Below are 56,392 nucleotides of genomic sequence, written 5' to 3'. Positions count from 1 at the left end.
CTCGACGGCGTTGCGCGCCGTGACGATCGTCGCCCATCCGCCGTGCTCGAGCCCTCTTTCCCCGGCGAGCTGCGGCGACACCTCGCAGAAGAACTCCGGCTGGAGCTCCGACAGATAGGGCGACCACCGGCTCATCCCTCCAGCCGTGAAGTGCTCGGTGAGCCGGTGGGTGGTGACGATGTACGGGTAGACGTCCGCGCCCGGCTCCTCGCCGCTCGGGTGGTAGCGGTTGCCCTCGTGCGGATGCAGCTTTCGCACGGGGGAGCGGGAGCGGGAGGGGTGGAGCGCGTTGGTGAAGGGTGAGTCCTGCGGCTCGTAGTGCGTGGGCAGAGGGCCGTCCTCGAGGCCCGCCGGGGCGTACAGCCATCCCTTGCCGTCGGCCTGCATGATGAACGGGTCGTCACCGCGCAGCGCGTCCGGCCCCTTGGCGTCCGGCGCGGGCACGTGGCCGGGAGCACGGTCGGGCACGAAGTCGGGGACGTCGTACCCGGTCCACCGGCGCTCCGCCTCGTCCCACCAGACGTATGCCTTGCGGTCGCTCCACGGGGCGCCGTCCGGGGCGGCGGAGGCCCGGTTGTAGAGGATGCGCCGGTTGGCGGGCCAGGCCCATGCCCATTCGGCCGCCACCCAGTCCTGCTCGCTGTGGGGCTTGCGGCGGGCGGCCTGGTTGACGCCGTCCGCGTACACCCCGCAGTAGATCCAGCAGCCGCACCTGGTCGAACCGTCGTCCTTGAGCTCGGTGTAGGCGGAGAGCGGGGCGCCGTCCGGGCCGTGGCCGTTGATCTCCGCCAGGACCGCTGCCGAGACCGGTTCCGCGAGCGGCCCGTCGACGGGATAGTCCCAGGTGAGGTCCTGGACGGCCCGGTCCACGGGGTCTTCGGACGCGGCGAGCCGTTCCTTGATGCGGCGGCCCAGGTGGTAGGTGAACCAGAGGTCGCTCCGCGCGTCCCCCTCGGGTTCCACCGCCGCGTGGTGCCACTGGAGCCAGCGGTTGGTGTTGGTGAAGGAGCCGGACTTCTCGGTGTGCGCCGCGGCCGGGAAGAAGAAGACCTCGGTGCCGATCTCCTCCGTGGTCATCTCCCCGGTCTCCGTCTCAGGCCCGTCCTGCCACCAGGTGGCGGACTCGATGAGCGAGAAGTCACGGACGACCAGCCATTCGAGCTGCGCCATGCCGAGCCGCTGGAGCCGGGCGTTGGCGGAACCGACGGCTGGGTTCTCGCCCATGAGGAAGTAGCCCTTGCACTCCCCGGCCAGCTGCGCCATCACCGTCTCGTAGGTGCCGTGGGAGCCGGTGAGCCGGGGCAGGTGGTCGAAGCAGAAGTCGTTCTCCGCGGTCGCGGCGTCGCCGTAGTAGGCCTTGAGCAGGCTGACGAAGTAGGCCCGCATGTTGCCCCAGAAGCCCTTGTCGGTGCGGCTCGCCCGGATGAAGGCGTCCAGGTTCTCGTGGGCGTGGGCGTGCGGCATCGGCAGATAGCCGGGCAGCAGGTTGAACAGGGTGGGGATGTCACTGGAGCCCTGGATCGACGCGTGGCCGCGCAGTGCCTGGATTCCGCCGCCGGGCCGTCCGATGTTGCCCAGGAGCAGTTGGAGGACGCTCGCCGCACGGATGCACTGGGCGCCCGTGGTGTGCTGGGTCCATCCGACGGCGTACACGAAGGCGGAGGTGCGGTCCCGGCCGGAGTTGGAGGTCAGCGCCTCGCAGACCTCCAGGAACTGCTCGCGTCTCACCCCGCAGATCTCCTCGACCATCTCGGGGGTGTAGCGGGCGTAGTGGCGCTTGAGGACCTGGTAGACGCACCGGGGGTCGCTCAGGGTCTCGTCCCGGGGCGGCCACGGCTCGGCCTGCGGGCCACCGGAACCGTGGGCCTCGGACGGGGCGGCGGCGTGGACCCGCTCCTGTGCCGCGCCGGTGCCCGCCCGGTCCTCGTACTGCTCGTCGACGTCGCCCGCGGGCGACTGCATCTCGGCGTCGCGGTACTGCCAGCTGTGGGGGTCGTAGTGGCCGCGCTCCTCGTCCAGACCGGAGAAGACTCCGTCCAGGTCCTCGGTGTCCTGGAAGTCGTCGCCGACCAGCGTGGCGGCGTTGGTGTAGGCGAGGACGTACTCACGGAAGTCCTTCCCCTCCGTGAGTACGTGATTGATGACGGCTCCGAGGAACGCGATGTCGCTGCCGGCGCGGAGGGGGACGAACAGGTCCGCGAGAGCGCTCGTGCGGGTGAACCGGGGGTCCACATGGATGATCCGGGCACCCCGGGCCTTCGCCTCCATCACCCACTGGAAACCGACGGGGTGGGCCTCGGCGAAGTTCGAACCCTGGATGATGATGCAGTCGGAGTGCTGGAGATCCTGCATGAAGGTGGTGGCTCCGCCACGCCCGAACGAGGTGCCCAGGCCGGCCACCGTGGAGCTGTGGCAGACCCGTGCCTGGTTCTCCACCTGGACGATCCCGAGGCCCGTGAAGAGCTTCTTGATCAGGTAGTTCTCCTCGTTGTCCAGCGTCGCTCCGCCGAGGCTGGCGATGCCGAGGGTCCGGGCCGTACGCAGACCGTCGTACTCCCACTGCCAGGTACGGCGCCGGGTCTCGATGACACGGTCCGCGACCATGTCCATCGCCGTCTCCAGATCGAGGGGCTCCCAGTCGGTCCCGTACGGGCGCCGGTAGAGCACCTGGTGGCGACGGGCCGCCCCGGTGGTCAGCTGGAGTGTCGCGGAACCCTTGGGGCACAGCCTGCCGCGGCTGACCGGCGAATCGGGGTCGCCCTCGATCTGGACGACCTTGTCGTCCTTGACGTACACCTGCTGGCCGCAGCCCACCGCGCAGTACGGGCAGACGGACTTGACGACGCGGTCGGCCGTGGCCGTGCGGGGCGTGGTGGCCTCCGTCCCTGGCGACATCACCGCTCGCCCTCTGCCCAGAGGATCACTACCGGTCAGCTGCCGGAACGCGGGCCAGCGGCCGAGCGATTCGCGTACTCCCATCGCATTCCCTCCAGCGGTCCGGTGACTGACTCCAGGCTCACCCCACGACCGCCTGTCGGCGACACGAGCGCCACCGGCTCCGGCTCCGCGGGAGGAGCCTCAGCGAGCCGCCTACCCGATGTGCCGGGCGGAAACATCGGGCGCTGCGCCCCGAAGCCGCGCTCCCCCGGCACGGAGCAGGCGTGCGGCGCGTGACCCGGGGAAGCCGAGCGGGGGAAAGCGGTGATCACGGACGGCGGGCGAAGGGGAAGCCACCTCTGTCGGCGCTGCGTCCTTCCGTCGTGGCTGCTTACGGGGTGACTCCCTCCGGGTCGGCTCTCTCCCGGGCCGGTCGCATCCTCGGCAGGAGCCTGCCCAGTCATCATCGTGTAGCCGATATGAACCATATGAAACGCATTTACCTGGACATCGCCATAAAACATGAATTCATGTCAATGGCTGTCTGCGATCGTTTCCCCGGGGTATGCGCCATGCATGGACGTAACGAACGGAGCATGGGAATCGCTCGCCACCACCGGCGGAGCCGACGGGCCGGGTGCGGTGGGTGTGATCATCGGCATCGTCGGCCTGGCCGTGGTGCTTCTGCTGATCGGTGGTTTCTGGTTCGGGATGAGGCGCCGGGACAAGGAGTCGCGGCCCCCGCGCCCCGAGGAGCAGCCGCCCCGCCCGGACCACCGGACGGAGATCCAGGAAACCGGCAAGCACGGCAGCTCGGACAGCTTCCCCGAGAACGGCCACGCACTGTCACCGTACGAACTCGGAAGCCACGGTAATGAGGTGATTCCGCCCGACACCGAGCGACCGCGCGACTGAGGTCGGCGCCAACGGATGGGGGGTACATGAACCGGTCGAAGTCCGATCACAGGACCCGGATCACGGTCCTGGTCGCGCTGGCCGCCAATCTCGTCATCGCAGTGGCCAAGGGGGTAGGGGGATTCCTCTCGGGGTCCCCCGCCCTCCTGTCCGAGGCCGCCCATTCGGTGGCCGACAGCGTGAACGAGGTCTTCCTGCTGGCCGCTCTGCGGCGCAGCCGCCGCCCTGCCGACGCCCGTCACCCCTTCGGGTACGGCAAGGAGCGCTATTTCTGGTCCCTGCTCGCAGCCGTCGGCATCTTCGTGGTGGGCGGCTGTTTCTCGTTCTACCAGGGCCTCGCGGCATTGAGCCGGGACGAGCACGAGTCGCCCGACGGCTACACGGCCGGCCTGGTCGTCCTCGGGATCGCGTTCCTCGCGGAGGGCGGTTCGCTCGTCCGCGCACTGGTGCAGCTCCGCGGTGAGCGGAATGCCGGGGCGGCCCGCGACCCCGCGCTGCGGACCGTCGTCGCCGAGGACAGCACAGCCGTACTGGGCGTGCTGCTCGCCATGGCCGGCATGGTGCTGCACCTCGTCACAGGGGACGTCGTCTGGGAGGCGTCGGCCTCCCTGGGAATCGGCCTGCTGCTGGTCTACGTCGCCTTCCGGCTCGGCAGGGACGCCCGCGACCGCCTGATCGGGGAGTCGGCAGACCCCGAGCTCCGCCGCGGCGTGCAGCAGTTCCTCACCTCCCAGCCCGAGATCGACAACGTGGCGGCCCTGTTCACCATGGGTCTCGGCCTCGATTCGGTCCTGGTCGCGGCCAGGGTCGACCTGGCGCCCGGCATCGACAGCGAAGAGGTCGAACAGGTCTCCGTACGGCTCAAGGGGTCTATCGCCCGCAGCTGGCCGGAGGCCGAGCACGTCTTCCTGGACATCACGAACGCGCCGCCCCGGGGCGGCGTCTGATCGCACGCCCCGCGTGTTGCGGGAGTGGGCGGCGCGCATGAGGCTGGTCCTGGCCGCGCGGCACCGAAGAAGTCATGCCGCAGAACCGAAGGCAGTGGACCATGAACCCTGGCGAACCGCGGACCGTGCCGGAACCGGCAGCGCTGAGCGGTGCGAGCGCCCCCTGCTGGGTCCATCTGGTCACCCGCGACCTCGAGGACGCCCAACGCTTCTACAGTGCCGTCCTGGGGTGGACGTTCCGCCGGGGTCCGCTGGGCAGGGACTTCGTCATGGCACGCTCCGACGGCGTACCGGCGGCCGGGATCGGCGCGGTGGCCTCCGCCTACCAGGTGGCCGTGGCCTGGATGCCGTACTTCTCCGTCCCGGACGCCGATCTCGTCGCCGGCCGCATCCGCGAACGCAGCGGCACCGTGGCCGTGGGCCCCCTCACGGTCGGGCAGGGCCGCGCCGTCCTGGCTGCCGACCGGGACGGCGCGTCCTTCGGGATCTGGGAGTGGACAGGACGCGCCGCCACCCTCGCCCCGACCGGGAACCGCGCCCACGCATGGCTCCGGCTGCGCACCAGGGACGCCTTCGACGCGGCGATCTTCTACGGCGAGGTCCTCGGCTGGGAGAGCGGCGAGTCCGGGGGCTGCGAGGTGGCGTACGTGAAGGAAGAGGTGCTCGTGCGCTGCAACGGGCGTCCGCTGGCCCGGATCAGCTCCGGCGCGGTCGAGTCGGCCCCCGACCCGCAGGTGCGCCCGCACTGGCAGGTGCAGTTCCCGGTCGCCGACGTGGAGGCGACGGTGCTCACCGCGGAGCGGCACGGGGGGAGGCTCATGGAGCGGCGTGACGTCCCCCAGGGCAACGAGGCCACGCTACGGGATCCGGACGGCGCCTTGTTCACCGTGACGGACGTACGCAGCCCCGCGAACGAAGACGACGACTGACCCCGCTCCCCCGCGACCTGGTCAGGAACGGCCGCCCTCGTCCCCGTCGTCGTCCGAGGGGTCGGGGGCCTCGGCGGGGGGCCGGCCGTCGCCCCTGGCTATGGCCAACAGCGGGAAGACGAACCAGCAGACCAGGAACCACAGGGCCATGACGCCCACCAGCCAGAGCGCCGCCACGTTGTGCAGGGCCACCCGGAGGATGAGCAGCAATGTGCTGCACATCGTGCAGAAGAGCAGCCCGAGCCCCAGCTTCGTCAGGCGTGAGGCCCAGGTGACCGTCTGCGGCTTCATCCGGCGCCCGGTGAGCAGCCGGTGGTACGACACGGGCCCTATCAGCGATGCCGCGGTCGCGGACCCCAGCATGACGGTCACGACGTAGATGTTCCGGTCAACGGTGGAGAGGTCGGCGAAGCGGGGCTGGAAAACCACCGCGAGCAGGAATCCGAAGAGGATCTGCACACCGGTCTGAGCCACCCGGAGTTCCTGCAGGAGCTCGCCCCACTGCCGGTCCGCGCGCTCCTCCTCCGTCTCCCGGCGTCCACTGCGCGGATTCGTCCAGGTCCGGTCCTTGCCGTCGTCCGCCGATGTCCGTCCCATCGATGCCTCCCCACCTCGTCGAGGTGGTACTGGTGCCCCGAGAAGCCGTGGTGAATCGCGGTACTCGTGTTTCCGGGCAGTCGCCGGGCAACGCGGCCACCGATGCACTCCATGGTGGCAGCAGCAGCAGAAACCACCACACCACCGAGGGAAGGGCCGCGGCCACCGCCAGACCCGGGCCATGTCTCCGAGGGGTCGCGACAACTCCCCGACCTCGGGCCACGCCCTCGACGCATCGTGACAACTCGCCTAGGCTCGTCGTACGGCATCGCGCGTCGGTCACCGGCTGGGTGAGGCGTGGAGGTAGCCCGTGAGATGCCTGCTGGAGGCATTCCACAGTGTCTGTCGAGTTGAATCACACCATCGTTCATTGCCGGGATAACCGGGAGTCCGCCGATTTCCTGGCGCACGTCCTGGGTCTCACCACCGGAACCGAGTGGGGACCCTTCATTCCGGTGAACCTCGCGAACGGCGTCACGCTGGACTTCGCGACCGTTCCCCCCGAGTCGATCACGGTGCAGCATTACGCGTTCCTGATCTCGGAGGCGGAGTTCGACACGGCTTTCGAGCGGATCCGGGAACAGGGGCTCCCCTACTACGCGGACCCCCACCGGAAGCACCCGGGCGAGATCAACCACAACGACGGTGGGCGCGGGGTGTACTTCCCCGACCCCAGCGGCCACGGTATGGAGCTCATCACCCGTCCGTACGGCGGCTGGGCGTAGGCCCCGCCCCTCCGCACATCGCGTGGCCCGGCCGGACGTCCGGCCGGGCCACGCGGCTCAGTGCGCGCCGCCGACCGTGAGGCGCAGCTCGGGCCGGTCCCACATCACCGCGGGCGGCCGGGCGCGGACGGTGCCGGTGCGCTCGGCGCCGACCCCGAGGTAGAAGCCCTCGGCCGGCGGGTGCGCGACGACGCGTACGGCCGCCAGGCCCGCTCGGCGCGCCTCGTCACGCAGGTGAGCGATGAGCAGACGCCCGATCCCCCGGCCCTGGGCGTCGTCCGCGACGAACATCAGGTCGAGCTCCGGTGGGGACAGGACCAGCGCGTAGAAGCCGAGCACCCGCTCGTCGTCGACAGCCACATGAACGGCGTGCGCCTCGATGTAGGCGGGACCGATCCTGTATCCGGCGACCATCGGCGCGTACGGACCTTCGTAGGCGCGGGACGAGGTGACCAGGCGCGTGAGCCGCTTGGCATCCCGGGCCACGGCGCGCCGCACCCGCACCTCGCCGGCCCGGGGCGCCCGGCCTCGCGTAACGCTCGATCTCATGGTGCGAGTATTACGCACTCCGTGAGCTCCGCACATCCCCCTCCGGCGCGGAGCGCCGCCGACCCTCCTCCGCTCGCCGACGCCGGAGGGCCCCGCATTCAGCGGCCCGCCTTCCGCCCACGCATACGGAACCGGCCGCGCCACGTCACCGTCGAATATTTCTGCCTCGAACGGCATCGAGGGGGTACACGGCTGGTGCAGACAACCCGGCGGCAGTCGAACCGGGCCCCGAACGGAAGGAGTTGACGGGAGTGGAACAGCACGACGCACCGACCGCGAACCGACGGGAGTGTCAGCCATGACGACCGTGGTGATCATCGTTGCCGTCGTCCTGGTGGCAGCGCTCGCCCTCTTCCTCGTGCGCGGCCGAGGAACCGGCGGGCATGGGCTCCGGCGCCGCTTCGGACCCGAGTACGACCGCGTGGTGGCCCGTCACGACGGGGACACGAAGGCGGCCGAGCACGAGCTGTCCGAGCGGGTGAAGCTGCACGGCTCCCTGTCGGAGCAGCCCCTGAGCCCGGAGGCCCGCGCGGAGTACGCCCGCCGCTGGGCCGAGGTGCGGGAACGGTTCATCGACTCCCCCCGGGACGCGGTCGTCGAGGCCGACGCGCTTCTGGCGCAGCTGGCGCGTGACCGGGGCTTCCCGGACGGCGGCGATTTCGAGGAGCAGACGGCCGCCCTCTCGGTCCACCACGCCGAGCAGGTCGGCGGCTACCGCAAGGTGCACACGGCCGTACGCGGCCAGGGCGGTACGGAGGAGATGCGGAAGGCTCTGATCGAGTCCCACGCACTCTTCGACGTACTTCTCGCGGACGCACCGGATGCGTCGGCCCGGACCGGCCGGCACGAGGCGAAAGGCAGTGCATCAGCATGACGGACCACATCGGACGCACGACAGGACCCGTCTCCCCCGAGCAGCCGCGGAGCACCGGCGACCCTGAGGCCCCGCGTGGCGCGGCCGCCGGGACGACGGCGCCGGAGAGGACTTCCGCGGCTTCCGCGGCGGCAACCGGAGTCCCCTCCGGCGCCGAGCGGGAGACGAAGCCGAGGGGCGCGGGCGCGGACACCGCCGGAGTTCCGGCCGCTCCCCGGACGGCTCCTGCTCCCCGGACAGCTCCCGCGGCCCGGACGGCTCCCGAGGCTCAGCGGCCCGCGGCGACCGGCTCGCCCCTGGTCCCCAAGGGCGACCAGGACGAACTGGCCCTGCGCATGCGGCACGCGGTCACCGACTTCGTCGAGAACCCGCGCCGGGCGGTGGAGGAGGCGGAGAGCACGTTCGACGAGATCGTCGCCGGCCTGACCGAGGCACTCGCGGAACGCCGGCGGGCCCTGCGGGCCGGCTGGCGCGAGCAGGACACCGAGGCACAGACGGAGGAGCTGCGTGTGGCGCTCCAGCACTACCGCGACATCAGCGAACAACTGCTGAAGATCTGAGGGGCACGGCCCCTCGCGTGCCGGCCCGGTGCGGAGTCCTCAGGACTGCGCACCGGGCCGACGCGCGTCCGGCAGACGGTCATCGCCTCCGCACCGTCGGCACCCTGCGGCCTCGCACCGCTCGCGCCGAGGCCTCCAGCCGGGCCCCCGGGACGGGATCGCCGGGAAACCGTACGGCCGCGGGGATGTCAGACCGGCACCGTCAGATCCGCGCGCAGCCGCTCGGCCACCGCGGGAGGCAGACGCAGTGCCTTGGTCAGGTAGCCGTCGAGCCCTCCCCAGCGCTCGTCCATGGCGTCCAGGGCCGCCTCCAGGTACCGCGGCCGGGCGTCGACGACCGCGGCCGCGATGTCCGGGTCCCCGCCCGCGTCGAGGAAGCGCCGCAGCGCGGGTCCGAAGGCCGCGCGCACCGCCCGGTTCACGCCGATGAACTCCGCGCGTACGACTTCGCGTGAGGCGCCCGCCGTCATCAGCAGCAGCGCGGCGGCCCATCCCGTACGGCCCTTGCCGGTCGCGCAGTGGAAGAGCAGCGGCCTCGCCCGCGGATCCGCCGCGGTGTCCAGGAAGGCCCGGTAGGCCGCCGCGGCCCCCGGTGAGAGCACCATCTTCCGGTACGTCTGGGCGAACAGTTCCTCGGCCTTGCCCCCGCCGAGCAGGCTCGCTGCCCCGTCCGGGTCACCGAGCAGTGCCCTGAGCCGCGCCGGCGCCACGCCCGGGTTGTCGCCGAGGACGTCGGCGACGAAGAGCCTGGCTCCCGGCGGCAGCCGGTCGGGGGCCCACCGGCGTTCGTCGGCGGTCCGCAGGTCGACGACCGTACGGATACCGAGAGCGGCCACCGCCATGTCGTGATCGGCGTCGAAATCGCTCAGCTGGCCGGAGCGCAGAAGGATGCCCTGCCTCAGGCGGCGGCTGCGCCCCAGGGCGATGCCGCCCAGATCGCGCAGGTTGACGACGGTGGCTGCGGGGACTGCCCGGGCGGTCTGCACGATGAAATGCCTCTTTCCCGACAGACAGAAGTGCAGGTCGGAATCAACGTCGCACGGCGTGCGTGCATCGACAAAGGAAACGTGGGCCACGGGCCGACGAGGGATCAGTCGGCAAGGATCCTGGTCTTCTGGGCGGCGAACTCCGCCTCGGTGAGCGCACCCTGCTGCCTCAGCGCGGCAAGCCTTTCGAGAAGGGTGATGACGTCGTCGCCGCCGTCCACCGGAACGCGCTCGTGGGCCAGGAGCCTCCCGCCCGCCTCTTGGACCGCACGGGTGAGTGGGACCGACCACAGGTCCTCCCACACGATCAGCGCCGCGGAGTCCCCCTCCGACAGACGTTCGAGCACATCGAGGCCCGTAATCTGCGGCAGGCCGGCGTCTGCGCCCTTCGGCGGCTCGAACGAGAGCAGCCCCTCGGGGTCCATCTCGCGCAGGTCCACGCGTTCGAGGGTGCCGGCCGCCGCTCTGCGGGCGAACGTCAGATCGAGGATGCGTGCCGCCTCCGAGGCGACGGCGTCGGCCAGTACGGGCGCGATCGCGTCGGCGAAGCGGCCCCCGGGAAAGGTGACGACGAGGTACTCCACGGGTCCCACGGCCACGGTGCGTCCTTCCCCTGCGGTGCTGGGTCGAATGAAGCTTAACTTCGGTCATTCAGTGACGCACTGTGAAAAATGATGGCGAACCTCTCCCGAGGCCGGTCAGGAATCGAGAAGCGCGAGCAGACCCCCGCCCGTAGCGTGAATCGCATGGACCTCACGCTTTCGACGTGTTTCATCGCCGTCGACGACCACGACAGGGCACTCACCTTCTACCGCGACGTACTCGGCCTGGAGGTACGCAACGACGTCGGGTTCGAGGGGATGCGATGGGTGACCGTCGGCGTTCCGTCGCAGCCCGACGTGGAGATCGTCCTCGAACCGCCGCTCGCCGATCCCGGCGCGTCGGCCGCCGACCGGGCCGCAGCCGCGGACCTGCTGGCCAAGGGGATGCTGCGCGGTGTCATCTTCCGCACCGACGACTGCGACGCCACCTTCGCGCGCATCAGCGCGGCAGGAGGCGAGGTGCTCCAGGAGCCGGTCGACCAGCCGTACGGCGTCCGCGACTGCGCCTTCCGCGACCCCGCGGGCAACATGCTGCGCTTCAGCCAGCCCCGTTCCTGAGAATTCCCCGTTCCGCACGACCGATCTGGTAGACAAACGACCGTCGCCGCGCACGCGCCGGCGACGCAGCAGGCGACCGCGCAGGCGGCCCGCGTAACAGATGGAGACACGACGAGCATGGCCACGAGGACGAACACGCAGTCGCCCACGCTGCATGTTGCCGACAGCCACGATTTGATCCGCGTGCACGGCGCGCGTGTGAACAACCTGAAGGACGTCAGCGTAGAGATCCCGAAGCGCCGGCTGACGGTGTTCACCGGCGTCTCGGGTTCGGGCAAGAGCTCACTCGTCTTCAGCACGATCGCCGCGGAGTCGCAGCGGATGATCAACGAGACCTACAGCGCCTTCGTGCAGGGCTTCATGCCGACGCTCGCACGTCCCGAGGTCGACGTACTCGAAGGTCTGACGACAGCGATCATCGTCGACCAGCAGCGTCTGGGTGCGGACCCGCGGTCGACCGTCGGCACGGTCACCGACGCCAACGCGATGCTGCGCATCCTCTTCAGCCGGCTGGGCGCGCCGCACATCGGCCCGCCCGGCGCGTACGCCTTCAACGTCCCCTCGGTGCGCGCCAGCGGGGCGATCACCGTCGAGCGGGGCAGCAAGAAGACGGTGAAGGCGACCTTCAACCGCACCGGCGGCATGTGCGGGCGGTGCGAGGGAAGGGGCTCGGTCTCCGACATCGACCTCACCCAGCTCTACGACGACTCGAAGTCGATCTCCGAGGGCGCGTTCACCATCCCCGGCTGGAAGTCGGACAGCTTCTGGACCGTGCGGCTCTACGCCGAGTCGGGCTTCCTCGACCCGGACAAGCCGATCAGCAAGTTCACCAAGAAGGAGATGCAGGACTTCCTCCACCACGAGCCGGTCAAGGTGAAGGTCGAGGGCGTCAACCTCACGTACGAAGGGCTGATCCCCAAGATCCAGAAGTCGTTCCTGTCCAAGGACAAGGACGCGATGCAGCCGCACATCCGGGCGTTCGTCGAGCGGGCGGTCACCTTCACCTCCTGCCCCGAGTGCGAGGGCACCCGGCTCAGCGAGGAGGCGAGGTCCTCGAAGATCGGCGGCGTCAGCATCGCCGACGCGTGCGCGATGCAGATCAGCGACCTCGCCGAATGGGTCCGGGGGCTCGACGAGCCGACGGTCGCGCCACTGCTCACCGCGCTGGGGCAGACTCTCGACTCGTTCGTGGAGATCGGCCTCGGCTATCTCGCGCTCGACCGCCCCTCGGGCACCCTGTCCGGCGGCGAGGCGCAGCGCGTCAAGATGATCCGTCACCTGGGCTCCTCGCTCACCGACGTCACCTATGTCTTCGACGAGCCCACCATCGGCCTGCACCCCCATGACATCCAGCGGATGAACGGCCTGCTGCTGCGGCTCCGGGACAAGGGCAACACGGTGCTCGTCGTGGAGCACAAGCCGGAGACGATCGCGATCGCCGACCACGTCGTCGATCTCGGCCCGGCCGCGGGTACGGCGGGGGGCACCGTCTGCTTCGAGGGGACGGTCGAGGGGCTACGGGCGGGAGGCACCGTCACCGGCCGCCACTTCGACGACCGGGCCGCGCTCAAGGAGACCGTACGCAAGCCCACCGGCACCCTGGAGATCCGCGGCGCGACGGCGCACAACCTGCGGAACGTCGACGTCGACGTCCCCCTCGGGGTGCTGGCCGTCGTCACCGGTGTCGCCGGGTCCGGCAAGAGTTCGCTCGTGCACGGGTCGATCCCGGCGGGCGAGAACGTGGTCTCGGTCGACCAGGGCGCTATCCGGGGCTCGCGTCGGAGCAACCCTGCCACCTACACCGGGCTGCTGGACCCGATCCGCAAGGCGTTCGCGAAGGCCAACGGCGTGAAGCCGGCGCTGTTCAGCGCCAACTCCGAGGGCGCCTGCCCCACGTGCAACGGCGCGGGAGTCGTCTACACCGACCTGGGAATGATGGCCGGCGTCTCCACGACCTGCGACGACTGCGAAGGGAAGCGGTTCCAGCCGGCGGTGCTGGAGTACCGCCTCGGCGGGCGCGACATCAGCGAGGTGCTCGCGATGCCGGTGACCGAGGCCGAGGAGTTCTTCGGTGCCGGCGAGGCGGCGACGCCTGCCGCGCACCGTATCCTCGGCCGGCTCGTGGACGTCGGGCTCGGCTACCTGAGCCTCGGCCAGCCGCTCACCACGTTGTCCGGGGGTGAGCGCCAGCGGCTGAAGCTGGCCACCCATATGGCGGAGAAGGGCGGCGTGTACGTACTGGACGAGCCCACCGCCGGCCTCCACCTCGCCGATGTCGAGCAGTTGCTCGGTCTGCTCGACCGGCTCGTCGACTCCGGCAAGTCGGTCATCGTGGTCGAACACCACCAGGCGGTCATGGCGCACGCCGACTGGATCATCGACCTCGGTCCGGGGGCCGGTCATGACGGCGGCACGATCGTCTTCGAGGGGACGCCCGCCGATCTCGTCGCGGCTCGCTCCACCCTCACCGGGGAGCACCTCGCGGCCTACGTCGGCGCCTGAACGGCGACGTCTCGCCAACGCTCTCGCGCTGCGAGGGCGTTGGTGTCGCGCCGTCCCTGGACGGATGAGGGGAAAGGCCGCTTCAAGCAGTAATTCCCGCACAATTCGGAGAGTGCAAGGTCACAGCCTGTGGCCCTGCTGCTCATCGGAGTGCTGACCTAGCATCTGAGCATGACGGTCCTGCCTGCTGACGGGCTCTCTCTGGCCGCCGAGTTCCCCGACCCCTCCCACGACCAGTGGCAGAGCCTTGTCGAAGGCGTACTGCGCAGGTCCGGCAGGGAAGTCACGGGCTCGGCCGCCGAGGAAGCACTGTCCACCGCGCTCGGGGACGGGCTCACCGCCCGCCCTCTGTACACCTCCACCGACGTGTCGGTGGACCCAGGCCTGCCCGGCTTCGCGCCCTTCACCCGGGGCAGCACGGCAGCGGGGAACACCACGGACGGCTGGGACGTGCGCCAGCGTCACGCCCTCACGGATCCCGTGCGCCTGAACGAGGCTCTGCTCGGCGATCTGGAGAACGGTGTCACGTCGCTGTGGCTGGAGGTGGGCGGGCCCGGTGGTGTACCGGTCTCCGGCCTCGCCCGCGCGCTGGAGGGCGTCCACCTCGATCTCGCACCCGTGGTACTCGACGCGGGTGCCGATGCCGGGCCCGCCGTACGGGAGTTGCTCGCGCTCTGCGAGGCGCGGGGCCTCGCGAAGGGGTCCGTGCGAGGCAGCCTCGGCATTGATCCCCTCGGCCACGCAGCGCGCAGCGGCGCGGAGCCGGACCTGACCGAAGCCGTGCACTGGGCACGGCTCTGCTCCGGCGAGTACCCCGGACTGCGGGCACTTGCCGTGGACGCCCTGCCGTACCACGAGGCGGGCGGTTCGGCGGCCGAGGAGCTCGGGCTCTCGCTGGCCACGGGAGTCGCCTGTCTCCGTGCGCTGACGGCGGCCGGGCTCTCCGTCGAGGAGGCGTGCGGACAGCTGGAGTTCCGTTACGCGGCCACGGCCGACCAGTTCCTGACCATTGCGAAGCTGCGCGCGGCCCGGCGGCTGTGGGCCCGTGTCGCCGAGGTCTGCGGGGCTCCGGACGCGGGGGCGCAGCGGCAGCATGCCGTGACGTCGTCCGTGATGATGACCCGCCGTGATCCATGGGTGAACATGCTGCGGACGACGCTTGCCTGCCTGGGCGCGGGCGTCGGCGGCGCCGAGTCCGTCACCGTGCTGCCGTTCGATCACGCGCTGGGCCTGCCGGACGCCTTCGCCCGGCGCATCGCCCGCAACACCTCGACGATCCTCATCGAGGAGTCGCATCTCGCCCGGGTGACCGACCCGGCGGGCGGTTCCTGGTACGTGGAGCGGCTGACCGAAGAACTCGCCGCCGCCGCCTGGTCGTTCTTCCAGGAGGTCGAGCGGGCGGGCGGTCAGGCCGCCGCGCTGCGCTCGGGAATGGTGAGGGAGCGGATCGCGGCCACCTGGGCGGCGCGGAGCAGGGACCTGGCACGGCGCAAGGAGCCTGTCACCGGCGTCAGCGAATTCCCGGCCCTCGCGGAGCGGCCCGTGGAGCGTGAGCCCGCGCCCTCCGCCTCGTGGGACGGCGGGCTGCCCCGGGTCCGGCGCGACGAGGCGTTCGAGGCGCTGCGCGCCCGCTCGGACCGGCATCTGGCGGCCACGGGCAGCCGTCCCCGCGTCTTCCTCGCCGCACTGGGACCGGCTTCGGCGCACACGGCGCGGGCCTCGTTCGCCGCGAACCTCTTCCTGTCGGGCGGCATCGAGCCGGTCCAGGAACCCGTCTCCGTCGACGCCTCGACCGCCGCCTCCGCCTTCGCGGCGAGCGGCGCCACGATCGCCTGTCTGTGCTCGGCGGACGCGCTCTACGCCGAGCAGGCGGAGGGGGTCACAGCTGCCCTCCGGGCTGCGGGCGCCGAGCAGGTGTTCCTCGCGGGACGGCCGGACGCGTTCGCCGGGGCCGACGTCCATGTGTTCGCCGGCTGCGATGTGGTCGCCGTCCTGTCCTCCGTACTCGACCGCATGGGAGTGGCGTGATGCAGACCCCTGAGATCACCGGGTCCTCCGAGGCCCCCGCGCCCGTGGTTCCGGACTTCTCCGATGTGACCCTGACCGGGGCGGCGCCCGCCGAGGTGTCCGAGGACCGGTGGCGGGCCGCGGTGAAGGAGTCGGCGGGCCGCCCGGAGGAGGAACTGCTCTGGGAGACCCCGGAGGGCATCGACGTCAAGCCGCTGTACACCGGACGGGATCTGGAGGGCCTGGACTTCCTCGGTACGTACCCGGGGATCGCACCGTACCTCCGCGGCCCGTACCCGACGATGTACGTCAACCAGCCCTGGACGATCCGTCAGTACGCCGGGTTCTCCACGGCCGAGGAGTCGAACGCCTTCTACCGGCGCAACCTGGCGGCGGGGCAGAAGGGCCTGTCGGTCGCGTTCGACCTGCCGACGCACCGGGGTTACGACAGTGATCACCCCCGGGTGACCGGTGACGTCGGGATGGCGGGTGTGGCCATCGACTCCCTCTACGACATGCGGCAGCTCTTCGACGGCATCCCGCTGGACCGGATGTCGGTGTCGATGACGATGAACGGCGCGGTGCTGCCCGTGCTCGCGCTGTACATCGTGGCCGCGGAGGAGCAGGGCGTCGCGCCCGAGAAGCTGGCCGGGACCATCCAGAACGACATCCTCAAGGAGTTCATGGTCCGCAACACCTACATCTATCCGCCCGGCCCCTCGATGCGGATCATCTCCGACATCTTCGCGTTCACCTCGCAGAAGATGCCGCGCTACAACTCGATCTCGATCTCCGGCTACCACATCCAGGAGGCCGGAGCCACAGCCGATCTGGAGCTGGCGTACACGCTGGCCGACGGGGTGGAGTACCTCCGAGCCGGACAGGCCGCCGGGCTGGACGTGGACGCCTTCGCTCCCCGGCTCTCGTTCTTCTGGGCGATCGGCATGAACTTCTTCATGGAGATCGCGAAGCTGCGCGCGGCACGGCTGCTGTGGGCGAAGCTGGTGAAGGAGTTCGGACCGAAGAACTCCAAGTCGCTCTCGCTGCGCACCCATTCGCAGACGTCGGGCTGGTCTCTCACCGCGCAGGACGTGTTCAACAACGTGACGCGCACCTGTGTCGAGGCGATGGCCGCCACCCAGGGCCACACCCAGTCGCTCCACACCAACGCGCTCGACGAGGCACTCGCCCTGCCGACGGACTTCTCGGCGCGCATCGCCCGCAACACCCAGCTCCTGCTCCAGCAGGAGTCCGGCACCTGCCGGGTCATCGACCCGTGGGGCGGCAGCGCGTACGTCGAGAAGCTGACGCACGATCTGGCGCAGCGGGCCTGGCAGCACATCGAGGAGGTCGAGGCGGCCGGCGGCATGGCCAAGGCCATCGACGCCGGCATCCCGAAGCTCCGCATCGAGGAGGCCGCGGCCCGTACGCAGGCACGGATCGACGGGGGACGCCAGCCTGTCATCGGCGTGAACAAGTACCGCGTGGAGACCGACGAGAAGATCGATGTGCTCAAGGTCGACAACTCCTCGGTGCGCGCCCAGCAGATCGAGAAGCTGCGCCGGCTGCGCGAGGAGCGCGACGAGGAGGCCTGCCAGGCGGCGCTCCGCGCGCTGACCGAGGCGGCGGGGCGGGATCCCGGCCCGGGTCTCGAAGGCAATCTCCTGGCGCTGGCGGTCGACGCGGCCCGGGCGATGGCCACGGTCGGCGAGATCTCGGACGCGCTGGAGAAGGTGTACGGGAGGCACGCGGGCCAGATCCGTACGATCTCCGGGGTGTACCGCAAAGAGGCAGGAGAGTCCCCGTCGGTGGACCGCACCCGCATGCTCGTCGACAGCTTCGAGGAGGCGGAGGGGCGGCGCCCGCGCATTCTCGTCGCGAAGATGGGCCAGGACGGCCACGACCGCGGCCAGAAGGTCATCGCGACGGCCTTCGCCGACCTGGGCTTCGACGTCGACGTCGGCCCGCTCTTCCAGACGCCGGGCGAGGTGGCCCGGCAGGCGGTCGAGGCGGACGTGCACATCGTGGGCGTCTCGTCGCTGGCCGCCGGCCACCTCACGCTCGTACCGGCGCTGCGTGAGGAACTGGCCGCCGAGGGGCGCGAGGACATCATGATCGTGGTGGGCGGGGTTATCCCGCCGCAGGACGTCGAGGCACTGCACGAGGCGGGAGCCGCCGCGGTGTTCCCGCCCGGCACGGTCATCCCGGATGCCGCCCACGACCTGGTCACGCGGCTCGGTGCCGCGCTCGGCCACGAACTGTGAGCCGCTGACGGATGGCGCGGAACATCGACATCGACGCGTACGCCAAGGGCGTGCTCGACGGGAAGCGGGCCTTCGTGGCCCGCGCGATCACCCTCGTCGAGTCGGTCCGCCCCGACCACCGGGTGCTGGCGCAGCGGTTGCTGAGCGAGTTGCTGCCCCATTCGGGGCGGGCCAGGCGGATCGGGATCAGCGGGGTGCCGGGCGTGGGGAAGTCCACGTTCATCGACGCGCTCGGCACGCTGCTGACCGGGCTCGGACACCGGGTCGCGGTGCTGGCCGTGGATCCGTCGTCCAGCCGTACGGGCGGTTCCATCCTGGGTGACAAGACCCGGATGGAGCGGCTCGCGGTGGACCCGCGGGCGTTCGTGCGCCCCTCCCCCACGGCCGGGACGCTCGGCGGGGTCGCCAAGGCGACCCGGGAGTCCATCGTGGTGATGGAGGCGGCCGGCTATGACGTCGTGCTCGTGGAGACGGTCGGCGTCGGGCAGTCGGAGACCACGGTCGCCGGCATGGTCGACACCTTCCTGCTGCTCACCCTGGCCCGCACCGGCGACCAGTTGCAGGGCATCAAGAAGGGCGTGCTGGAGCTCGCCGACGTCATCGCGGTCAACAAGGCCGACGGCCCGCACGAACGCGATGCCCGCTCCGCGGCGCGCGAGCTGGCGGGGGCGCTGCGGCTGATGCACCCGGCGGACGCGGCCTGGACTCCCCCGGTCCTCACGTGCAGCGCCAGGGAGTCGACCGGTCTGGACACCCTGTGGGAACGGCTGGAACAGCACCGTACGCTCCTGGAGTCCACCGGGCGGCTGACGGCCGGACGCCGGGAGCAGCAGGTGGAGTGGACCTGGGCCATGGTCCGCGACGAGCTGCTGGACAGCCTCCGCACCCACCCCGTGGTGCGTACGCTCACTCCGGAGCTCGAACGGCGCGTAAGGGGTGGGGAGTTGACGGCGACTCTGGCCGCCGAGCAGATTCTCGAGGCATTCCGCGAGGGCTCAGCGGAGCCGGACGCCGGGCGCTCGGTGGAGCCGGACCGCCGCTGACCCGCGCGGGATCCTCAAGGCTCATGAAGGGCTTCCTCTCGCTGCTCGCCGGCAGGGGAAGCCCTTCGCCGCGCAACGGCGCGGGACCTTCCCCCTGCCGGCCTTCTCCCTGCGGGAGCTGCCCCCTGCCGGGCCTCTTCCCCCTCCCGGATCCCTCCCTCAGCCAGACCTCTTTCCCTGCACGACCGATCGTGCTATGGTCCGGTCAGCACACGTGAACGCCCGTATCGCACAGGGCGCCGGTGCTTCTCCTCAGCTGTCGGCCGGTCTTCCGATGACCGGCGATCCAGCTTCCCGCACCACCTCTTCCGTCCGGACCGGGCTTCTTCCGCCCGTCGCACGAGGCGTGATCGCGCCGCCTCGCCTTCGCCGGACCTCTCCTTCACCATGTCCGCGTGTCCGCGAAAGGACCCACCATGACCAGCACACTCGAACGCCCCGTGGCCCCGCAGAACCAGCCCGTCCGCACCGCCGGTGTCCTCGACACCACGAGTGACGGACAGGGCGTGCTGCGGACCGACGGCGGCCTTCCCTCCCCCCGCGACATCCGCGTGGCGCCCTCACTGATCCGGCAGCACGGCCTGCGCAAGGGCGATGTCGTCGAAGGTGTCTGTGAGCGCCCTCGGGCGCTGTCCCTCGTCGAGTCTGTCAACGGCCGCCCGGCGCACGAGCTGCGAACCCGGCCGCACTTCCGGGATCTCACCCCGTTGCACCCCTGGGAGCGACTGCGCCTGGAGACACCGGACGGTGGCCCCGCGCCGCGCCTCATCGACCTCGTGTCGCCCGTGGGCAAGGGTCAGCGCGGCCTGATCGTGGCACCCCCGAAGACGGGGAAGACCGTCCTGCTCCAGCAGATCGCCGCGGCGGTCGCCACCAACCACCCCGAGTGCCACCTGATGGTGGTCCTCCTGGACGAGCGGCCCGAGGAAGTCACCGACATGCGCCGTTCCGTGCGGGGCGAGGTGTACTCCTCCACGTTCGACCGGCCCGCCAAGGACCACATCGCGCTCGCGGATCTGGCCGTGGAACGGGCCAGGCGTCTGGTCGAGCAGGGCCAGGACGTCGTGATCCTGCTGGACTCCCTCACCCGGCTGTGCCGCGCGTACAACACGAGCGCCGGGGCCGGCGGGCGCACTCTGAGCGGTGGGGTGGACGCCTCGGCGCTCGCCGGGCCCAAGAAGCTGTTCGGGGCCGCCCGGGCGGCCGAGGAGGGCGGTTCGCTCACCATACTGGCGACCGTGCTGGTGGACACCGGGTCGCGCGCCGACGACTACTTCTTCGAGGAGCTCAAGAGCACCGGCAACATGGAGCTCCGCCTCGACCGGGCGCTGGCGGACCGGCGCGTGTTCCCCGCGGTCGACATCGCCCCCTCCGGCACCCGCCGCGAGGAACTCCTGCTGCCCGCGGCGGAACTGGCCGCCGTACGAGGCCTGCGGCGGGCTCTGCGGTCACGGGACGGACAGGGAATGCTCGAAGCGCTGCTGGACCGGATCCGCAGGACCCCGGACAACGCCGCCTTCCTCCGGCAGGTGAGGCAGACCGTCCCGGACGCGTGACGAGCCTTCCGGCCGCATAGGCTGGGCCGACTACCGGCAAGGGGGGCAACGGATGGATGCGGAAACGCTGTTGGCGCGACGGTTCGAGGAACACCGCGGCCGGCTGCGGGCGATGGCCTACCGCGTACTCGGCTCGGCGACCGAGGCCGAGGACGCCGTGCAGGAAGCCTGGCTGCGGCTCGGCCGCGTGGACGAGTCGGAGATCGAGAACCTGGGCGGCTGGCTGACGACGGTCGTCGGCCGGATCTCCCTCAATCTGCTGCGTGCGCGCGAGACCCGGCGCGAGGACCCGTGGCAGGCGCATCCGGCCGGCCCCGCCGCCGGCCCCGGCGAGTCCGTGGACCCCGAGCACGAGGCCCTGCTCGCCGAATCCGTCGGGCGGGCCATGCTCGTCGTCCTCGACACTCTGTCCCCCGCCGAGCGCCTCGCCTTCGTGCTGCACGACATGTTCGCCGTGCCCTTCGAGGACATCGCCGCCGTCCTGGAGCGCACCCCGGCGTCGACCAGGCAGCTAGCCAGCCGGGCCCGCCGTCGCGTGCAGGGCGCGGATCCGGCCGCAGCCGGGGACACCGACCGCAGGCGCGGTGTCGTGGACGCCTTCCTGGCAGCCTCCCGTGGCGGCGACTTCGAGGCGCTGCTCACCCTGCTCGCGCCGGACGTCGTCCTGCGCGCCGACCCCGCCGCGCTGCTCACCGGCGCGAGCGCCGCACGCGGCGCGTCCGCCGTGGCCAACACGTTCGTGGGACAGGCCAAGGCGGCGCAGCCGGCTCTGGTCGACGGAGTCCCCGGACTCGTGTGGGCACCCGGTGGCCGCCCGAGGGCCGTCATCACCTTCGTCTTCGACGCCGGGACGATCGTGGCACTCGACATGCTGGCCGACCAGGGGACCATCGCCGCTCTCGACCTGCAGATCCTCTGACGCCGTGGCGCGGCGGGCCCGGGGCACCGGGGCCCGCCGCGCCGCGCGATCAGCCCGCGTCGCCCAGCGCGTCGGAGACCAGCGCGCGGGCCTCGTCCTGGACCCTGGCCAGGTGTTCGGCGCCCTGGAAGCTCTCGGCGTACACCTTGTAGACGTCCTCCGTGCCGGAGGGCCTGGCCGCGAACCACGCGCTCTCGGTGCAGACCTTGAGCCCTCCGACGGCCGCGCCGTTGCCCGGCGCCTGAGTGAGCACGGCGGTGATCGGTTCACCGGCCAGGGTGTCGGCGGTGACCTGTTCCGGGGAGAGCCGGGCCAGCACCGCCTTCTGCTCGCGGTCGGCGGGCGCGTCGACCCGGGCGTAGGCAGGATCGCCGAAGCGTGCGGTGAGTTCGGCGTAGTGCTGGGAGGGGGTGGAGCCGGTGACGGCGGTGATCTCGGAGGCCAGCAGGGCGAGCAGGATGCCGTCCTTGTCCGTGGTCCACACCCGGCCGTCGCGGCGCAGGAAGGAGGCGCCGGCGGACTCCTCGCCGCCGAAGCCGAGAGTGCCGCCGAACAGCCCGTCGACGAACCACTTGAATCCGACCGGGACCTCGACCAGTTGCCGTCCGAGGTCCGCCGCCACCCGGTCGATCATGGACGAGGAGACCAGGGTCTTGCCGATGCCCGTGCCGGCGGGCCAGTTCTCCCGGTGGGAGTAGAGATAGCGGATGGCGACGGCCAGATAGTGGTTGGGGTTCATCAGCCCGCCGTCGGGCGTGACGATGCCGTGCCGGTCGGCGTCGGCGTCGTTGCCGGTTGCGATGGTGTAGGCGTCACGCTGCTCGATCAGGGAGGCCATGGCGTACGGCGACGAGCAGTCCATCCGGATCTTGCCGTCCCAGTCCAGCGTCATGAACCGCCAGGTGGGGTCGGCGAGAGGATTGACCACGGTGAGGTCGAGCCGGTGGCGTTCGGCGATCCGCCCCCAGTAGGCGACCGACGCGCCGCCGAGAGGGTCCGCTCCGATCCGGATCCCGGCATCGCGTACGGCGTCCAGGTCGAGGACGGCCGGGAGGTCGTCGACGTAGGCGGTCAGGAAGTCGTGGCGCCCGGTGGTGGCGGCGGCCAGCGCGCGGGCGTACGGGATCCGGCGGACCTCCTTGAGTCCGCCCTCGATGAGGGCGTTGGCCCGGTCCTGGATCCAGGAGGTGGCGTCCGACCCGGCCGGGCCACCGTGCGGCGGGTTGTACTTGAAGCCCCCGTCGGCGGGCGGGTTGTGCGAGGGCGTGACCACGATACCGTCGGCGAGGGCGTCCGTGCGGTCCCGGTTGTACGTCAGGATCGCGTGGGAGACGGCGGGGGTGGGGGTGTATCCGTCGTTCGAGTCGATCAGGACGGTGGCGCCGTTGGCGGCCAGCACCTCGACGGCCGTGATCCGTGCGGGTTCGGACAGCGCGTGGGTATCGGCACCGAGGAACAGCGGCCCGTCGGTGCCCTGGCGCGTGCGGTAGTCGCAGATGGCCTGGGTCGTGGCGGCGATGTGGTCCTCGTTGAAGGCCGCCGCGAGGGCCGAGCCGCGGTGGCCCGAGGTGCCGAAGGCAACGCGCTGGTCCGGCTCGGCCGGGTCGGGGTGCACCGTGTAATAGGCCGTCACCAGCCGTGCCACGTCCACCAGGTCTCCGGGCTGCGCGGGCTGACCGGCCCGTTCGTGAACCATCGCTTCTCCTCTGTCCTCATCGGCCTTTCGCGGACCGCCACGGGGCGGACGATCATCACGAGTTGTACCCCGATACTGCCCCGTCGGCCGCACTCCCGGGCACGGGGACGGAACCAGCAGTACATCCGGAGCGCCATGCAGCCCAGGCCGTGACGGCAGGATTGGCCGATTCACGCGGAGGGCGCGACAAGGGGCGGCAGGGCCGCGAATGCCGGCGGCGGACGAGGGAAATGGCCGGCCGCGGAATTCCGGAGAGCAACTCGCGGGAATTGGCTCCCCTTACCGACCACCCCGTTCCCGGGTTCCCGGAAGGGATGGGGAAGGCACACGGCACTGCCATCATGCGCCACCGCCGGGAGCAAATGCGGTCACCGTGGGTTGACACGCCGCAGCATTCAAAAGCCGGTGACGGAAGGTTCCCTCACGGGCAATCCGAGCGGACACGCGCGCGAGTCGTACGTGTTTTCCCACCCATGGTCTGTCACAGTGCGTTTCGGTTTTACCCACTTGATCGCCGCCGCCATATTCCTTACCGCCGGTGTTTACCGAACCGGTTCCTCGGGGGCATGTGAAAGCGAGCCGTGAGTGCTGCAGAAGAGTTGTTCCGAGGAGAACCGGCTGACGGTCCTACACCTGGTCCAGCCTGTGGAGGGCGGCGTCGCCCGGGTCGTCACCGACCTCGTCGCGGCTCAGGTCCGGGCAGGGCTGCGCCCCGTGGTGGCCTGCCCCGCGGGCGGTCCGCTGGCGGACGGGGCCGCCACCGCCGGGGCCCGCGTCCGCGTCTGGCCGGCGGAGCGCGCTCCCGGCCCCGGGCTGGTGCGGGAGGTCGCCACTGCGAGCCGTCTGATCCGTGCCTGCGCCCCCGACGTGGTCCATGCCCACAGTTCGAAGGCGGGGCTCGCGGGCCGGCTGGCTGTGCGCGGCCGGGTTCCGACCGTGTTCCAGCCGCACGCCTGGTCGTTCGAGGCCCTGGAGGGCAGGGCCGCCGGACGCGCGAGGGCGTGGGAGCGGCTCGCGGCACGCTGGAGCGACCGCATCCTCTGCGTCAGCGAGTCGGAGCGTCGAGCCGGGCTGGGCGCCGGCATCACCGCGCGCTGGTCGGTGATCCACAACGGGATCGACCTCACCCGCTTCCGGCCTGCCGGCGCGGAGGCCTCGGTGGCGGCCCGTGCCGCGCTCCCGCTGCTCGGCGGTGTCCCCGCGGACGCGCCCCTGGCCGTGTGCGTCGGACGGCTGAGCCGGCAGAAGGGCCAGGACGTTCTGCTGCGCGCATGGCGGTCGGCCTCCGTGTCCGGTGCCCGGCTGGTGCTCGTCGGCGACGGACCGTACGCGGAGCGGCTGCGGCAGGACGCGCCTCCCGGTGTGCTGTTCGCCGGGGCGAGCGCGGATGTGCGGACCTGGATCCACGCGGCGGATCTGCTGGTGCTGCCCTCCCGCTGGGAGGGAATGGCGCTGGCCCCCTTGGAGGCCATGGCCTGTGGCGTTCCCGTACTGCTCTCCGACGTGAACGGGGCGAGGGAGAGCCTGCCCCCCGGACACGCGGCCCACTGCCTCGTGCCACCGGAGGACCCCTCTGCTCTCGCGTCGGCACTCATCGCCCTGCTGACCGACCCGGCGCTGCGGACCGAGCTGGGTCGCACGGCGCAGAGGCGCACCCGCTCGGTCTTCGACGTGACGAAGACGGCCGGAGCGGTCCTGGGCCTCTACGAGGAAGTTGTCGGCCAGTCCCGCACCATGACGAGGAAGCGCACCGAGCGATGACGACGGAGAGTGCACCTGTTCCCCGAGCCGCCCAGGCGACCGCCGTGGGGCGTGCGGCGTACGCGATCCGCCCGCCTCGCAGCGGAAGCGATGGGCCGTCGGCCCCGGCCCTGGCGGGCCGCAGGCGCCGGGCCGCTCCGGCCGCCCTCGTGGCCGGCGACTGCCTGGCGCTCGGGCTGGCAGCGGTGCTGGCCGTCCCCTGGCCCTGGCCCCCGGTCGTCCTCCTCCTCCAGGGCGTGGCCCAGCTGCTCCTGAACGCCTACCGGGGCCTGTACAGGACCGGGCTGTCCCCCTCCGTCCTGGCCGAGCTGCCCGCACTGGCCGGTCTCGCCCTGGTGCAGTGGTACACCACCGCCGAGGTGATGGCGGCGTACGGTTCCCGGCACGCGCCGGGCTGGGCCGCTCTGGGCTGCGCGGCCCTCGCCCAGACGCTGCTGAGCTGCGCGCTGCGCGCCGTCGTGCACCGGGCCCGGATCCGGTCGGCCGCCCGCGATCCGCAGTCCACGCTGATCGTGGGTGACGGTCCGGCGGCCGACCGGATCGGTGCCGTGCTCCAGGAGCATCCGCGCTACGGGATGCGGCCGGTCGGCCGGGTGGGCTCCCGTCCCGACGGCGACTCCCCGCTGCCCGTCCTCACGTCGGTGCAGGACGCCGGGCGTGCGGTGATCCAGAACTCGGTGCGCCATGTGGTCTTCACGGTCACGCCCGAGACCGCGCCGGACGGCGAGGAGCTCTTCGCGCTGTTCGCCCGGCACGGCTGCCGGGTGTGGCTGATCACCGATCAGGGAACGGCCGCACACTTCAGGAGCACCGCCCGCCCTGACCACGTGTGGGGTTTCGCCGTCCACGCGCTGCGTACCGGACCGCACCGGCCGGTGGGATTCCGGGTGAAGCGGGCCATGGACGCCACGCTGGCGGCGATCGCCCTGGTCCTGGCCGCTCCGGTGATGGCCACGTGCGCCCTCGCCGTACGCCTGTGTGACGGCCCCGGCGCCCTCTTCCGGCAGGAGCGCATCGGCCGGGACGGGCGGCCGTTCGTCCTGCTGAAGTTCCGCACTCTTCGGCCGGCGGACGCGCACGAGTCGGCCACCCGGTGGAACGTGTCCGCGGACCGGCGCATGAGCCGCGTCGGCAGGATGCTGCGCAGGACGTCGCTCGACGAACTGCCGCAGTTGTGGAACGTGGTGCGCGGTGACATGAGCCTTGTCGGGCCCCGCCCCGAGCGTCCCTATTTCGTCGAGCAGTTCAGCCGCGCGTATCCCGGTTACCGGGCCCGGCACCGGATGCCGGTGGGCATCACAGGGCTCGCGCAGGTGCACGGTCTGCGCGGTGACACCTCGATCGAGGACCGGGCGCGCTTCGACAACAGGTACATCGAGACATGGTCGCTGTGGCAGGACGTGTGCGTGCTCGCTCGCACGGCCGGCTCGGTGTTCCGGCTCGGGGGCAGCTGAACCGTGACGCTCACCATGACCGCGCCACCCGCCCCCCGGCCGGACGTGCTGCCGCCCGAACCCGGCGCGGCCACCGCGCTCCACCGCACCTGGCGCAGCCGATGGCCGCTGCTGCCGCTGGTCGCGACCGTCCTGCTGGTGGCCGTCCCCTTCGAGGGCGCCGAGGGCGGTGCCACGCTCGGCGCGACGGCGGCCGATCTCCTGTCGGGCGTGGCCGTCCTGGTATGCGCCGGACACCTGCTGTTCCTGCGGCGGCGGCCTCTCACCCCGGCCGCGGCGCTCGTGCTGGGCCTGCCTGTCGTGGGTATCGCCCTGGCCACGGTGTGCGCCGCGGACCCGGCGGCGGCCCTGCCCGGCTTCGTACGTCATCTACAGGTCTTCGTCCTCGTACCGGCCGCCGTCCTTCTGCTGGTACGGGACGCGCGGGACTTCCGGTTCCTCGCCGGTGCGCTCGTCCTGCTCGCCGTCGTCCAGGGCACGACAGGCATTCACCAGTACGCCACCGGCTCCGGCGCCTCGTACATGGGCGAGGACATCCGCGCGGTCGGCACCTTCGGCCCCGGCGACGTGATGGGCATGGCCACGGTCGTCGGCTACGGGCTGCTCGCGGCGGCCGCGTACGCGTTGCGCACCCCTGCGGGCGCTCCCCGGTGGCTGAGGCCCTGGGCCTCGGTGACCGCCGCGCTGCTCGTCGTCCCGCTCGCGTTGTCCTTCAGCCGGGGCGCCTGGATCGCGACGGCGGCCGGCGCCCTCGTCGTCGTCGCGCTGACCGGGTTCCGGCAGGCGGTCCGCGCACTGGCGGTGCTGGGCGCGGCCGGAGTCGTGCTCGTCGGCGGCTTCGGCGTCGGCTCCGAGATGATCTCGCAGCGGCTCACCAGCATCACCGAGGTGGCGAGCGCGCCGGACCGGTCGGTCAACGACCGCTACACGATGTGGGCTGCGGCCGAGGGCATGTGGCGCGAGCACCCGGCGGCCGGGGTCGGCCTCAAGGGCTTCCCCGCGCACCGCGACGCGCACGCCTCGATCGGGCTCTCCGCGGGGAGCGACACGGCGGGGGCCGGGCAGGAGTTCCGCAGGCAGCCGCTGCTCTCCCCTCACAACATGTACCTGCTGGTGCTCAGCGAGCAGGGGCTGATCGGTCTCACCGCGCTGGCCGGGTCGTGGGCGGCGCTCCTGATCGCAGGCGTACGCAGACTGCTGTCCGCGCGGAAGCGGGGATCCGCCGCCGTCGACTGCGGTCTCGTCGCGGTCGGCCTGATGACCTGGCAGACCGTCGACTTCCTGTACGCCGACATCGGCGGCCCCTCCACCGTGCTCACCGGCATCGTGCTCGGTCTGGCCGCGTGGTGGGCGCTCGCCGAGCCGGAGAGGACGGCCGCGGCGTGAGCGGCACCGCCGCGGGTACGGCCGCGGAGGCGAAGGCCACCCCACCGCCCATGCCTGACACCGCGGCAGGTCCCGGGCGCTTCCTGGCCCGGGCGGCCGGCGGCGCGGCGGGGCTGACCGTCGTCGCGGCCCTGCTGGGTCTCGTCCGGGACCAGGCCGTCGCCCGGCTCTTCGGCGCCAGTCACGCCAGCGACGCCTTCCTGATCGCCTGGACCGTGCCGGAGATGGCGGCCACGCTGCTGATCGAGGACGGCATGGCGCTGCTGCTCGTCCCCGCGTTCAGCCTGGCGTTGACCCGGCGCGCCTCCGGCGGGCAGGCACAGGACCCCGTACGCGCCCTGGTCGCGGCGACCCTGCCCCGGCTGTCCGCCGCGCTGGCATGCGCCGGCGCCCTGCTGGTCTGGGGTGCCCCCTGGGCCGTCGCCGTCCTGGCACCCGGGCTGGACGATCCCCGGCTCGCCGTGGACTGCACCCGTCTGACGGCCGTCACGGTCCTGACGTTCGGCGTCACCGGCTACTTCAGCGCCGCCCTGCGGGCGCACGGCCGCTTCCTGGCTCCCGCCGGGGTCTACATCGCGTACAACGCCGGCATCATCGGGATGACCCTGGCGCTGCACTCCGTCTGGGGCGTGCGCGCGGCCGCCGCCGGGGTGGCGGTGGGCAGCCTGCTCATGATCCTGACCCTGCTGCCCACGTTCGTACGGCTGGTGCCCGCCGGGCGCGGACGGACGGGCGCGAAGGTACGCCGGGTGCACGGCCCGGCCCTGCTCGGCGCGACGGTACTGGCACCGGTCGTCCTGTTCGTGCTGAGCCGTCAGTCGCAGGTGCTCGTCGAGCGGTTCCTCGCCTCGTCCCTGCCGGACGGGGCGATCTCCCACCTCAACTACGCGCAGAAGGTCGCGCAGCTGCCGATGGTGCTGTCGATGATGATCTGCACCGTCACCTTCCCCGTCGTCGCGCGGGCCATGGCTTCCGGTGACCGGGAGGGCGCACGTCAGCGGGTCGAACGCGACCTCGCGCTGGCGGGAACCGTGGTTCTGCTGGGCACCGCCATGGTGTTCGGATGCGCGCCGCAGATCATCGAGGCCCTGTTCCAGCGGGGCGCCTTCGACGCGGCGGACACGGCCGCCACGGCGGGGGTCATGCGCGTCTACGCGCTCGGCCTGCTCGGCCACACGCTGGTCGGCGCCCTGTGCCGGCCGTTCTTCTCGACGGGCAGGCCCACCTGGTACCCGCTCGGCGCGATGGGCGCGGGCCTCGTGGTGACCACCGGTGCCGGGGCGGTCCTGACCGCTCCTTTCGGAGTGGCCGGCATCGCCGCCGCCAACGCGGCGGGCATCAGCACGGCGGCTCTGGCAATGCTCCTGGGGCTCCGTTCGCGGGCGGTGGCGGTCCGGGCCCCGGCGGTCGCCCTCTCCCTGGCCCGTCCGGCGGTGTCGGCGGCAGTGGCGGCGGCGGCCGGGATGTCGGCCGCCGGCCTCGTACCGGGGGCGCTGCCCGGTCTGGCGGCCGGCTGTCTCGTCGTCCCCCTCGCGTTCCTCCTCACCTCCCTCGTCCTCAGAGCCCCCGAAGCCCTGCATCTGCTGGCCCTCATCCGACAGAGGTTCCCCCATGGCCGCTGACACCTCGCCACTCCGTGTGCGCACGCTCCCCCGACGGTCCCAGCCGTGGATCCTCACCTATCACTCGGTGAGCGATCCGGCGGACGATCCGTACGGCATCACCGTCTCCGCACGCCGCCTGGACGAGCAGCTGACCTGGCTGCGACGACGGGGGCTGACCGGGGTGGGCGTCTCGGCGTTGCTGCGCGACCGGGCCGCCGGCGGGCGCGGTCTGGTCGGGCTGACCTTCGACGACGGGTACGCCGACTTCCTCGACGAGGCTCTCCCCGTTCTGCTCGCCCACGGCTTCACCGCCACCGTGTTCGTCCTGGCGGGCCGGCCGGGCGGCTCCAACACCTGGGATGCGCTGGGCCCTCGCAGACCGCTGCTGACCGAGGAGGGGATCCGCACGGTCGCCGCCGCCGGCATGGAAGTGGGCTCCCACGGCCTGCTCCACCGGGATCTGACCAAGCTGTCCGACGACGAGCTGCGCGGGGAGACGCTGGGCAGCCGGGAGGCGCTGGCCCGTATCACCGGGGAGGCCCCAACGGGCTTCTGCTATCCGTACGGCACGGCCGACCCGCGGGTCCTCGGCGCGGTGCGGGACGCGGGATACGCGTACGGCTGCGCCCTCGTCCCGGGCTCCCTGACAGGACCGCTCGCCCTCGCGCGCACCCATGTCAGCCACGCGGACCGGGGGGCCCGGCTGCGGGCCAAGGAGGTGCGGCACCGGCTGCGGTACCGCTGCGCCGCCCCCGCCGGGGCGGGTGAAGCAGCGTGAGGGCGCTGCATGTCATCACCGGGCTCGGTGTCGGCGGGGCGGAGCAGCAGCTGCGGCTGCTGGTGCGTCATCTGCCGGTGCGCTGCGACGTCGTGACGCTCACCAACCCGGGTGCCGTCGCGGAGGGGCTGCGCGCCGACGGCGTCCGTGTCCTGCATCTGGGGATGCGGAGCAACCGTGACCTCGCCGCCGTGCCCAGGCTGGCCCGGCTCATCCGCCGTGGCTCGTACGACCTCGTCCACACGCACCTGTACCGGGCGTGCGTCTACGGCCGGATCGCCGCGCGGCTCGCCGGCACCCCTGTGGTGTCGACGGAACACTCGCTGGGGCACGCGGAGATCGAGGGCCGCCCGCTGACCCGCGGCACCAAGGAGCTGTATCTGCGCACCGAGCGGCTCGGCGAGGCGACGGTCGCCGTGTCCGAGACGGTCGCCGCCCGGCTCCGCGACTGGGGGGTGCCCTCCGCCCGCATCCACACCGTGCCCAACGGCGTCGACGTGGCCGCGTTCCGCTTCGACGCTGGCCGGCGCCGCGCCACCCGCGCGCTGCTGGGGATCCCGGAGGGTGCCTTCGTGGCCGGCGGTGTGGGCAGGCTCGTCCCCGGCAAGCGCTTCGACGTGGCGCTGCGCGCCGTCGCGGCCCTGCCGGACACATGGCTCGTACTGGCCGGGGGCGGTCCGGAGGCCGGGCCGCTGCGGGCGCTCGCCGCGCGGCTGGGCGTGGAGGCCCGCGTCCGGTTCCTCGGGGAGTGCGGCCCCGCGGGCACGGCTCCGGGGGTCCCCGCCGTGCTCGGCGCGGTGGACGCGTTCGTCTCGGCGTCCCGTGAGGAGTCCTTCGGGCTGGCCGCCGTAGAGGCGCTGGCCTCCGGGCTGCCCGTGGTCCACGCGGCCTGTCCGGCCATCGAGGACCTGCCGGGCCCGGTGCCGGGGACGATCCGTATCGGATCCTCCGCCGGGGATCCCACGGGCGAACTGACAGCCGCGCTGGGGCGTCTGCGGGCGGGCGGCACCCGCCGGCTGCCTCCGCCGCCCGACCTCGACCACTACGACATCAGGCTCAGCAGCCGGCGCCTCATGGACGTCTACGCACAGGCCACCGCCCCCGTCACCACGACCGAGAGAGCACACCCATGACCGATTCGCCCGCGCAGGAGCCGGCCGTCCCCGGACGGTTCCGCAGGCTCCGCCCCGCATTCGTACGGCCCAGTTGGTGGCCCCTGCCCGCCTGTGTCCTGCTCGGCGCCGCGTGCGGACTCTCGTACGGGATGCTCGCCACACCCGAGTACGCGGCCACCGGTTACGCCATGGTCACCGCGGGGAAGGACGTCGACCCGGCCGCGGCACTGGGTTACGCGCAGTCGTACGGCCGGCTGGCCACCAGCGACGCCACCCTCGGCTACGCCAAGGGGGCGGCCGGGGAGCCGGTGCGCGAACTGCGCACGCACGTGCTGTCCGAGACCTCCCCCGACTCACCCATGATCTCGATCACCGGTACATCGGAGGACCCGGACCGCGCCGCGGACATCGCCAACGCGGTGACCGAGGCCATGGTCGTCAGCAGCGGGCACGTCGCGAAGGAGACCGGCGTGAAGCTGGTCAAGTTCTCCCACGCGGTGCCGCCCGGCGATCCCGTCTCCCCGTCCGTGCCACTGGGCACCGCGGTGGGGGCGAGCGCGGGCGGCCTGGCCGGCGGGCTGGTGCTGCTCGTGCGGCCCCGGGCCGGACGCCGGGACGTCACCGCCCAGGTGCCGGGCCCCGCCCAGGGCGGCACGGCCGCCGCCCCGGCCGGAGAACGGGAGCTCGCGCGATGAGAGCGGACCTCCGTGGACGGCTCTCCGTCACCCTCTGCCGGGATCTTCCGGAGTTCACCGGCCTCGCCGCCGAGTGGGACGCGCTGCACCGCCGCTGCCCTACCGCCACGCCGTTCCAGAGCCACGCGTGGCTGCACTCGTGGTGGCTCTCCTACGGGACCCCCGGCAGGCTCCGGGTCGTCCTGGCACGCCGTAACGGCCGGCTGATCGGCGCGGCACCGCTGATGCTCGCGCACCGGCCCATGCCGCTGCTGGTGCCGATGGGCGGTGCGATCTCCGACTACTTCGACATCCTGGTGGACGGCGAGGACCCGCAAGGCGCGGTCACGGCTCTGGAACGCGGGCTCCACCGCGCCGCCACGCACACGGTCCTCGACCTGCGCGAGGTGAGGCCCGGCTCCTCCGCGCACCTGCTGGCAGATGCCTGGTCCGGCGCGCGGAGCAGCCTCACCGACTCGACCTGCCTGGAGCTGCCCGCCGAACCCATCGACCTCCTCATCGGGCGGATGCCCGGGCCACGCGCACAGCGGGCGCGGGCCAAGCTGCGCAAGATCGACAAGTTGGGGATCGAGTGCCACGAGGTGCCCGTCCACCGGGTGTCGGTCGCGATCGGCAACCTGCTGAGGCTGCACGAACTCCAGTGGACGGGCCGGGGGGTCAACGCGGAGCATCTGCGGTCCCGTTTCAGCTCCCATCTGGTGCGTTCCACCCGCCGGATGGTGCGCGACGGCGAGGCCACGCTCAAGGAGTTCGTACTCGACGGGCAGGTGGTGGCCGCCGATCTGACGCTGCGGTCCTCGCGGTTGACGGGCGGATACCTGTACGGCGCCGATCCCGGGCTCAGGCAGCGGGTGGACGTCTCCTCGATGCTCATGCGCGAGCTGGCACGCGAAGCGGCACGTCCGGAGCGGGGAACCCTGAGTCTGCTGCGCGGTTCGGAGCAGTACAAGGGCCACTGGGCTCCCGTGCCGGTGCCCAACCAGCGGCTGCTGCTGGCACGTTCCTCGCTCGATCCGGTGCTGCGGCTGCGTGAGGCGCAGGTGGCCGCTCGGGACCGGGCGGCCCGGAGTGTGAAGGCCCGCTTCCCCTCGGCGCGGGACTGGCGCGGCGTACTGAGCGAGCTCCCGTCGGCCGGGCGCACGTGGGTCGGGCGGAGTTGATCCTAGATGATGACTTTTGCGGTGATCCGTTACCGTCTGCGGACTTACGCGTTCTCAGGGCACAACGGTCGCCTTCCCGGCGACCCGTCACCCCTTCTCAAGGAGAACTGATGTCGCGTATCTCGAAGGTGGCCGCCGTCGTCGCCGGAACCGGTGCCCTCATGGCCGGCGGTGCGGGCCTGGCCGCCGCCGACTCCGGCGCGGACGCCGTCGCGGCCCACTCCCCCGGCGTCATTTCGGGCAACGTCGTCCAGGTGCCCGTGCACGTCCCCGTCAACGTCTGCGGCAACACCGTGAACGTGATCGCGCTGCTGAACCCGGCGTTCGGCAACACGTGCGCGAACGTCTCGGACAGCCACGAGGACAAGAGTGAGTACGGCTACGGCCACTGATCTCCTGACCGGTCCGTCAGGGCCCCCCTCTGCGCCTCGCGGCGGAGAGGGGGGCCCTGATGCCGCTCCGGAGGGATACGACGGCTCAGACGTACCGGTAGAGCCTGCTGTGGTCCACGAGCTGTGAGGGGGCCACGTCCCAGGGTGGCATCGGACGGTCGTAGGCGAACACCCTGTCCCGCTGCGGGTCGTCGGCCGGGAGCGCGCGTGCCGGAAGGTAGCGGGAGCGTGGGTGCGCCTTCTGCCAGCGCGTCCAGAGCAGGTCGATGAAGGCGTGGTGCAGCCAGAAGACCGGGTCGTCCGGCGAGGCCGCGCCCGCCATCGAACCGCCGATCCAGCGGTGCACCTGGTTGTGGTTGGCCACCCCACGGCCGCCTCTGAGGCCCCAGCCCTCGATCCTGTTCCGGAAGCCGGTGGTGCTGACGCTGTTCCACGGCGCGGCGTCGTAGACGGGGTCGCGCAGGGCGCGGTCGACGTCCGCCGGGCGGGGCAGCGTGACCGGGGCGGAGGGCCGGCCGAAGTTACGCCGCAGGAAGGGGTCGTCGGTGACCCCGGCGCGGATGCGCCAGTTCCCCTGGCGGTAGGCGAAGGGCCCGGTCATGACCTGCCGGTCGCCCGGCCTGCCGTTGCCGCCGAGGAAGTCGTCGGCCCAGAGGGAGGCGCCCGCCGTGTTGTCCCGGGTCCAGTCCCAGTACGGGATCGACACCCTGGGATCGACCGCCTGGAGCGCTTTCTCGAACTCCAGCAGGTACCGGCGGTGCCAGGGGAAGAAGGACGGGGTCATGTGGGCGGGCCGCGGCCTGCTCTCGGCGTCGGTCACGTAGTACTGGCGGTGCAGGCCGACGAACTCGTCGTAGCGTCCGGAACGTTTGAGCTCCAGGATCGCGTCGACCAGGCGCTTCTTCTCGGTGCGCGTGAGATCGCGCTGGTTCTTGCGGTTGTACACCCGTGCCCCTCCTCTGGGTTCAGATGGTGTGCGGGGGGACGGCCGACACCTGGGCGGTGCCGAGCGCGTCGACCGCCGCGCGGGCCGTCTCGAGGAGCGTCGGGAACGACTCGTAGTGGTTGACGGCGCTGAGGTAGCTGCCGTCGGCCCGTCGCATCACGTGCAGGGGCCGCCCGTCGATGCGGACGTCCAGATGCTCCGGGTGATCGGCCGCCGTCGCCGATCCGGCCTCCCCCGTGTGCGACCGCGTACCGGCGTACGCCTGTGCACCCGCGTAGGGCGGTGCGCCGGCAGGGACGACGGTGGTGGCCGTGCCGCGGATGTCGCGGCCCTTGTACAGCTCGGAGAAGCGCTCGGGCCCCACGGCGTCACGTTCCCCGGGCCGGGACGGGTCGCCGTGGGGCCCGAGAAGGACCGGGGCGAGCGCGCCGCCGGTCGCCGCGACGACGGCCGCGGTGAACGCGGTGCGCAGGACGGCGCGGCGGGCCGGCCCGGTGGCCCGGACCGGCTCGCCGCCCGAGCCGGTGGTCGGATTCATGATGGTGTACCTGCCTCTCGTCCGCACGTGCGAGATGTCTCGCTCTTGAGGGGCAACGAAACGGAACGCGAACGGTTCTCATCCGTTGGGCCTCACGCGACCGTGGGAATTCACCGCGGGGCACGGCCGTGTCGGCCGTCAGGCGCCGCGCACCGGGACAGCATGGCCGTCCGAGCTCCCGGAGGTTGTGCATGAACGCGCCGACACAGGTACCCACGGACCGCGTGCGGAGAGGGGTCCCGGCCGATCCGGCGGATCCCGGGTTCTGGCGTCTGCCCCGTGCCGAGCGACTGGCGGTGTTCGCGGGGCTGCGGGAACTCGACGCGCCGGTCCGCTTCACTCCCCGCACGGGGACGGGCGCGCCGTTCTACGCACTGGTGAAGCACGCGGACGTACGGGCGGCCAGCAGGCAGCCGCAGGTCTTCGCCAGCGCCCCCGGTGTCACCACTCCGGAGCCGGCGCGCTGGGCCAAGGCGGTCTTCGGCAACTCCATGGTCAACATGGACGGGGCCGAGCACGCGGCCCTTCGCAGGACCATCTCCCGGGCCTTCACCCCGAGACTGCTCGCCGCGGCGGAGGAGAACATCGCCGCTGTCGCCCGGCGGCTGGTGGACGAGATGGTGGCCGGGGGCCCGGGTGACTTCATGCGCTCGGCGGGCGCCCGCATGCCGTTCGAGGTCATCTGCGACCTGATGGGCGTACCGGCCGAGCGCCGGGCCCGGATCGCCTCGCGCGTCGACCGGACGTCCGAGTACGTCGGGGTCCAGCGCAGGGGGCGGGCCAGGCTGCGGGTGCCCGGACGCGGGCTGCGTTCCCTGGCCCGGATGCAGTGCGACATGGCGGCCGTCGCCCGCGAGCGGCGCCGCGCTCCGGCGGACGACGTGATCTCGGCGCTCGTCCGCGCGAATGTGGACGGCGAAGCCCTGTCCGCACGTCAGCTCGGCGCGTTCTTCTCGCTGCTGCTCGTGGCCGGTGTGGAGACGACCAGGAACGCGATCGCCCACGGGCTGCTGCTGCTGACCGCGCATCCCGAGCAGCGTGCTCTTCTGGAGGAGGACTTCGACCGGTACGCCGACGGCGCGGTCGAGGAGATCGTCCGGCACTCGACGCCGATCATCCAGTTCCGCCGGACGGTGGCGGCCGAATGCGATCTGGGCGGCCGTACCTTCGCGCCGGGCGACAAGGTCGTACTCCTCTACGCCTCCGCGAACCGGGACGCCTCCGTCTTCGAGGATCCCGACGCCTTCGACATCACCCGGTCGCCCAATCCTCACCTCGGATACGGGGGCGGAGGCCCCCACCACTGTCTGGGGGCGCATCTGGCCAAGCTGGAGATGAAGGCTCTTTTCCGGGAAATGCTGACCCGGCGGCCGGGATTCCGTGCCGTGGGCGAACCGGGCCTGGTCGACTCGAGTTTCGACAATCGTGTCGGCTCGCTCCCCTTCTCCTTCGGATTCCTTCACCCGAACGGTCCGCACTGATTCCGCGCGTGTCGCGAATGGTCTATTCACCGGCTCTCCCACCGCCCGTAGTTGAACCTTTCTCCTTAAGGTCGGAAGCGTCGGATACCGGCCGCAACCCAAGGAGGAGCCGTGCCCGCACAGCGCCGCCTCATCAATTTCGGCATCGGGGCTGCCGTGCTCGGCCTTCTCGTCGGTGGCGCGGTCCTCACGGACCCAGACGGCGAAGGCACCCAGTCCGGAAAGGGGTCCGCGCCCGTTCCGCCCGGCACCGGCGGGACGACCGCGGTCGGCGCCTATCTGGACTACGGCCCCGAGGGCGTCCAGCGGATGCGGGAGCTGTCACGCTGGCTCGACGGTACGGAGCTGCGGGTCGGGCACAGCTATCTGCCGGGCGACCTGTGGGAGAACATCGAGGGCCGCCCCGGATTCCTGGCCGCGTGGGCCGCTTGGCGCAAGGGCGACGACGACCGGATGTTCGTCCTCAACACACCGATGCTGGAACGCAACGAGGAGCGCGTCCCCGACGGTGAGGTGCGGACCCTCCTGCGTGCGGGCGCCGCCGGGCAGTTCGACGAGCACTTCCGCCGGCTGGCCGAGCGACTGGTCCTGCTGGGAGTCCCGGACACGGTGATCGTTCTCGGCTGGGAGATGAACGGCACGACCTACACGCACCGGTGCGGCCCCGATCCGGTGGCGTGGAAGGCGTACTGGAAGCGCATCGTCGCGGCCATGCGGTCCGTGCCCGGCCAGGAGTTCCGCTTCGACTTCGCGCCGAGCCGTGGGCGGGACGCCGTGCCCTGGACGGAGTGCTACCCGGGTGACGACGTCGTGGACATCATCGGCATGGACTCCTACGATCAGCCGCCCGCGCAGACATTCGACGATCAGGTGAACGAACCGTACGGTCTGCAGAAGCAGGTGGACTTCGCGGCGGAGCACGGCAAGCCGATCTCGTTCCCCGAGTGGGGGCTGTTCCGGAACGGCGACAACCCCGAGTACATGCGCCGCATGCTGGAGTGGATCGACCGTCACGATCCGCTCTACCAGACGATCACGGACTACTGCCCGCACGGGGTGTGGCAGTGCTCGGAGAATCCCGAGTCCTCCCGGGTGTTCCGCGAGATGCTGAGCGGGCTGCCGAACGCCGAGCCCTCGGCGCCCGTGCCCGACCCGAGCCCGACGCCCAAGCCCGACAAGCCCCTGCCGACTCCCACCGTGCCCGCGCCGGACACCAACGGGACCGGGTGGTGCATCACGGTGCCGCTGAGCGACTGGTTCGGGCAGTGGCTGACCGACCGCGAGTTCTGCGTACGCGGCTGAGGCCCGTCCCGGACCTTGCCGCCTCCTCGGTTGCGGATCCGCCGAGGAGGCGGCGGACGCGCGTCGGCGCCGCCCCCGGATCGTGCGGAGCGACGCCCGGTTCACCGGTTCCGCGTGGAGCGGTTCGCCGAGCCTCGGCACGACGCGTCGCTTCCCGATCACGCGGGCGTCTTCGATACTGGGGGGCGTACCGCCTGAGTCACGAGGATCGGATGCACGCTGACCGCCGGTCAGCACGGCCGGCCGGCGCTCTCCCCAGGAGGAACCGTTGCGCATGCTCATCAACGTGCCGGAGACCGTCGTCGCCGACGGCCTCCGCGGAATGGCCGCCGCCCACCCCGAGCTGGTCGTGGACCTCGAGAACCGTCTCGTCGTCCGGCGCGACGCCCCGGTGCCCGGAAAGGTGGGGCTGGTCTCCGGTGGAGGCTCCGGGCACGAACCGCTCCACGCGGGATTCGTCGGGCCGGGCATGCTCTCCGCCGCGTGCCCCGGTGAGATCTTCACCTCGCCGGTGCCCGACCAGATGGTGCGTGCCGCCGCCGCGGTCGACAGCGGCGCGGGGGTGCTGTTCGTCGTGAAGAACTACACCGGCGACGTACTGAACTTCGACATGGCGGCGGAGCTCGCCGAGGACGAGGGGGTCCAGGTCGCCCGGGTCCTGGTCGACGACGACGTGGCGGTGGCGGACAGCACGTTCACGGCCGGACGGCGGGGCACCGGCGCGACCCTGTTCGTCGAGAAGATCGCCGGCGCACTGGCCGACGAGGGGGCACCGCTCGAGCGGGTGGAGTCCCTGGCGCGCAGGGTGAACGAGTCCTCGCGGAGCTTCGGGGTGGCGCTCAGCTCCGTCACCACACCGGCGAAGGGCACACCGACCTTCGATCTTCCGTCGGGTGAGCTGGAGTTGGGAATCGGCATCCATGGCGAACCCGGCCGGGAGCGCCGCCCGATGATGACTTCCGGGGAGATCGCCGACTTCGCCGTCCACGCGGTACTCGAGGATCTGCGCCCCAGCGGCCCCGTGCTGGTCCTCGTCAACGGAATGGGCGCGACACCGCTGCTGGAGCTGTACGGGTTCAATGCCGAGGTGCAGCGGGTGCTGTCCGAGCGGGGCGTGTCGGTGGCTCGTACCCTGGTCGGGAACTACGTGACGTCGCTCGACATGGCGGGCTGCTCGGTGACCCTCTGCCAGGTGGACGAGGAGATGCTGCGTCTGTGGGACGCGCCGGTACAGACCCCCGCGCTCCGCTGGGGCCGGTGAAGGGCGTTCCGGCCCCCGTGAGCAGCCACCGTGTGAGGAACAGGAGTTCTTGTGCTCGACACCGCTTTCTTCCGCCGCTGGATGACCGCCACCGCGGCAGCCGTCGACCGTGAGGCGGACCGGCTGACCGAGCTCGACGCCGCGATCGGGGACGCCGATCACGGAAGCAACATGCGCCGTGGCTTCGGCGCGGTGACCGATGTCCTGGAGAAGGAGGCGCCCGCCGCACCGGGCGCCGTGCTGACACTGGCCGGGCGTCAGCTGATCTCCACGGTCGGCGGCGCGTCCGGGCCCCTGTACGGGACCCTGCTGCGCCACACGGGCAAGGGGCTGGGCGACGAGCGGGAGGTGACCCCCGCTCAGCTGGCCGAGGCGCTCGCGGCCGGCGTCGCGGCCGTGGCACAGCTCGGCGGGGCGCAGGCCGGGGACAAGACGATGCTCGACGCTCTGCTCCCGGCTGTCGAGGTGCTGGGGTCGTCGTTCGGGGAGGCCAAGGACGCGGCGCTGGCGGGCGCGCTGGCCACCGTTCCGCTGCGGGCACGCAAGGGCAGGGCCAGCTACCTCGGCGAGCGCAGCATCGGGCACCAGGATCCGGGGGCCGCCTCGGCCGCGCTGCTGATCGGGGCACTGGCCGAGGCCGGGGAGCCGAGCGGTGGAGGCGAGGCATGATCGACGAGAAGCAGGTCGGGATCGTGCTGGTCTCGCACAGCGCGTCCGTGGCGGCGGCCGTGGCAGAGCTGGCGAAGGGGCTGGCGGCCGGTGGTGCGACCGCACCGGTGGCGGCGGCGGGCGGCACCTCGGCCGGAGGCCTGGGGACGAGTACGGAGCTGATCGCCGAAGCGGCCAGAACGGTCGACCGGGGCGCCGGCGTGGCGTTGCTCGTCGACCTCGGGAGTGCGGTGCTGACGGTGAAATCCATGCTGGCGGACGGCACTGAACTTCCCCCCGGGGCACGGCTGGTGGACGCGCCGTTCGTCGAGGGCGCGGTCGCCGCTCTGGTGACGGCGTCGGCGGGGGGCGATCTGGACACCGTCGAGGCGGCGGCCACGGACGCGTACGGATACCGGAAGGCCTGAGCCGCCGGGCCGGTCCGTCCGGAGGGGCGGCCGGGGTCAGGACGTAGGCATCGGCGTACGGGAGATACGCGGGGCGAGGGCGTTCCCGCGCGACACGGTCAGGCGGGAACCCCCGCCCTGTCCAGGACTGCTTCCATCTCGTCCGCTGGGAGCGCCTGGTTGGCACCGGCGCTGGAGGCCAGTTCGGGGACGTGAAGCGCCTCGCGGAGCCGGTGGAGCGGCAGGCGCGGGTCACCGGCCGCCGCCTGACGCGTCCAGACCGCGGGGTCATGACTGAGCCGTTCGATCAGTGCGGGCGTGGCGGCCGGGTCCCGGACGGCCAGCCGACGGTAGTTCCCGTCCGGGTGGTCCGCGTAGCGCGCGGCGAGGCCCTCGCGGGGAAAGCGCGGGTGTGTCTCCGCCATCCAGGCCGAGAACGTACCGCCGAGCCTCGCGTACACACGCATCAGGACCTCCTCCGGGGTGTCGGGGTGGTGCACGGCCATGCGGGCATCCACCACCGGGTCCTCGACGCGCGCGAGCAGGCCCAGCAGGCCGGGCGGCAGGTGAGGGCTGCGGGCCGCGGCGCGCCGGAGCAGCGGGTGGGCGGAGGTCGCGGCCCGACGCAGCACGTCGGGATCGGCGAGCCCGTCCCGTACCCATTCCACGTCTTCGCCGGCAAGAGCCCCCACCGTGACGTCGATCGCCATGCGCCGCGTCTCGGGCAGTTCGGGCCTGAGGGAGACCGCGAGCCGTACGGCCTCGTCGGGATCGGCGGCGAGCCGTTCCACGAGGTGGGCGGGCAGCGAAGGGTTCCCGGCGAGGTCAGCCAGGTGCGTCCGCCCGGCGATGCGGCGTTCGGCGTCGGCGATGTCGAGGAGCCCACGGCGCAGTGCCTCGGCCTCGGACTTCGGATCGCGAAGGAGTTCGGAGGTGAGGTGGGTGTCCCGCCTGCACTCCCGCAGGGCGGCGGCCCTGCGCACCTCGGGGTCCGGGTCCGCCAGCAGCGCCGACCGCTCGCGCGGCGCCAGAACGTCCCACGCACGCACCCCGATCCGGCGGGCCGCCGGATCGGGGTGCACGGCCGTCGATGCCACGAACGACGGCGCCAGGTGGGGCGAGTCCAGCAGAGCCGCCCGTACCGAGGCGTCTCGGTCGTCGAGAAGCCGGGCGCACACGGCGTCCGGCAGTGGCGCGACCGTCGTGCGCGGGTCGTACCACTCGGGTCCGTAGGCGAGAGCGGCCCGCACCTTTGCGGAGGGGTCTTCCGCGAGCCGGGCCCGCTGTGCGGGCTCGGACCTGGCGCTCATCGCGAACTCGATCCGGGCACGTGGGTTCGGGTGGGCGAGGATCACCGCGACGGCCGGTTCGGGAAGTCCGGCGCGTCCGATGGCGTGCCGGAGCGGGCCGGCGCCGCCGCCTTCGAAGGCCAGCAGACGCATCAGCAGCGGGGTGGGCAGAGCCGGATTGCGGGCTACTCCGTCCAGCGCGGATTCGTGGAACGCGGTCATGCTCCCCTACCTGTGTATCCCTGGATCCCCGCTCGGCCGGCGACCAAGTACCGTTCCGCGACCGGGGGTTGACGGCGATCGGTCGGCGGCCGCGACCGGCCCGGCGATCAAGATCCGTTCAGTATGCCTGCCGAGCCGCCGGACGGCGGTGCCGGGCCGGTCGCCCGCCCACCAACGGCCCTTCCCGGGCAGGGAGCCATCAGCCGCCCGAAGAACCCCCGAAACCAGTTTGAGAATGGTCGTTCTTGACTGATCGTTCTTATAACGCGTACCGTCGAGGCATGGGAAGACCTCGCGCATTCGACACGGACCAGGCCGTCAGGGCCGCGGCCGCCCTCTTCGCCACGTGCGGTTACGCGGGCACCTCGATCGACGACCTGACCACCGCCACGGGGATGCACCGGGGCAGCTTGTACAACGTCTTCGGCTCCAAACGGAAGCTGTATCTGACGGCCCTTCGAGCCCACTTGGACCACGAGATCCTTCCGAGCACGGCTGCCGTCGGCAGCCTCACCGATGCCGAGCAGGCCCGCGCGGCCGCGATCGCCGGGTTCGACGACGGTCCGGCAGCCGGGTTCCTGCTCCTCGCCGCCGTCGAACGTGCACCTCAGGACCCCGAGGCCGCGGAGTTGGTGGCGGAAGGCTTCACCGCTCTGGAGAACGCGCTGCGTCCCACTCATGCCGACGAGGCGGAACACGTCGCCTCCACCGTCCTCGGCAAGCGCCTGCGCCTGCGTGCCCGCCCGACTACCGCTCAGGAGAGCTGACATGACCGAAATCGCCATCGACCGCACCCGCGACATGCTGACTGTCCGGCTGACGGGCCTCGACAGACTCTGGGCACTCAAGAGCCAGGTGGAAGTGCCGCTCACCCAGGTGCGGGGCGCCACTCACGACCCGGGCATCGCCCATGAACGCAAGGGGACCAAGCTCGGGGGCACGCACATGCCCGGCGTGATCACGGCCGGACGGTTCCGGCGGCACGGTGACCTCGTCTTCTGGGCGGTGCGAAAGCCGGCCAACACTGTCGTCGTAGAGCTCGCCGAGGGCGCCCCGTACAGCCGGCTCGTCGTGGAGACCGACGACCCGCGGGCCACGGTGGACCTTGTGGAGAGAGCCATTGCCGCCTGACGCACGAACCCCGCGGGCCCGGTGGTGCGCGCCGTCCAGGAATGCGTGCAGGCTGTGCTGTGGAACGGCACGGTCGGCCTGGCCCCGCTCGGGCATGAGCTGCCCGCGGAACTGGCCGTGGTACCGCTGGCCGACATGGCGCCGAGCCCGGTGGTTGCCGTGTGGAACGAGGGCGACACCAACCCGTTGATCCGGTCCTTCGTCGAGATCGCGACGGCGGCGTACCGCCACTGATCACCGGCACCGGGCTGCCCTGCTCGCGAACCGCGCCCATGCCGCGGCACTCCGGACTCGCCGTGCGTCACGTCATCGCTGCCCGTCCGAACTGCCCAGGCCACAAGGGTGGTTCAGCCGTGGACGGTGCTGAGCCAGTGGATCAGCAGACGGTTCACCTCGTCGGGGCGTTCCTGCTGGATCCAGTGGCCGCAGCCGTCGAGGATGTGGGACGCGGACAGGGCGGGGAGGGTGGTGGGGTAGGCATCGATGGCCTCGGCCATCCAGGTCGTGGAGGCATCCAGTGCGCCGCCGATGAACAGGGCGGGCTGGGTGATCGGGGCTCCGCGACGGGGGGCGAGGTCTTCCCAGTCGCGGTCCACGGTGCGGTAGCGGTTGAGCGCGCCGGTCATCCCGGTGCGCTCGAACTCCCCGGCGTAGACGTCGAGATCGTCCTCGCTCAGCCAGGCGGGAAGGGTGCCGGAGGGAAAACGGTCGCGCAGCCGGCCTCCTGGGGTGACGAAGTGCGGATCGGGCTCGCCCCGGGCGGGCATGGTGTCGGCGGACAGGGCCGCGTAGAAGCCCGCGAGCCACCCCCGGACATCGGGCTCGATCTCTGCCTCGGCACGGCCCGGCTGCTGGAAGTAGGAGACGTAGAACTCCTGCTCGGGTACGCCGATCCGGCCGAAGACGTCGGTGGGGCGGGGGCCGCCGGGCGGCGCGTAAGGGACGCTCAGCAGGGCCACGGCGCGGAAGACCTCGGGGTGGAGCAGGGCGGAGGTGGAGGCGATGCCGGCCCCCCAGTCGTGGCCGACGACCACGGCATCCTCCTCGCCGAGGGCGCGCACGACAGTCACGCAGTCCTCGACCAGCTCGAGCATCCTGTAGGCCTCGGTCGCGGCGGGCTTGGACGAGCGTCCGTAGCCGCGAACGTCGATCGCCACCGCCCGGTATCCGGCCGCGGCGAGGGCCGGGAGCTGGCGGCGCCAGGAGTACCAGGACTCGGGAAACCCGTGCACGAGCAGGACCAGCGGCCCGGTGCCCTGCTCGACCAGATGCAGGCGACCGGCCGGAATGTCGACGGTGCGGTGATGAAGTGCGGCGGACAGCTCGGGATGCATGGAGCTTCTCCTCGGTTCGCAGGGGACGCGGGGCGCTCGTCGATCATCCGGCGCGGCAGCCACCCGACGCCATTGCTCTTGCCAGTCTGGCAAAGTTGCAGGACAGAGTGGTGGAGCGGCACGTCCGGAAGGACGGGAGCGATGGCAGGCGACGACATGGACGAGACGCCGGCAGCGATGGGGCCCCGGCTGCGGGCCGCCCGCGAGCACCACGGCGCCACACTCACCGGGGTCAGCCGTGCGACCGGCATCTCGCCGAGCACGCTGTCGCGGATCGAGACCGGCCGGCGCAGGCCCACCCTGGAGGTGGTGGTGCGGCTGGCGAGGGAGTACGGCGTCTCCCTGGACGAACTGGCCGGCACCGCGCCGGCCCGCGCGGCCGAACCCCGTACGCCGGCGCCGCTGAGCTTCGGCGACGACAAGGCGGTACTGCCGCTGACGCGCTACGTCGGCGGGCTGCACGCGCACAAACACGTCCTGCCCGCCGTGAAGACGCCGCGCGTCCGTCCCCGGCAGGTCTCCCACGACGGCTACGAATGGCTGTGCGTCCTGTACGGGCGGCTGTGGCTGGCGCTCGGTGACCAGGATCTCGTGCTGAGTGCCGGGGACTTCGCCGAGTTCGACACCCGCACCGCCCATGGGGTCGCGAACGGCGGATCCGAGGGGCCGGTCGAGTACCTGATCATGTTCGGGCCGCAGGGAGAGCGACTGCGGCCGCGCACCCCTGCGTCCGGCGGTCGCGGGGACCGCCTGCCGCATCGTGCCCGGACCGACCACGAGGACCAGCCCTGACGAGCCCGTGCACGATCAGCGATGGGACGCTGAGCTCCGAATCGTCGATCATGGTCTTTCGGCCGTCGAAGGGCTTCGCCAACTCGCCGTCCCGCTGGCTGCCAGCCGGGCCGGCCCCGACAAGGGCTTCCTCCCTGATCGCCGGGTCAGCCCCGCGAAGCGGAGAGGGCGCGGTGCGCTCTCACGCGGACGTCCGCGTACGGCGCTTCCGGATCGGCCCGGGCAGCAGCCGCTCACGTCCGAGGCGGACACCTGCCTTGGTCCGGCCTGTGGGACAGCCCGGTATGCCTGCCCTGGTGCATGCCGTGCCGGCAGCGCGCATCAGGGCAGGCGGCTCGCCGCCACCCATGGCAGCCGGGCGGGCGGCACCGATGCGAAAGAGACTCGCTCCAGCACCCGTTCCGGCTCCCGGACCGGTCGGGGAACCGGTCCGGGAGCCGTGCCGTCGCGGTGCGTGCGTTCACGGGCCGCGAACGCCGGTGGGGCGGTTCGGCGCCGGGGCGTCAGGCCGCGGGTGCCACCGCGCCGGCCGAGACCCCGATCCGTACCTGCCGGGTGGTGCCGTTCACGGTCACCGCCAGGGTTACGGTTCCCGGCCTGAGCGCGGTGAGCATGCCCGTTGCCGGGTCGAACGTCGCGACGTGGCGGTGCTTGGCCCTGTCCGCCTCACCGATGTGGACCCCGGGGGAGCCGGTCCAGTCCGCGCTGAGCGGGAAGGCGACGGGCACCACCCGTGCCCCCTGCGTGACGCTCGCCCCGATCCGCGTACGCTGCCCCGCTACGAGCGTCGAGGGTGCGTCCAGGGAAAGCCCGTCGACATGGGCCCGGGTCTGGGCCGAGACCCAGTCCGGCCCTCCGAGCCACGGTTGCCTGCGGGCCGCCGACTGTTCGCCGGACGTCACGCGGTCGGCGCCGATGAGGGTCCACCCCGTGAAGCCGCCTTCGTCCGCAGGGCCTGCCGGCGCCTTGCCCGAATTGCCGTTGACCAGATACGGGACGCCGTCGACGTGCGAGGCGTGGAAGACGCCCACATGGCTGCCGACCAGAGCCGCGCCCTTGCCCGTCGTACGGCGGAAGTCGCCGAGCCACTGTTCGACGAGAGCCGCCTCCTTACGGTCACTCAGCTGACTGCCCTTCTGCACGGTCGGGTCGCGCGGCGGCACGTGCTCGATCAGCATCACCGAGCCGACGGAACGGTCCGTCGCGGCCGCGTCCAGCTGCGCGCGCAGTTCCTTGATCTGGGCGAAACCACCGCCCCGCAGACCGAGACTCGACGTGTCGAGCGTGATGACCCGGGTGCCTCTGTGGTCGAACGTGCGCCGCGCCGGGCCGAACTCGGTGATGAAGTTGTCGATCTTGCCGCCCATCACCTCATGGTTGCCCGGGACGTAGTACCAGGGAAGCGCGTCGCCCAGCTCTTCCTCCAGTACCTGGCGGGCGAAGGCGAGGTCGGCGGGCGCGCCCTCGTCGACGAGGTCACCGTTGACGACCAGGAAGTCGGGCCGTGCCGCCTTGATCTCGCGCAGGGTGCGGCGGGCCTGCTGGACGATCGGGCTGTCCGGGGCGCGCGCGACGAACTGCGCGTCGGACATCACCGCGAACTGCCAGTCCCGGCCCTCCGTCGTCGCGGCGGAGTCGATCAACGGGTCGATCGGGACGGGCTGTTCGGGAAGGTCGACAGTGGGCGGAACCTGGGCGGACAGGTCGTCGACGACGATCTCGCCGGTGTACTGGCGGGCGGCTGCCGTCTCGGCGAGGTAGAAGCGGAACACGGACAGCGGGGTGGGCGCGCCTGCCGGCACGGTGAAGGTGACCTGCCGCCAGCCTGTCCAGGTGATGTAGGGCCCGCGCAGCAGCTGGTCCGAGCCCGCCGCGTCCTTCAGGTGCAGCGTCGGCCAGGCGCCGTTGCCGTCGCCGTTGATCCAGAGGGTGTACGCCTGCGGCTGCCCCGGTACCACGACGGGCTGCGGCGGGGCCGCGTAGGCGGCGCGGGTGGCGGTCGAACGGGTGAAGTCGTAGGTGAGCCGGAGGCCCGTGCCGGTGTGGCCTTCGGGCGTCGCGGCGAGTGAACCCTCGGCGCGTGCCTGGCTGAACTTCCAGGATCCGGCGTCGTCGAAGCCGGACACCGCCTGGTCGGTGAGGCCGACGCTCACCGCGAGGGTGGTGCTGACGCCCGCCACGGTCGCCTCGATCCGTCCCGCTCCCGCGCCGGTACGGGACCGTACGGTGAAGGAGCCCTTGCCGTCGTCCTCGACGGCGAACAGCGCTCGGTCGTAGTCGAGGGTGATGTCGTCCGGCTCGACCGGAGCGCTCGTGCCGTGGGCGTCGTGGCCGACGATGCCGAAGCGGCCGACGGCCTCCCCGTCCGCGAGTCCGACCCGCGTGGCAGTGGGCTGGATCCGGGCGAGCCGGCCGATGACGGTGAGCCCTGTCTCGCCGTGTGCGCCCTCCCGTTCGGCCCGTACGCCGGTCGTGCCGCTGCGGCGGGCGGTGAACGTCCCGTCCTGGTCGACGCTGCCGATCGCCGGGCTGACGGCACGCCAGCGCGGCACGCCTCCGGCCGGACCGTACGTCTCGTCGTAGCCGGCTGCCGTGAGGGCCCGGGTCAGGCCGGGGAAGACCCGCTCGGGGTGGCCGCCGCTCACCGGGTCGTCGCCCGGAGCTGCGGCGGCCGGTGTACGCGTCTCGACCCAGAACCCCGCGAGCCGGCCACTGCCGTCGGGGGCTGTCAGCGCGAGGCCGTTCGGCACCGTGCGCTCGCTGCCGTCGGAAGGGCTGTTCTCGACCTGGAGGGTGTCGCTGCCGGGTTCACGGGCGACGAGGGTCGAGGAGCCTCCCCCGTCGAGATTCAGCGCGCTGTACGATCCCGCCTCCCGCATCATCGTGCCGAGTTCGGTGAGGGTGACGCCGCCGCTGTCGGCCTGGCGGCCGTCGACGGTGACGACCTGCATGGTCCGGCCGTCCTTGGAGAACCCGACCGCGGTGCGGGGTGCGGCGGTGTTGTTGCCCTCACCGTCATGGTTCTGCGCGACGCCGTCGACGACCAGGAGCTCCCTTCCGCCCACGGCGGTACGCGGCACGGCTCCGCCGTCGGTACGCGCATGGTATTCGAGCGAGACCGGATCGCCGGGCTCCAGCTCGTCCAGCAGGGCGGCCCCGGCCTCACGGCCGACGAGGACCACGGTGTCATCGGGCACGGGCCCCGATCCCGGCGCCCCGGAGACGGACGCCACCTTGCCGTCACGGACGGCCACTTCGGCGACGGGCTGTGCCGCGTCCACGGTCAGCGCGCGGTCCGCGCTCCCCCAGGCCGAGGTGTAGGCGCCGATGCCCTGCACCGGTACGTTCGCGGCGTTGTACGCGGCCAGCGGGTGCGCGCCCGAGGGGAGGGTCAGCGTGCCCTCGAAGTACAGCTCCAGGACCCGGCCGGCGTTCTCCGGCCCGATGCCGACCGCCCGGTTGACGCCGGGGGCCGGGGAGTGCACGGGGCGGCCGTCCGCGACCCCGGGACCCTGGGGTGCCCCGGTCTGGTTGATGTCGAAGAAGTCCGCGTTGATCGCGGCGACGGTGCGGCGCCCCTCCCCGGCGTCGTGCCCGGCGGCCAGCTCGGAGACCGTGTGCCGGTCCGCGACCTTGCCCGAGGAGAGGTAGTCGGCCCGCACGTCGCTGCCGTCCAGATCGACGGAGAGGGTGTCGACCCGCAGCCACTTGTCGGATTCCAGCCGGTCGTACGAGCTCAGGCGGACGCCGGGGGCGACGGGCCGGCTGGTACGAGCCGTCTCGATGCCGTCTCCGTCCACGACGGACGTCGCGTCGCCGGAGGGGCCGCTCGCGGCAGGCGGGGCGACGGGTCTGAGGATCTCGGCGCTGGTGTGCGGGCGGGGGTCCGGAGTCGAGTCGGCGGCGGCCGGTACGACGGCTCCGGCCGCCAGTGCCGACACGGTCGCCAGCAGCACGAGGGGACGCAGCGTGCTGCGGAAGGTGCCTGGGCCCACAAATCCTCCTGGTGCGGAGCGGATTGCGCGCGAATCGCGCTGTCGGCGGCCAGCATGACCGGGAGCGGGTGGACACACCAGAGGACAACGGGGACATCAGGAGGAACAGCGTGCGGCGAAGGAGTGACCCCTGGTGCTGGTGACCCCCCGGTGGGGGCCCTCGGCCCCCGTGAAAGTGACCCCCGGGCCTGGGCGCGGCCCTCTCCGGTCGTGGGCCCGGCGGGCGCCCTTTCGCGCGTACCCGGGCCGGTGCCCTTTCGCTCGTACGCCCCCGGGCGGACACCCTCCGGTCGCCGGGCCGGGCGGGTGGCCCACCGGGCCTACAGCCCGCACACTTGACGACATGTCGACAGCCAAGCGCAGCGCCGGGCTTCTGCTCTTCCGCGTCGTCCCCGGCACGGAGGGCGGCCGGGACGCGGAGGTGCTGATCGGCCACATGGGCGGACCGTTCTGGGCGCGCCGGGAGGCGGCCGCCTGGTCCGTTCCCAAGGGCGAGTACGAACCCGGCGAGGAACCCGCCGCCGCGGCCCGGCGGGAGTTCGAGGAGGAACTCGGGCTTCCCCTGCCGGAGGGTGAGTGGGTTCCGCTCGGCGAGTCACGGCAGTCGGGTGGCAAGACGGTGACCGTGTGGGCCGTGGAGGCCGATCTCGATCCTGCCGGGGCAGTCCCGGGCACCTTCACCATGGAGTGGCCGAAGGGGTCCGGTGTGCTGCGGGAGTTCCCGGAGATGGACCGGTTCGCGTGGTGCACACCGGACGAAGCTCTCGAACGGCTGGTGGCGGGTCAGCGGGTGTTCGTGGAGCGGCTGCGCGCTCACGTACGCGAGGGCCGCGCGGGCCCGGATTCGTAGGCCCCGGGTCCCCGCACCGCCCGGCCGGCCCGGATGTCGAGGCGTTCGCCGTCGAAGCGCTCGCGGAAGCCCCGGTCGTGGGAGACGACCACGACGGCTCCCCGGTACCGGCCGAGCGCGGCCTCCAGTTCCTCGACCAGGTCGAGCGCGACGTGGTTGGTCGGCTCGTCGAGGACGAGCAGATCCGCCGGGCGGGTCACCAGCCTCGCCAGGACGAGCCTGCGCTGCTGCCCGGCGGAGAGGGCGGCGACGGGCACGGCCAGGTCCTCCGGGCGGAACAGTCCGAGGGCCAGGAGTCCGTCGGCCCACTCCTCGGGGTGACCTGGGCGCCCCGCCGCGAAGGTGGCGAGCAGGGTGCGCCGGGTGGGACGGGCGGGAAGCTCCTGCGGGAGGTAGCCGATGCGGCCCCGCCGTCGGACCGCCCCGGTGTCCGGGGCCAGGTCGCCCGCGAGGACGCGCAGGAGCGTGGTCTTCCCCGCTCCGTTCGGCCCGGTGACCAGCAGCCGCTGCCCCGGCAGGACACGCAGCGCGGGGATGTCGAGGCGTGAGCCGACAACGACGGACTCCAGCTCGGCCACCGGGCCGCTCCCGCCCGCCGGGACCTCGCCGCCGGACGCGCCGGTGAGCTCGGCGGTGAAGCGCAGCGGCCGGGGAGGAGCGGGCACGGGTGAGCGGCGCAGTGCCTCCAGGCGGGTCCTGGCCGCCCTGACCTGCCCCGACAGCTTCGCCTCGTGCGACCTGCGGTGCTTGCCGAAGCCCTGCCCGGGGTCCTTGCCGGTGCCCGCGAGCCGGTGCCCGGCCGCGCTGACCAGTTCCTCGGTGCGGGCAAGCTCCGCCAGCCACTCCTGGTGCTCCTGGGCCCAGCGGCTGCGCGCCGCGGCTTTCGCCCTGCGGTAGCCGTCCCAGCCGTCCCCGTGGCGCGAGACGCTCCGCAGATCGCGGTCGACCTCCAGGATCACGGTGGCGATCCGCTCCAGGAACGTGCGGTCGTGCGTGACGGCGACCACCGTCCCCCGGTGGGCGCGGAGGTGGTCCTCCAGCCAGCCCACGGCGGCGGCGTCGAGGTGGTTGGTAGGTTCGTCGAGCAGGAGGAGTTCCGGCGCGGCGGCCAGCACGCAGGCCAGGGCCAGCCGGGACTGCTCACCGCCGGACAGCGAGCCGAGCACACGGTCCCGGGCGACGTTCGAGAGACCGAGGCCGTGCAGTGCGGCGTCGGTCCTGGAGTCCGCCTGGTATCCCCCGCGCTCCTCGTACGCCGTCAGCAGATCGCCGTACGCCGCGAGTTGCGCACCGGTGGGCTCGCCGCCGGAGAGTTCCTCCTCCGCGGCGCGGATCCGGCGTTCGAGGGAGCGTAGTTCGGCGAAGGCCTCGTCGACGGCGTCCTGCACGGTGCTGAGTGGATCAAGGGTGAGGGTCTGGGCGAGGTAGCCGGTGCCGCCGGGGAAGCCGACGGTGACGTCGCCGCTGTCCGGTGCCTCCGCCCCGGCCATCAGCCGGAGCAGCGTGGACTTCCCGGACCCGTTCTCGCCGATGACGCCCGCCTTCTCGCCGGGGCGGACGGTGAGGGAGACCTGGTCGAGGACGGAACGGTCTCCGTACGCCTTGGAGACGTCGTTCATGGACAGCTGGGCAGGGTGGGACTGAACGGACATGGGTGCTTTCCCTGAGGTGACGGGCCCTCGGCAGCACGCACGCCGTCGTCACGGACGGAGGCGGGCCACGGGGCCAGGGGTCATCGGCCGGCGGGGAAGGACTGCGGCGCACGGCGCGGCCCTACGGGGCACACGGCGACGGCGGGCGTCGCGTGGCGGCGTCCTGGCCGGGGATCAGAGAAAGAAGTAGTACGAACCCATGGCAGCCATGGTACCCGGATGGCGGGCGGAGCCGGTGCGAACCCGCTCCGCCCGGACCCGGTGCGAACTCACGCCGCCCCGTCCCGCCCGCTCCGCCCGGTCCCGTCAGAACAGGGGCGGCTGGGCGAACCTGACGAGTTCCAGTGCCTGCTGGGGGAACCACGCGCCTGCCGCGGGGTCCACGGTCCCGCGCTCGGGGTCCTCCGGCCCCTGCGTCCCTCGCAGGCAGAGCCCGTCCGACTCACCCGGGATCTTGATCCAGAGCCGGGCGTCGTGGAGCGGGTCGCCGGTGTTCGTGGTGGGCCGGGCGCCCAGACCGCGGTCCGGCGGATTGCACCATTCCTGAGCGTCCGTGTACTTCCCGGCGGGCGCGGTCCAGGTGCCCTTGCCGTTACGGCTGGAATCGGTGACGAAGTGCTTCATGCGGGCGGGATCGGTGTCGACGTGGGTGTCGAGCCAGGACTGCGCGTCCGTGCGCGGCCACCACTGGTTGGGGCACTCGGCGCTGTCGCCTCCCTTGTCGACGTAGGCGAGGCAGGACGAGATCAGGGTGCCGTACCAGGTGCTGGCGTCCTCCGGCTGGTAGTTGGAGGCGTTGGTGTAGAAGCCGGTGGCCCTTTCCACGCCGCCTTCCAGGAGGCGCGGCACGATGCTGTTGACCGAGTGCCAGCCCTGATGGCCGGTGTCGAGGTAGACCTTGGTGCCGGCGAGCGGTTCGAGGGTCTCGACGGCGTAGTTCACCTCGGTGTAGCGCGCCGCCGTCCGCGTTCCCTAGGCGTCGTCCTGTCCGCAGTCCGAGGGCAGCAGGGCGAGCGAGTCCGGCTCCAGGACGACGAGCGCTTCGTGGCCGCCGATCCCCCGGGCGACGGCGTCGATCCACTCGCGGTATTCGGCGGTCGTGGACGCTCCGCCGCCTGAGTAGTTGGCGCAGTCACGGCCCGGCACGTTGTAGAGGGCGAAGAGCGGGACCGAGCGCCGCGCGTCCGCCTCGCGGACGATGCGCTTCGCCTCCTTCTCCACGGCGGCGGGGCTCTGGTCACCGAACCAGACGGCGTGCGGGGTGCGGGCCATGGCCACGATGCCCGCCGCGTCGCGCAGCTGTCCCTGCCGTGCGAGATCCAGGGCCTGGCTGTACGCCCCGGGGTTGGCGTCGGGGGTGTACAGGCGGGTGCCCCCGTCGCCGCCCCGCTTCGCGGTCTCTCCGGTCGGCACGCCGTGGGCGGGGCCGGCCGCGACCGTCTGGACGGTCATCAGCAGAGCCGCGGCACAGGCGAGCGGCAGTGCTCGTAACAGGGTCGCTCTGGTGCGCATGGGTCCATCCCTCTGTCGCGACGAAGCGTGCGGGAGCGCTCACCACATCGCCTGCGGGAGCGCTCCCACGAGGGTTCCGGAGTGCCCCGGAGGCGTCAAGAGCGGTGCGGGCCTCACTTCGTGGGACTCTCCGCCACCGCGGGCCCGGGATGCGGCGAGGGGCTGCCGCCCTCCCGCGGTCTGCTGAGCACGAGGACGGCGACGTCGTCGCGGCGCACCCCGCCGGAGAAGTCCTCCAGATCCGCCAGGAGCGCGTCCAGGATCAGTGGCGGCTCGCGGTCCGACCAGGTGCCGAGACGCTCGTCGAACGGGTAGAAGGCACCGTTCGCGTCACGCGCCTCGGTCACCCCGTCGGTGTAGACCATCAGGGCGGCGCCCTCCGGGAACGCGATCCGCTCCGCGACGCGGGCCTCGCCGCTGAGTTCCGCCATCCCGAGGGGTACGGACGTCTCGTGCAGGGTGACCGCCGATGCCTGCCCGTCGTGCAGCAGCCGCGGCGGGAGATGGCCGCAGTTGACGACCTGGACCCCCTCCTCGCCGTCGAAACCCAGGACCAGGGCGGTGACGAAGCGCTCGGTCTCGCCGGTCTCCGCGGAGAAGGCGTTGTGCCGGACGACCGCGTCCTCCACGGCGTCGGCCACCGCGCAGAGCTCACGCTCCCGCACGGCGGCCTCCCGGAACGCCCCCAGGGCGGCGAAGCCCGCACCGATGGCGGGCAGTCCCTTGCCCTGCACGTCCCCGATGATCACCCGGGTCCCGTGGGGCGACTGGACCACCTCGTAGATGTCGCCGCCGACGAAGCGGTCCTCCTCGATCGGCGCGTAGAGGCCGTGGGCACAGACCTGCCGCGTGACGATGGGGAGCGGGCGCAGGATCTGCCGCTGGAGCGCCACGGCGGCCGAGCGCAGCCTTGCCACCTCGGTCGCGTGTCTGATGCGCGCGGCGCACGCCACGACCCCCAGCGCGCTGGCGATGGCCGTGAAGCCGAGGATGAAGGCCACGTCCCAGAACTCCCCGGTCGAGGCGATACGGGACCCCACGACGATGAGCATGACCCAGACCGCCACGGCGGTGGTCTGGCGGACCGTGCAGAAGACCGAGGCCAGCGCGGGCAGCACGACCATCAGCGGGATGAGGGGCAGGTCGTTGCCGGTGAGCGCGTCGAGCAGGACGACCGCGACGGTCAGCAGGAGGAGCCAGAGGGCGAGCGCCCAGTTCCCGATCCGGGCCGCGCCCGCGGACGTCTCACCCGGATCCGGCCCGGGCAGCGACACCCTGCGCGCCGCCGACGGGCGCCGGAGCCCCATGACCACGCCGCGCCTCCCGCATGTCCGTCCCTACCGCCCCACCTGTTCCAAGCTACCCGCCCCCCGGTCCGGGGTCCTGGCGTCCCCGCTCGCTCCGGGGCCCGCCGGGACGACGGCGCCGAGGAAGGCGGTCCTGCGGCGCACGACGAAGCCGAGCGATTCGTAGAGCCGGACGGCGCCGGTGTTGGAGGCCGCCGCGTGCAGGAAGGGAGTCTCGCCGCGCTCTCTGATGCCGTGGGCGACGGCCCGGATGAGGCGGGTCGCGAGCCCCTGGCCCCGTACGGAGTCGTCGGTGCAGACTCCGCTGATCTCGGTCCACCCGGTCGGGTGCAGCCGCTCGCCCGCCATCGCGACCAGGACTCCGGAACGCCGGATGCCGAGATAGGTGCCCAGTTCGACCGTGCGGGGCAGGAAGGGGCCGGGCCGGGTGCGCTCGACCAGCTCCAGCATCTCCGGCACGTCGGCGGGCCCGAGGAGGAGGGCCTCCGGGTCGGGCGCCGCGTCAACCGAGTCGTCCACCATCTGCACGCCTTCCGCGTGGAAGACGATCTCCCAGTCGGCCGGCGGCGGCTCGTGGAAGGCCGTGATGGCGACGGAGGCGCCGGGGCCCGCGAGCGCCGCCACATCGGCCCAGTCCTGGGCGTCGGTCTCGTCCGGGAGAGCGAGCCAGGGGGTGACATCGGGCGGATAGCGCAGGATGCGGCCGCGTCGCGCGGCGAAGTGGGCGTGGGGGCCGGTCAGCGACGACCAGGAGGGGTTGTCCAGCGGATGGGCCTGCTCACTCTCCCGCCCGTGTGCGGGCAGGGGCGTGGGCAGCGGTGTGGCCTCGGGCATGGGCTCTCTCACTCCGGTTGACATCGACGGCCGGCGACAGGGGTGAAAGCCACCCGCGACCCGTACCTATTCCCGGGCGGCCCTCTGTTCACGAACGTGCAACAGGAGCGTTCGCCCGGCGCCGGACACCGCGGGTCCTGAGCACACGGAGGGGGGCGCCGGGACGGGTTCGGCGAATCGTGCGGGCGCTGATCCGGATACGGCCCCAACAGACCTCCGGCTGTGGCACTCTGGATACGGCCGCCCCACCGGGCTCCCCCGTACCGGTGGGGCGGTCCTGTGCGCTTCCACGCATACGAGCACCTCGCTGCCCGGGCCCTCGGGGCGATTCCGTAGGTTTCCGGCCGATGACGCGACGGTTCTGGCTCAAAACAACCTCTGTGTGCATGAGTTGCCGCTCATCGGGCAGGCGCCTACACCTCGGCGCCCACCACCTGAGGAGCGTGACGTGATGACGGCGTACACCGCACGGACCACGGCTGCGGAACAGGCAGGCGTCTCGGACGGGCTTCCCTGGATCGAGGACGCCGGGCAGGTCGCCCCGCAGGACGCGCGCCGGCTGTCGAAGCTCTTCTTCGACCGTCTGCAGACCCTGGACGAGGGCACGCACGAGTACCAGTACGCCCGGAACACGCTCATCGAGATGAACCTCTCCCTCGTGCGGTTCGCCGCCGGCCGCTTCCGCAACCGTGGCAGCGGCGACATGGAGGACATCGTCCAGGTGGGCACCATCGGCCTGATCAAGGCCATCGACCGTTTCGACCTCTCGCGAGAGGTCGAGTTCACGTCGTTCGCGGTGCCGTACATCGTCGGCGAGATCAAGCGATTCTTCCGGGACACCACCTGGTCGGTTCATGTGCCGCGCAGGCTCCAGGAGTTGCGGGTGGACCTCGCGAAGGCGAAGGAGACGCTCGCGGCGGGGCTCGACCGGGACCCGACCGTGCAGGAACTCGCCGAGCACCTCGGCCTGGAGGAGGAAGAGATCACCGAGGGCATCATCGCGGCCAACGGATACACCGCCGGCTCGCTGGACATGCCGGCCGACACGGCGGAGCCCGCGGGCCGCACGATCGGCGGGCGGACCTATGCGGACGTGCTGGGCGAGCCGGATCCCGCGATGGAGTCGGTGGAGAACCTCCATACGCTCGCCCCGCTGCTGGGCGAGCTCGACGCACGGGAGCGCCGCATCATCGACATGCGGTTCGGCCAGGAGATGACCCAGGCTCAGATCGGCGAGGAACTCGGCATCTCGCAGATGCACGTCTCACGGCTGCTCAGCCGCATCCTGCGCAAGCTGCGCAGCGGAATGCTCACACAGGACTGAGCCGGGCGCGTCCGCCGCAACACTGGGCGTGGCACCGGCCCCGGGACAGCGGGGCTCCCGCTCCCCGCTTCGCCAGGATCTTCCAGGGGACGCGGCGCAGCAGCACACGGGTCGTC

Annotated in this window: 47 protein-coding genes and 2 pseudogenes (1 of these 49 cut by a window edge); 33 read left to right on the top strand and 16 right to left on the bottom strand. The window is 72.0% G+C overall.

Features of this window, described 5'->3' with window-relative positions; all coding sequences use genetic code 11:
- Positions 1 to 2,979, bottom strand: partial view of a formate dehydrogenase gene (gene fdh, locus ABZY45_RS12215; protein ID WP_356738903.1) — the 5' portion only. It extends 294 nt beyond the left edge of the window; only the first 2,979 of its 3,273 coding nucleotides appear in the window; it begins with the start codon at positions 2,977 to 2,979; its stop codon lies off the left edge, out of view.
- A 474-nt stretch (positions 2,980 to 3,453) separates the two neighbouring features.
- Here fdh and ABZY45_RS12210 point away from each other — a divergent pair, with 474 nt between their 5' ends.
- From ABZY45_RS12210 to ABZY45_RS12200, 3 genes are all read left to right on the top strand, one after another.
- Positions 3,454 to 3,792: a DUF6479 family protein gene (locus tag ABZY45_RS12210; RefSeq protein WP_356738901.1), complete on the top strand. Its 339-nt coding sequence runs from the start codon at positions 3,454 to 3,456 to the stop codon at positions 3,790 to 3,792.
- A gap of 26 nt (positions 3,793 to 3,818) precedes the next feature.
- Positions 3,819 to 4,739, top strand: a complete 921-nt coding sequence (locus ABZY45_RS12205; protein ID WP_356738899.1) for a cation diffusion facilitator family transporter — start codon at positions 3,819 to 3,821, stop codon at positions 4,737 to 4,739.
- A gap of 101 nt (positions 4,740 to 4,840) precedes the next feature.
- Positions 4,841 to 5,668, top strand: a complete 828-nt coding sequence (locus tag ABZY45_RS12200; RefSeq protein ID WP_356739675.1) for a VOC family protein — start codon at positions 4,841 to 4,843, stop codon at positions 5,666 to 5,668.
- A 21-nt stretch (positions 5,669 to 5,689) separates the two neighbouring features.
- On the opposite strand, the gene ABZY45_RS12195 is transcribed toward ABZY45_RS12200, so the two are convergent.
- Complete coding sequence (locus ABZY45_RS12195) at positions 5,690 to 6,265, bottom strand: DUF6328 family protein (protein ID WP_356738897.1); 576 nt, start codon at positions 6,263 to 6,265, stop codon at positions 5,690 to 5,692.
- Positions 6,266 to 6,603: 338 nt separating this feature from the next.
- On the opposite strand from ABZY45_RS12195, the gene ABZY45_RS12190 reads away from it, so the two are divergent.
- Entirely contained in the window at positions 6,604 to 6,990 is a 387-nt protein-coding gene (locus ABZY45_RS12190; protein WP_356738895.1) for a VOC family protein, read from the top strand.
- Positions 6,991 to 7,047: 57 nt separating this feature from the next.
- Here the strand turns inward: ABZY45_RS12190 and ABZY45_RS12185 are convergent, their stop codons facing one another.
- Positions 7,048 to 7,539 (bottom strand): GNAT family N-acetyltransferase, encoded by a 492-nt coding sequence (locus ABZY45_RS12185; protein ID WP_356738893.1) that lies wholly within the window; start codon positions 7,537 to 7,539, stop codon positions 7,048 to 7,050.
- A gap of 298 nt (positions 7,540 to 7,837) precedes the next feature.
- Between ABZY45_RS12185 and ABZY45_RS12180 the strand changes: the two genes are divergently transcribed.
- Positions 7,838 to 8,413, top strand: coding sequence for a hypothetical protein (locus tag ABZY45_RS12180; RefSeq protein ID WP_356738891.1), 576 nt, complete (start codon positions 7,838 to 7,840; stop codon positions 8,411 to 8,413).
- The gene (locus ABZY45_RS12175; protein ID WP_356738888.1) at positions 8,410 to 8,973 is read left to right on the top strand and encodes a hypothetical protein; all 564 of its coding nucleotides are present in this window, start codon (positions 8,410 to 8,412) and stop codon (positions 8,971 to 8,973) included. The genes ABZY45_RS12180 and ABZY45_RS12175 overlap by 4 nt, the downstream gene beginning before the upstream one ends.
- Before the next feature lie 188 nt (positions 8,974 to 9,161).
- Here the strand turns inward: ABZY45_RS12175 and ABZY45_RS12170 are convergent, their stop codons facing one another.
- Positions 9,162 to 9,959, bottom strand: a complete 798-nt coding sequence (locus tag ABZY45_RS12170) for a tyrosine-protein phosphatase (protein WP_356738885.1) — start codon at positions 9,957 to 9,959, stop codon at positions 9,162 to 9,164.
- Between the two features lie 104 nt (positions 9,960 to 10,063).
- Entirely contained in the window at positions 10,064 to 10,558 is a 495-nt protein-coding gene (locus tag ABZY45_RS12165) for a DUF6325 family protein (RefSeq protein ID WP_356738883.1), read from the bottom strand.
- Between the two features lie 147 nt (positions 10,559 to 10,705).
- Here ABZY45_RS12165 and ABZY45_RS12160 point away from each other — a divergent pair, with 147 nt between their 5' ends.
- The 7 genes from ABZY45_RS12160 (at position 10,706) to ABZY45_RS12130 (ending at position 21,410) form a co-directional block, all read left to right on the top strand.
- On the top strand, positions 10,706 to 11,119 hold the full coding sequence (locus tag ABZY45_RS12160) for a VOC family protein (RefSeq protein WP_356738881.1): 414 nt from the start codon (positions 10,706 to 10,708) through the stop codon (positions 11,117 to 11,119).
- Between the two features lie 117 nt (positions 11,120 to 11,236).
- Positions 11,237 to 13,621, top strand: coding sequence for an excinuclease ABC subunit UvrA (locus tag ABZY45_RS12155; RefSeq protein WP_356738879.1), 2,385 nt, complete (start codon positions 11,237 to 11,239; stop codon positions 13,619 to 13,621).
- A 171-nt stretch (positions 13,622 to 13,792) separates the two neighbouring features.
- Entirely contained in the window at positions 13,793 to 15,649 is a 1,857-nt protein-coding gene (gene mutA / locus ABZY45_RS12150) for a methylmalonyl-CoA mutase small subunit (RefSeq protein WP_356738877.1), read from the top strand.
- Positions 15,649 to 17,892, top strand: coding sequence for a methylmalonyl-CoA mutase (gene scpA, locus ABZY45_RS12145; protein ID WP_356738875.1), 2,244 nt, complete (start codon positions 15,649 to 15,651; stop codon positions 17,890 to 17,892). Before mutA ends, scpA begins: the two co-directional genes overlap by 1 nt.
- Positions 17,893 to 17,903: 11 nt before the next feature.
- A complete protein-coding gene (meaB, locus tag ABZY45_RS12140; RefSeq protein WP_356738873.1) occupies positions 17,904 to 18,935 on the top strand; it encodes a methylmalonyl Co-A mutase-associated GTPase MeaB in 1,032 nt (343 codons plus the stop codon).
- A gap of 416 nt (positions 18,936 to 19,351) precedes the next feature.
- A complete protein-coding gene (rho, locus tag ABZY45_RS12135; protein ID WP_356738871.1) occupies positions 19,352 to 20,491 on the top strand; it encodes a transcription termination factor Rho in 1,140 nt (379 codons plus the stop codon).
- Positions 20,492 to 20,543: 52 nt separating this feature from the next.
- Positions 20,544 to 21,410: a sigma-70 family RNA polymerase sigma factor gene (locus ABZY45_RS12130; RefSeq protein WP_356738869.1), complete on the top strand. Its 867-nt coding sequence runs from the start codon at positions 20,544 to 20,546 to the stop codon at positions 21,408 to 21,410.
- Positions 21,411 to 21,459: 49 nt separating this feature from the next.
- On the opposite strand, the gene pgm is transcribed toward ABZY45_RS12130, so the two are convergent.
- The gene (pgm, locus tag ABZY45_RS12125) at positions 21,460 to 23,106 is read right to left on the bottom strand and encodes a phosphoglucomutase (alpha-D-glucose-1,6-bisphosphate-dependent) (protein ID WP_356738866.1); all 1,647 of its coding nucleotides are present in this window, start codon (positions 23,104 to 23,106) and stop codon (positions 21,460 to 21,462) included.
- A 585-nt stretch (positions 23,107 to 23,691) separates the two neighbouring features.
- Between pgm and ABZY45_RS12120 the strand changes: the two genes are divergently transcribed.
- The 9 genes from ABZY45_RS12120 to ABZY45_RS12080 all read left to right on the top strand — a co-directional run bounded on the left by ABZY45_RS12120 (position 23,692) and on the right by ABZY45_RS12080 (position 33,451).
- A complete protein-coding gene (locus tag ABZY45_RS12120) occupies positions 23,692 to 24,867 on the top strand; it encodes a glycosyltransferase family 4 protein (RefSeq protein WP_356738864.1) in 1,176 nt (391 codons plus the stop codon).
- A complete protein-coding gene (locus ABZY45_RS12115) occupies positions 24,864 to 26,321 on the top strand; it encodes a sugar transferase (protein WP_356738861.1) in 1,458 nt (485 codons plus the stop codon). The genes ABZY45_RS12120 and ABZY45_RS12115 overlap by 4 nt, the downstream gene beginning before the upstream one ends.
- Before the next feature lie 15 nt (positions 26,322 to 26,336).
- Positions 26,337 to 27,707 carry an O-antigen ligase family protein gene (locus ABZY45_RS12110; protein ID WP_356738859.1) on the top strand — a complete coding sequence of 457 codons (1,371 nt, stop codon included), beginning with the start codon at positions 26,337 to 26,339 and terminating at the stop codon, positions 27,705 to 27,707.
- 50 nt (positions 27,708 to 27,757) lie between these two features.
- Positions 27,758 to 29,329, top strand: coding sequence for a lipid II flippase MurJ (locus ABZY45_RS12105; protein WP_356739673.1), 1,572 nt, complete (start codon positions 27,758 to 27,760; stop codon positions 29,327 to 29,329).
- Entirely contained in the window at positions 29,319 to 30,089 is a 771-nt protein-coding gene (locus ABZY45_RS12100) for a polysaccharide deacetylase family protein (protein WP_356738857.1), read from the top strand. Before ABZY45_RS12105 ends, ABZY45_RS12100 begins: the two co-directional genes overlap by 11 nt.
- Entirely contained in the window at positions 30,086 to 31,222 is a 1,137-nt protein-coding gene (locus ABZY45_RS12095) for a glycosyltransferase (RefSeq protein WP_356738855.1), read from the top strand. The genes ABZY45_RS12100 and ABZY45_RS12095 overlap by 4 nt, the downstream gene beginning before the upstream one ends.
- The gene (locus ABZY45_RS12090; protein WP_356738853.1) at positions 31,219 to 31,899 is read left to right on the top strand and encodes a lipopolysaccharide biosynthesis protein; all 681 of its coding nucleotides are present in this window, start codon (positions 31,219 to 31,221) and stop codon (positions 31,897 to 31,899) included. The genes ABZY45_RS12095 and ABZY45_RS12090 overlap by 4 nt, the downstream gene beginning before the upstream one ends.
- Positions 31,896 to 33,059, top strand: a complete 1,164-nt coding sequence (locus ABZY45_RS12085; RefSeq protein ID WP_356738851.1) for a GNAT family N-acetyltransferase — start codon at positions 31,896 to 31,898, stop codon at positions 33,057 to 33,059. The genes ABZY45_RS12090 and ABZY45_RS12085 overlap by 4 nt, the downstream gene beginning before the upstream one ends.
- A 110-nt stretch (positions 33,060 to 33,169) precedes the next feature.
- Entirely contained in the window at positions 33,170 to 33,451 is a 282-nt protein-coding gene (locus ABZY45_RS12080) for a chaplin (RefSeq protein WP_356738849.1), read from the top strand.
- Positions 33,452 to 33,536: 85 nt separating this feature from the next.
- Here the strand turns inward: ABZY45_RS12080 and ABZY45_RS12075 are convergent, their stop codons facing one another.
- Positions 33,537 to 34,397, bottom strand: a complete 861-nt coding sequence (locus tag ABZY45_RS12075) for a tyrosinase family protein (RefSeq protein ID WP_356738847.1) — start codon at positions 34,395 to 34,397, stop codon at positions 33,537 to 33,539.
- Positions 34,398 to 34,416: 19 nt separating this feature from the next.
- Positions 34,417 to 34,935: a tyrosinase family oxidase copper chaperone gene (locus ABZY45_RS12070; protein ID WP_356738845.1), complete on the bottom strand. Its 519-nt coding sequence runs from the start codon at positions 34,933 to 34,935 to the stop codon at positions 34,417 to 34,419.
- Between the two features lie 191 nt (positions 34,936 to 35,126).
- On the opposite strand from ABZY45_RS12070, the gene ABZY45_RS12065 reads away from it, so the two are divergent.
- The 5 genes from ABZY45_RS12065 (at position 35,127) to ABZY45_RS12045 (ending at position 40,055) form a co-directional block, all read left to right on the top strand.
- Positions 35,127 to 36,416: a cytochrome P450 gene (locus ABZY45_RS12065; RefSeq protein ID WP_356738843.1), complete on the top strand. Its 1,290-nt coding sequence runs from the start codon at positions 35,127 to 35,129 to the stop codon at positions 36,414 to 36,416.
- A 111-nt stretch (positions 36,417 to 36,527) separates the two neighbouring features.
- Positions 36,528 to 37,718: a glycosyl hydrolase gene (locus ABZY45_RS12060; protein WP_356738841.1), complete on the top strand. Its 1,191-nt coding sequence runs from the start codon at positions 36,528 to 36,530 to the stop codon at positions 37,716 to 37,718.
- A gap of 268 nt (positions 37,719 to 37,986) precedes the next feature.
- Complete coding sequence (gene dhaK, locus ABZY45_RS12055; RefSeq protein WP_356738839.1) at positions 37,987 to 38,979, top strand: dihydroxyacetone kinase subunit DhaK; 993 nt, start codon at positions 37,987 to 37,989, stop codon at positions 38,977 to 38,979.
- A 51-nt stretch (positions 38,980 to 39,030) separates the two neighbouring features.
- A complete protein-coding gene (gene dhaL / locus ABZY45_RS12050) occupies positions 39,031 to 39,648 on the top strand; it encodes a dihydroxyacetone kinase subunit DhaL (RefSeq protein WP_356738837.1) in 618 nt (205 codons plus the stop codon).
- Positions 39,645 to 40,055 carry a PTS fructose transporter subunit IIA gene (locus ABZY45_RS12045; protein WP_356738835.1) on the top strand — a complete coding sequence of 137 codons (411 nt, stop codon included), beginning with the start codon at positions 39,645 to 39,647 and terminating at the stop codon, positions 40,053 to 40,055. The genes dhaL and ABZY45_RS12045 overlap by 4 nt, the downstream gene beginning before the upstream one ends.
- Positions 40,056 to 40,153: 98 nt before the next feature.
- Here the strand turns inward: ABZY45_RS12045 and ABZY45_RS12040 are convergent, their stop codons facing one another.
- The gene (locus ABZY45_RS12040; RefSeq protein WP_356738833.1) at positions 40,154 to 41,545 is read right to left on the bottom strand and encodes a Mucin-2; all 1,392 of its coding nucleotides are present in this window, start codon (positions 41,543 to 41,545) and stop codon (positions 40,154 to 40,156) included.
- Positions 41,546 to 41,826: 281 nt separating this feature from the next.
- Between ABZY45_RS12040 and ABZY45_RS12035 the strand changes: the two genes are divergently transcribed.
- From ABZY45_RS12035 to ABZY45_RS12025, 3 genes and pseudogenes are all read left to right on the top strand, one after another.
- Positions 41,827 to 42,312 carry a TetR/AcrR family transcriptional regulator gene (locus ABZY45_RS12035; RefSeq protein ID WP_356738831.1) on the top strand — a complete coding sequence of 162 codons (486 nt, stop codon included), beginning with the start codon at positions 41,827 to 41,829 and terminating at the stop codon, positions 42,310 to 42,312.
- A gap of 1 nt (position 42,313) precedes the next feature.
- The gene (locus ABZY45_RS12030; RefSeq protein ID WP_356738829.1) at positions 42,314 to 42,676 is read left to right on the top strand and encodes a hypothetical protein; all 363 of its coding nucleotides are present in this window, start codon (positions 42,314 to 42,316) and stop codon (positions 42,674 to 42,676) included.
- Positions 42,677 to 42,691: 15 nt separating this feature from the next.
- Positions 42,692 to 42,910, top strand: a pseudogene (locus ABZY45_RS12025) (LysR family transcriptional regulator); the annotation flags it as partial.
- A gap of 113 nt (positions 42,911 to 43,023) precedes the next feature.
- On the opposite strand, the gene ABZY45_RS12020 reads toward ABZY45_RS12025, so the two are convergent.
- Positions 43,024 to 44,010: an alpha/beta hydrolase gene (locus ABZY45_RS12020; RefSeq protein ID WP_356738827.1), complete on the bottom strand. Its 987-nt coding sequence runs from the start codon at positions 44,008 to 44,010 to the stop codon at positions 43,024 to 43,026.
- A 141-nt stretch (positions 44,011 to 44,151) separates the two neighbouring features.
- On the opposite strand from ABZY45_RS12020, the gene ABZY45_RS12015 reads away from it, so the two are divergent.
- The gene (locus ABZY45_RS12015) at positions 44,152 to 44,802 is read left to right on the top strand and encodes a helix-turn-helix domain-containing protein (RefSeq protein WP_356738825.1); all 651 of its coding nucleotides are present in this window, start codon (positions 44,152 to 44,154) and stop codon (positions 44,800 to 44,802) included.
- Between the two features lie 503 nt (positions 44,803 to 45,305).
- Here ABZY45_RS12015 and ABZY45_RS12010 read toward each other — a convergent pair.
- A complete protein-coding gene (locus ABZY45_RS12010) occupies positions 45,306 to 48,797 on the bottom strand; it encodes a phosphodiester glycosidase family protein (protein WP_356738823.1) in 3,492 nt (1,163 codons plus the stop codon).
- Positions 48,798 to 49,140: 343 nt separating this feature from the next.
- On the opposite strand from ABZY45_RS12010, the gene ABZY45_RS12005 reads away from it, so the two are divergent.
- Entirely contained in the window at positions 49,141 to 49,647 is a 507-nt protein-coding gene (locus ABZY45_RS12005; protein ID WP_356738821.1) for an NUDIX domain-containing protein, read from the top strand.
- Here the strand turns inward: ABZY45_RS12005 and abc-f are convergent.
- The 4 genes and pseudogenes from abc-f to ABZY45_RS11985 form a co-directional block, all read right to left on the bottom strand.
- Positions 49,611 to 51,299: a ribosomal protection-like ABC-F family protein gene (gene abc-f, locus ABZY45_RS12000; RefSeq protein ID WP_356738819.1), complete on the bottom strand. Its 1,689-nt coding sequence runs from the start codon at positions 51,297 to 51,299 to the stop codon at positions 49,611 to 49,613. The two genes, ABZY45_RS12005 and abc-f, sit on opposite strands and share 37 nt — an antisense overlap.
- Before the next feature lie 306 nt (positions 51,300 to 51,605).
- Positions 51,606 to 52,751 (bottom strand): annotated as a pseudogene (locus ABZY45_RS11995) (glycoside hydrolase family 6 protein).
- A 173-nt stretch (positions 52,752 to 52,924) separates the two neighbouring features.
- Positions 52,925 to 54,124 carry a PP2C family protein-serine/threonine phosphatase gene (locus ABZY45_RS11990; RefSeq protein ID WP_356738817.1) on the bottom strand — a complete coding sequence of 400 codons (1,200 nt, stop codon included), beginning with the start codon at positions 54,122 to 54,124 and terminating at the stop codon, positions 52,925 to 52,927.
- Positions 54,125 to 54,148: 24 nt separating this feature from the next.
- Positions 54,149 to 54,952, bottom strand: a complete 804-nt coding sequence (locus ABZY45_RS11985) for a GNAT family N-acetyltransferase (RefSeq protein WP_356738815.1) — start codon at positions 54,950 to 54,952, stop codon at positions 54,149 to 54,151.
- 451 nt (positions 54,953 to 55,403) lie between these two features.
- Here ABZY45_RS11985 and ABZY45_RS11980 point away from each other — a divergent pair, with 451 nt between their 5' ends.
- Positions 55,404 to 56,276: a SigB/SigF/SigG family RNA polymerase sigma factor gene (locus ABZY45_RS11980; protein ID WP_356738813.1), complete on the top strand. Its 873-nt coding sequence runs from the start codon at positions 55,404 to 55,406 to the stop codon at positions 56,274 to 56,276.
- Here the strand turns inward: ABZY45_RS11980 and ABZY45_RS11975 are convergent.
- Positions 56,263 to 56,392: RNA-binding protein (locus tag ABZY45_RS11975; RefSeq protein WP_356739671.1), on the bottom strand; the 130-nt coding region annotated here is incomplete at its 5' end. The genes ABZY45_RS11980 and ABZY45_RS11975 overlap by 14 nt on opposite strands.

Source organism: Streptomyces sp. NPDC006516, from assembly GCF_040611875.1.
Taxonomy (GTDB): Bacteria; Actinomycetota; Actinomycetes; order Streptomycetales; family Streptomycetaceae; genus Streptomyces.
This window is presented reverse-complemented; position numbering and strand designations above follow the sequence as displayed.

What these genes read in the sequence shown, in the direction of transcription:
- ABZY45_RS12210 (WP_356738901.1), top strand. Translation starts at nt 3,454, where the DNA reads ATGGACGTAACGAACGGAGCATGGGAATCGCTCGCCACCACCGGCGGA.
- ABZY45_RS12205 (WP_356738899.1), top strand. Translation starts at nt 3,819, where the DNA reads ATGAACCGGTCGAAGTCCGATCACAGGACCCGGATCACGGTCCTGGTC.
- ABZY45_RS12200 (WP_356739675.1), top strand. Translation starts at nt 4,841, where the DNA reads ATGAACCCTGGCGAACCGCGGACCGTGCCGGAACCGGCAGCGCTGAGC.
- ABZY45_RS12195 (WP_356738897.1), bottom strand. Translation starts at nt 6,265, where the DNA reads ATGGGACGGACATCGGCGGACGACGGCAAGGACCGGACCTGGACGAAT.
- ABZY45_RS12185 (WP_356738893.1), bottom strand. Translation starts at nt 7,539, where the DNA reads ATGAGATCGAGCGTTACGCGAGGCCGGGCGCCCCGGGCCGGCGAGGTG.
- ABZY45_RS12180 (WP_356738891.1), top strand. Translation starts at nt 7,838, where the DNA reads ATGACGACCGTGGTGATCATCGTTGCCGTCGTCCTGGTGGCAGCGCTC.
- ABZY45_RS12175 (WP_356738888.1), top strand. Translation starts at nt 8,410, where the DNA reads ATGACGGACCACATCGGACGCACGACAGGACCCGTCTCCCCCGAGCAG.
- ABZY45_RS12160 (WP_356738881.1), top strand. Translation starts at nt 10,706, where the DNA reads ATGGACCTCACGCTTTCGACGTGTTTCATCGCCGTCGACGACCACGAC.
- ABZY45_RS12155 (WP_356738879.1), top strand. Translation starts at nt 11,237, where the DNA reads ATGGCCACGAGGACGAACACGCAGTCGCCCACGCTGCATGTTGCCGAC.
- mutA (WP_356738877.1), top strand. Translation starts at nt 13,793, where the DNA reads ATGACGGTCCTGCCTGCTGACGGGCTCTCTCTGGCCGCCGAGTTCCCC.
- scpA (WP_356738875.1), top strand. Translation starts at nt 15,649, where the DNA reads ATGCAGACCCCTGAGATCACCGGGTCCTCCGAGGCCCCCGCGCCCGTG.
- meaB (WP_356738873.1), top strand. Translation starts at nt 17,904, where the DNA reads ATGGCGCGGAACATCGACATCGACGCGTACGCCAAGGGCGTGCTCGAC.
- rho (WP_356738871.1), top strand. Translation starts at nt 19,352, where the DNA reads ATGACCAGCACACTCGAACGCCCCGTGGCCCCGCAGAACCAGCCCGTC.
- ABZY45_RS12130 (WP_356738869.1), top strand. Translation starts at nt 20,544, where the DNA reads ATGGATGCGGAAACGCTGTTGGCGCGACGGTTCGAGGAACACCGCGGC.
- pgm (WP_356738866.1), bottom strand. Translation starts at nt 23,106, where the DNA reads ATGGTTCACGAACGGGCCGGTCAGCCCGCGCAGCCCGGAGACCTGGTG.
- ABZY45_RS12115 (WP_356738861.1), top strand. Translation starts at nt 24,864, where the DNA reads ATGACGACGGAGAGTGCACCTGTTCCCCGAGCCGCCCAGGCGACCGCC.
- ABZY45_RS12110 (WP_356738859.1), top strand. Translation starts at nt 26,337, where the DNA reads ATGACCGCGCCACCCGCCCCCCGGCCGGACGTGCTGCCGCCCGAACCC.
- ABZY45_RS12105 (WP_356739673.1), top strand. Translation starts at nt 27,758, where the DNA reads ATGCCTGACACCGCGGCAGGTCCCGGGCGCTTCCTGGCCCGGGCGGCC.
- ABZY45_RS12100 (WP_356738857.1), top strand. Translation starts at nt 29,319, where the DNA reads ATGGCCGCTGACACCTCGCCACTCCGTGTGCGCACGCTCCCCCGACGG.
- ABZY45_RS12090 (WP_356738853.1), top strand. Translation starts at nt 31,219, where the DNA reads ATGACCGATTCGCCCGCGCAGGAGCCGGCCGTCCCCGGACGGTTCCGC.
- ABZY45_RS12085 (WP_356738851.1), top strand. Translation starts at nt 31,896, where the DNA reads ATGAGAGCGGACCTCCGTGGACGGCTCTCCGTCACCCTCTGCCGGGAT.
- ABZY45_RS12080 (WP_356738849.1), top strand. Translation starts at nt 33,170, where the DNA reads ATGTCGCGTATCTCGAAGGTGGCCGCCGTCGTCGCCGGAACCGGTGCC.
- ABZY45_RS12070 (WP_356738845.1), bottom strand. Translation starts at nt 34,935, where the DNA reads ATGAATCCGACCACCGGCTCGGGCGGCGAGCCGGTCCGGGCCACCGGG.
- ABZY45_RS12065 (WP_356738843.1), top strand. Translation starts at nt 35,127, where the DNA reads ATGAACGCGCCGACACAGGTACCCACGGACCGCGTGCGGAGAGGGGTC.
- ABZY45_RS12045 (WP_356738835.1), top strand. Translation starts at nt 39,645, where the DNA reads ATGATCGACGAGAAGCAGGTCGGGATCGTGCTGGTCTCGCACAGCGCG.
- ABZY45_RS12040 (WP_356738833.1), bottom strand. Translation starts at nt 41,545, where the DNA reads ATGACCGCGTTCCACGAATCCGCGCTGGACGGAGTAGCCCGCAATCCG.
- ABZY45_RS12035 (WP_356738831.1), top strand. Translation starts at nt 41,827, where the DNA reads ATGGGAAGACCTCGCGCATTCGACACGGACCAGGCCGTCAGGGCCGCG.
- ABZY45_RS12030 (WP_356738829.1), top strand. Translation starts at nt 42,314, where the DNA reads ATGACCGAAATCGCCATCGACCGCACCCGCGACATGCTGACTGTCCGG.
- ABZY45_RS12020 (WP_356738827.1), bottom strand. Translation starts at nt 44,010, where the DNA reads ATGCATCCCGAGCTGTCCGCCGCACTTCATCACCGCACCGTCGACATT.
- ABZY45_RS12015 (WP_356738825.1), top strand. Translation starts at nt 44,152, where the DNA reads ATGGCAGGCGACGACATGGACGAGACGCCGGCAGCGATGGGGCCCCGG.
- ABZY45_RS12005 (WP_356738821.1), top strand. Translation starts at nt 49,141, where the DNA reads ATGTCGACAGCCAAGCGCAGCGCCGGGCTTCTGCTCTTCCGCGTCGTC.
- abc-f (WP_356738819.1), bottom strand. Translation starts at nt 51,299, where the DNA reads ATGTCCGTTCAGTCCCACCCTGCCCAGCTGTCCATGAACGACGTCTCC.
- ABZY45_RS11985 (WP_356738815.1), bottom strand. Translation starts at nt 54,952, where the DNA reads ATGCCCGAGGCCACACCGCTGCCCACGCCCCTGCCCGCACACGGGCGG.
- ABZY45_RS11980 (WP_356738813.1), top strand. Translation starts at nt 55,404, where the DNA reads ATGACGGCGTACACCGCACGGACCACGGCTGCGGAACAGGCAGGCGTC.